Annotated in this window: 52 protein-coding genes and 4 tRNA genes (2 of these 56 cut by a window edge); 33 read left to right on the top strand and 23 right to left on the bottom strand. The window is 68.4% G+C overall.

The features are described 5' to 3' along the window. A protein-coding gene (locus BQ2383_RS16895; protein ID WP_091036587.1) for a PQQ-dependent sugar dehydrogenase crosses the window boundary here: on the top strand, positions 1 to 49 show its 3' portion. The gene continues 1,037 nt to the left of window position 1, outside the view; only the last 49 of its 1,086 coding nucleotides appear in the window; its start codon lies off the left edge, out of view; it ends in the stop codon at positions 47 to 49. Here the strand turns inward: BQ2383_RS16895 and BQ2383_RS16890 are convergent. Next, positions 27 to 908: a helix-turn-helix domain-containing protein gene (locus BQ2383_RS16890; protein WP_091036585.1), complete on the bottom strand. Its 882-nt coding sequence runs from the start codon at positions 906 to 908 to the stop codon at positions 27 to 29. The genes BQ2383_RS16895 and BQ2383_RS16890 overlap by 23 nt on opposite strands. Before the next feature lie 60 nt (positions 909 to 968). Beyond that, positions 969 to 1,679, bottom strand: a complete 711-nt coding sequence (locus tag BQ2383_RS16885; RefSeq protein ID WP_091036584.1) for an SDR family NAD(P)-dependent oxidoreductase — start codon at positions 1,677 to 1,679, stop codon at positions 969 to 971. A 128-nt stretch (positions 1,680 to 1,807) separates the two neighbouring features. On the opposite strand from BQ2383_RS16885, the gene BQ2383_RS16880 reads away from it, so the two are divergent. Next, positions 1,808 to 3,043 (top strand): multidrug effflux MFS transporter, encoded by a 1,236-nt coding sequence (locus BQ2383_RS16880; protein ID WP_091036582.1) that lies wholly within the window; start codon positions 1,808 to 1,810, stop codon positions 3,041 to 3,043. A gap of 110 nt (positions 3,044 to 3,153) precedes the next feature. On the opposite strand, the gene BQ2383_RS16875 is transcribed toward BQ2383_RS16880, so the two are convergent. Continuing rightward, positions 3,154 to 3,229: transfer RNA gene (locus tag BQ2383_RS16875), tRNA-Val, on the bottom strand. 151 nt (positions 3,230 to 3,380) lie between these two features. On the opposite strand from BQ2383_RS16875, the gene BQ2383_RS16870 reads away from it, so the two are divergent. The 3 genes from BQ2383_RS16870 to BQ2383_RS16860 all read left to right on the top strand — a co-directional run bounded on the left by BQ2383_RS16870 (position 3,381) and on the right by BQ2383_RS16860 (position 3,677). Next, a tRNA-Gly gene (locus BQ2383_RS16870) sits at positions 3,381 to 3,453 on the top strand. Between the two features lie 54 nt (positions 3,454 to 3,507). Continuing rightward, positions 3,508 to 3,578 (top strand) — tRNA-Cys (locus tag BQ2383_RS16865). 27 nt (positions 3,579 to 3,605) lie between these two features. Next, positions 3,606 to 3,677 (top strand) — tRNA-Val (locus BQ2383_RS16860). Positions 3,678 to 3,913: 236 nt separating this feature from the next. Here the strand turns inward: BQ2383_RS16860 and BQ2383_RS16855 are convergent. From BQ2383_RS16855 to BQ2383_RS16835, 5 genes are all read right to left on the bottom strand, one after another. Beyond that, positions 3,914 to 5,140, bottom strand: a complete 1,227-nt coding sequence (locus BQ2383_RS16855) for a Dyp-type peroxidase (protein WP_091036580.1) — start codon at positions 5,138 to 5,140, stop codon at positions 3,914 to 3,916. Then, complete coding sequence (locus tag BQ2383_RS16850) at positions 5,140 to 5,673, bottom strand: copper chaperone PCu(A)C (RefSeq protein ID WP_091037632.1); 534 nt, start codon at positions 5,671 to 5,673, stop codon at positions 5,140 to 5,142. The genes BQ2383_RS16855 and BQ2383_RS16850 overlap by 1 nt, the downstream gene beginning before the upstream one ends. A gap of 11 nt (positions 5,674 to 5,684) precedes the next feature. Beyond that, the gene (locus tag BQ2383_RS16845; protein WP_091036577.1) at positions 5,685 to 6,302 is read right to left on the bottom strand and encodes a copper resistance CopC family protein; all 618 of its coding nucleotides are present in this window, start codon (positions 6,300 to 6,302) and stop codon (positions 5,685 to 5,687) included. Positions 6,303 to 6,421: 119 nt separating this feature from the next. Next, complete coding sequence (locus BQ2383_RS16840; protein ID WP_091036574.1) at positions 6,422 to 7,027, bottom strand: hypothetical protein; 606 nt, start codon at positions 7,025 to 7,027, stop codon at positions 6,422 to 6,424. A gap of 157 nt (positions 7,028 to 7,184) precedes the next feature. Continuing rightward, positions 7,185 to 9,101 (bottom strand): heavy metal translocating P-type ATPase, encoded by a 1,917-nt coding sequence (locus BQ2383_RS16835; RefSeq protein WP_091036571.1) that lies wholly within the window; start codon positions 9,099 to 9,101, stop codon positions 7,185 to 7,187. Positions 9,102 to 9,246: 145 nt separating this feature from the next. Between BQ2383_RS16835 and BQ2383_RS16830 the strand changes: the two genes are divergently transcribed. After that, positions 9,247 to 10,191 (top strand): DUF1254 domain-containing protein, encoded by a 945-nt coding sequence (locus BQ2383_RS16830; RefSeq protein ID WP_091036568.1) that lies wholly within the window; start codon positions 9,247 to 9,249, stop codon positions 10,189 to 10,191. Positions 10,192 to 10,229: 38 nt separating this feature from the next. On the opposite strand, the gene BQ2383_RS16825 is transcribed toward BQ2383_RS16830, so the two are convergent. The 3 genes from BQ2383_RS16825 to BQ2383_RS16815 are packed head-to-tail and all read right to left on the bottom strand — an operon-like array spanning position 10,230 to position 13,014. Then, complete coding sequence (locus BQ2383_RS16825) at positions 10,230 to 11,579, bottom strand: cryptochrome/photolyase family protein (RefSeq protein ID WP_091036566.1); 1,350 nt, start codon at positions 11,577 to 11,579, stop codon at positions 10,230 to 10,232. A 39-nt stretch (positions 11,580 to 11,618) separates the two neighbouring features. Further along, positions 11,619 to 12,029: a DoxX family protein gene (locus BQ2383_RS16820; protein WP_091036563.1), complete on the bottom strand. Its 411-nt coding sequence runs from the start codon at positions 12,027 to 12,029 to the stop codon at positions 11,619 to 11,621. Positions 12,030 to 12,063: 34 nt separating this feature from the next. Further along, positions 12,064 to 13,014: an alpha/beta fold hydrolase gene (locus BQ2383_RS16815; RefSeq protein ID WP_091036560.1), complete on the bottom strand. Its 951-nt coding sequence runs from the start codon at positions 13,012 to 13,014 to the stop codon at positions 12,064 to 12,066. Between the two features lie 165 nt (positions 13,015 to 13,179). On the opposite strand from BQ2383_RS16815, the gene BQ2383_RS16810 reads away from it, so the two are divergent. From BQ2383_RS16810 to BQ2383_RS16795, 4 genes are all read left to right on the top strand, one after another. Continuing rightward, positions 13,180 to 14,337: a histidine kinase gene (locus BQ2383_RS16810; RefSeq protein WP_091036558.1), complete on the top strand. Its 1,158-nt coding sequence runs from the start codon at positions 13,180 to 13,182 to the stop codon at positions 14,335 to 14,337. After that, positions 14,334 to 15,023 carry a response regulator transcription factor gene (locus BQ2383_RS16805; RefSeq protein WP_091036554.1) on the top strand — a complete coding sequence of 230 codons (690 nt, stop codon included), beginning with the start codon at positions 14,334 to 14,336 and terminating at the stop codon, positions 15,021 to 15,023. The genes BQ2383_RS16810 and BQ2383_RS16805 overlap by 4 nt, the downstream gene beginning before the upstream one ends. Positions 15,024 to 15,187: 164 nt before the next feature. Next, positions 15,188 to 17,113, top strand: a complete 1,926-nt coding sequence (thrS, locus tag BQ2383_RS16800; RefSeq protein ID WP_244176059.1) for a threonine--tRNA ligase — start codon at positions 15,188 to 15,190, stop codon at positions 17,111 to 17,113. Further along, positions 17,110 to 17,673 carry an HIT family protein gene (locus tag BQ2383_RS16795; protein ID WP_091036548.1) on the top strand — a complete coding sequence of 188 codons (564 nt, stop codon included), beginning with the start codon at positions 17,110 to 17,112 and terminating at the stop codon, positions 17,671 to 17,673. The genes thrS and BQ2383_RS16795 overlap by 4 nt, the downstream gene beginning before the upstream one ends. 1 nt (position 17,674) lies before the next feature. Here the strand turns inward: BQ2383_RS16795 and pdxY are convergent, their stop codons facing one another. Beyond that, complete coding sequence (gene pdxY / locus BQ2383_RS16790; protein ID WP_091036546.1) at positions 17,675 to 18,526, bottom strand: pyridoxal kinase PdxY; 852 nt, start codon at positions 18,524 to 18,526, stop codon at positions 17,675 to 17,677. Positions 18,527 to 18,571: 45 nt separating this feature from the next. Beyond that, on the bottom strand, positions 18,572 to 19,879 hold the full coding sequence (locus BQ2383_RS16785; protein WP_205829292.1) for an aminotransferase class I/II-fold pyridoxal phosphate-dependent enzyme: 1,308 nt from the start codon (positions 19,877 to 19,879) through the stop codon (positions 18,572 to 18,574). 90 nt (positions 19,880 to 19,969) lie between these two features. Between BQ2383_RS16785 and pdxS the strand changes: the two genes are divergently transcribed. Together pdxS and pdxT are read left to right on the top strand one after the other, a co-directional pair. Further along, positions 19,970 to 20,863 (top strand): pyridoxal 5'-phosphate synthase lyase subunit PdxS, encoded by an 894-nt coding sequence (pdxS, locus tag BQ2383_RS16780; protein WP_091036539.1) that lies wholly within the window; start codon positions 19,970 to 19,972, stop codon positions 20,861 to 20,863. Next, on the top strand, positions 20,814 to 21,464 hold the full coding sequence (gene pdxT / locus BQ2383_RS16775; RefSeq protein WP_091036537.1) for a pyridoxal 5'-phosphate synthase glutaminase subunit PdxT: 651 nt from the start codon (positions 20,814 to 20,816) through the stop codon (positions 21,462 to 21,464). The genes pdxS and pdxT overlap by 50 nt, the downstream gene beginning before the upstream one ends. Here the strand turns inward: pdxT and BQ2383_RS16770 are convergent. From BQ2383_RS16770 to BQ2383_RS16755, 4 genes are all read right to left on the bottom strand, one after another. Next, the gene (locus tag BQ2383_RS16770) at positions 21,461 to 22,141 is read right to left on the bottom strand and encodes an alpha/beta fold hydrolase (RefSeq protein ID WP_091036534.1); all 681 of its coding nucleotides are present in this window, start codon (positions 22,139 to 22,141) and stop codon (positions 21,461 to 21,463) included. The two genes, pdxT and BQ2383_RS16770, sit on opposite strands and share 4 nt — an antisense overlap. A 74-nt stretch (positions 22,142 to 22,215) precedes the next feature. Continuing rightward, a complete protein-coding gene (locus BQ2383_RS16765; RefSeq protein WP_091036531.1) occupies positions 22,216 to 23,586 on the bottom strand; it encodes a reverse transcriptase family protein in 1,371 nt (456 codons plus the stop codon). Positions 23,587 to 23,918: 332 nt separating this feature from the next. Beyond that, positions 23,919 to 25,262, bottom strand: coding sequence for an FtsX-like permease family protein (locus BQ2383_RS16760; RefSeq protein ID WP_091036527.1), 1,344 nt, complete (start codon positions 25,260 to 25,262; stop codon positions 23,919 to 23,921). Continuing rightward, on the bottom strand, positions 25,259 to 25,999 hold the full coding sequence (locus tag BQ2383_RS16755) for an ABC transporter ATP-binding protein (protein WP_244176036.1): 741 nt from the start codon (positions 25,997 to 25,999) through the stop codon (positions 25,259 to 25,261). The genes BQ2383_RS16760 and BQ2383_RS16755 overlap by 4 nt, the downstream gene beginning before the upstream one ends. Positions 26,000 to 26,122: 123 nt before the next feature. On the opposite strand from BQ2383_RS16755, the gene BQ2383_RS16750 reads away from it, so the two are divergent. Continuing rightward, positions 26,123 to 27,406: a sensor histidine kinase gene (locus tag BQ2383_RS16750; protein WP_091036523.1), complete on the top strand. Its 1,284-nt coding sequence runs from the start codon at positions 26,123 to 26,125 to the stop codon at positions 27,404 to 27,406. Next, positions 27,387 to 28,049 carry a response regulator transcription factor gene (locus BQ2383_RS16745; RefSeq protein WP_091036521.1) on the top strand — a complete coding sequence of 221 codons (663 nt, stop codon included), beginning with the start codon at positions 27,387 to 27,389 and terminating at the stop codon, positions 28,047 to 28,049. The genes BQ2383_RS16750 and BQ2383_RS16745 overlap by 20 nt, the downstream gene beginning before the upstream one ends. Here the strand turns inward: BQ2383_RS16745 and BQ2383_RS16740 are convergent. Together BQ2383_RS16740 and BQ2383_RS16735 are read right to left on the bottom strand one after the other, a co-directional pair. Then, positions 28,025 to 28,975: an aminoglycoside phosphotransferase family protein gene (locus BQ2383_RS16740; protein WP_091037627.1), complete on the bottom strand. Its 951-nt coding sequence runs from the start codon at positions 28,973 to 28,975 to the stop codon at positions 28,025 to 28,027. The two genes, BQ2383_RS16745 and BQ2383_RS16740, sit on opposite strands and share 25 nt — an antisense overlap. Before the next feature lie 93 nt (positions 28,976 to 29,068). Continuing rightward, a complete protein-coding gene (locus BQ2383_RS16735) occupies positions 29,069 to 30,463 on the bottom strand; it encodes a pyridoxal phosphate-dependent decarboxylase family protein (RefSeq protein ID WP_347876384.1) in 1,395 nt (464 codons plus the stop codon). A gap of 110 nt (positions 30,464 to 30,573) precedes the next feature. Between BQ2383_RS16735 and BQ2383_RS16730 the strand changes: the two genes are divergently transcribed. From BQ2383_RS16730 to BQ2383_RS16690, 9 genes are all read left to right on the top strand, one after another. Further along, positions 30,574 to 31,176, top strand: coding sequence for a hypothetical protein (locus BQ2383_RS16730; RefSeq protein ID WP_091036518.1), 603 nt, complete (start codon positions 30,574 to 30,576; stop codon positions 31,174 to 31,176). A gap of 108 nt (positions 31,177 to 31,284) precedes the next feature. Next, positions 31,285 to 32,046, top strand: a complete 762-nt coding sequence (locus BQ2383_RS16725; protein WP_091037620.1) for a YebC/PmpR family DNA-binding transcriptional regulator — start codon at positions 31,285 to 31,287, stop codon at positions 32,044 to 32,046. 45 nt (positions 32,047 to 32,091) lie between these two features. After that, positions 32,092 to 32,658 (top strand): crossover junction endodeoxyribonuclease RuvC, encoded by a 567-nt coding sequence (gene ruvC, locus BQ2383_RS16720; RefSeq protein ID WP_091036516.1) that lies wholly within the window; start codon positions 32,092 to 32,094, stop codon positions 32,656 to 32,658. 27 nt (positions 32,659 to 32,685) lie between these two features. Beyond that, positions 32,686 to 33,306: a Holliday junction branch migration protein RuvA gene (gene ruvA, locus BQ2383_RS16715; protein ID WP_091036513.1), complete on the top strand. Its 621-nt coding sequence runs from the start codon at positions 32,686 to 32,688 to the stop codon at positions 33,304 to 33,306. Continuing rightward, on the top strand, positions 33,299 to 34,324 hold the full coding sequence (gene ruvB / locus BQ2383_RS16710; RefSeq protein ID WP_091036510.1) for a Holliday junction branch migration DNA helicase RuvB: 1,026 nt from the start codon (positions 33,299 to 33,301) through the stop codon (positions 34,322 to 34,324). Before ruvA ends, ruvB begins: the two co-directional genes overlap by 8 nt. A 78-nt stretch (positions 34,325 to 34,402) precedes the next feature. Further along, entirely contained in the window at positions 34,403 to 34,798 is a 396-nt protein-coding gene (locus BQ2383_RS16705) for a preprotein translocase subunit YajC (protein ID WP_091036508.1), read from the top strand. A gap of 56 nt (positions 34,799 to 34,854) precedes the next feature. Then, entirely contained in the window at positions 34,855 to 36,603 is a 1,749-nt protein-coding gene (gene secD / locus BQ2383_RS16700; protein ID WP_091036506.1) for a protein translocase subunit SecD, read from the top strand. Beyond that, positions 36,603 to 37,592, top strand: a complete 990-nt coding sequence (gene secF / locus BQ2383_RS16695) for a protein translocase subunit SecF (RefSeq protein ID WP_091036504.1) — start codon at positions 36,603 to 36,605, stop codon at positions 37,590 to 37,592. The genes secD and secF overlap by 1 nt, the downstream gene beginning before the upstream one ends. A gap of 80 nt (positions 37,593 to 37,672) precedes the next feature. After that, entirely contained in the window at positions 37,673 to 39,925 is a 2,253-nt protein-coding gene (locus BQ2383_RS16690; protein ID WP_091036501.1) for a RelA/SpoT family protein, read from the top strand. Here the strand turns inward: BQ2383_RS16690 and BQ2383_RS16685 are convergent. Next, complete coding sequence (locus BQ2383_RS16685; protein ID WP_091036498.1) at positions 39,912 to 40,463, bottom strand: type IV toxin-antitoxin system AbiEi family antitoxin; 552 nt, start codon at positions 40,461 to 40,463, stop codon at positions 39,912 to 39,914. The genes BQ2383_RS16690 and BQ2383_RS16685 overlap by 14 nt on opposite strands. Positions 40,464 to 40,525: 62 nt before the next feature. Continuing rightward, positions 40,526 to 41,884 carry a DUF349 domain-containing protein gene (locus tag BQ2383_RS16680; RefSeq protein ID WP_208617691.1) on the bottom strand — a complete coding sequence of 453 codons (1,359 nt, stop codon included), beginning with the start codon at positions 41,882 to 41,884 and terminating at the stop codon, positions 40,526 to 40,528. A gap of 212 nt (positions 41,885 to 42,096) precedes the next feature. On the opposite strand from BQ2383_RS16680, the gene nirB reads away from it, so the two are divergent. The 5 genes from nirB to BQ2383_RS16655 are packed head-to-tail and all read left to right on the top strand — an operon-like array spanning position 42,097 to position 48,068. Continuing rightward, positions 42,097 to 44,676 carry a nitrite reductase large subunit NirB gene (nirB, locus tag BQ2383_RS16675; RefSeq protein ID WP_091036497.1) on the top strand — a complete coding sequence of 860 codons (2,580 nt, stop codon included), beginning with the start codon at positions 42,097 to 42,099 and terminating at the stop codon, positions 44,674 to 44,676. Beyond that, positions 44,673 to 45,035, top strand: coding sequence for a nitrite reductase small subunit NirD (gene nirD, locus BQ2383_RS16670; RefSeq protein ID WP_091036494.1), 363 nt, complete (start codon positions 44,673 to 44,675; stop codon positions 45,033 to 45,035). The genes nirB and nirD overlap by 4 nt, the downstream gene beginning before the upstream one ends. Then, positions 45,032 to 46,267, top strand: coding sequence for a uroporphyrinogen-III C-methyltransferase (gene cobA, locus BQ2383_RS16665; protein WP_091036491.1), 1,236 nt, complete (start codon positions 45,032 to 45,034; stop codon positions 46,265 to 46,267). The genes nirD and cobA overlap by 4 nt, the downstream gene beginning before the upstream one ends. Beyond that, positions 46,264 to 47,394: a uroporphyrinogen-III synthase gene (locus BQ2383_RS16660; RefSeq protein ID WP_091036487.1), complete on the top strand. Its 1,131-nt coding sequence runs from the start codon at positions 46,264 to 46,266 to the stop codon at positions 47,392 to 47,394. Before cobA ends, BQ2383_RS16660 begins: the two co-directional genes overlap by 4 nt. Further along, complete coding sequence (locus tag BQ2383_RS16655; protein ID WP_091036484.1) at positions 47,391 to 48,068, top strand: sirohydrochlorin chelatase; 678 nt, start codon at positions 47,391 to 47,393, stop codon at positions 48,066 to 48,068. The genes BQ2383_RS16660 and BQ2383_RS16655 overlap by 4 nt, the downstream gene beginning before the upstream one ends. 66 nt (positions 48,069 to 48,134) lie before the next feature. On the opposite strand, the gene BQ2383_RS16650 is transcribed toward BQ2383_RS16655, so the two are convergent. Then, positions 48,135 to 49,058, bottom strand: a complete 924-nt coding sequence (locus BQ2383_RS16650) for a formate/nitrite transporter family protein (protein WP_244176035.1) — start codon at positions 49,056 to 49,058, stop codon at positions 48,135 to 48,137. Between the two features lie 256 nt (positions 49,059 to 49,314). On the opposite strand from BQ2383_RS16650, the gene BQ2383_RS16645 reads away from it, so the two are divergent. Then, on the top strand, positions 49,315 to 50,553 hold the full coding sequence (locus BQ2383_RS16645) for an NAD(P)/FAD-dependent oxidoreductase (RefSeq protein WP_091036481.1): 1,239 nt from the start codon (positions 49,315 to 49,317) through the stop codon (positions 50,551 to 50,553). Between the two features lie 21 nt (positions 50,554 to 50,574). Here the strand turns inward: BQ2383_RS16645 and BQ2383_RS16640 are convergent, their stop codons facing one another. Beyond that, entirely contained in the window at positions 50,575 to 50,895 is a 321-nt protein-coding gene (locus BQ2383_RS16640; RefSeq protein ID WP_091036479.1) for a hypothetical protein, read from the bottom strand. 104 nt (positions 50,896 to 50,999) lie between these two features. Here BQ2383_RS16640 and BQ2383_RS16635 point away from each other — a divergent pair, with 104 nt between their 5' ends. The 4 genes from BQ2383_RS16635 to alaS form a co-directional block, all read left to right on the top strand. Then, a complete protein-coding gene (locus tag BQ2383_RS16635; RefSeq protein WP_091036477.1) occupies positions 51,000 to 52,388 on the top strand; it encodes a replication-associated recombination protein A in 1,389 nt (462 codons plus the stop codon). A gap of 182 nt (positions 52,389 to 52,570) precedes the next feature. After that, positions 52,571 to 53,200, top strand: a complete 630-nt coding sequence (gene rpsD, locus BQ2383_RS16630; protein WP_029263334.1) for a 30S ribosomal protein S4 — start codon at positions 52,571 to 52,573, stop codon at positions 53,198 to 53,200. A gap of 125 nt (positions 53,201 to 53,325) precedes the next feature. After that, positions 53,326 to 53,514 carry a hypothetical protein gene (locus BQ2383_RS16625; RefSeq protein WP_029263335.1) on the top strand — a complete coding sequence of 63 codons (189 nt, stop codon included), beginning with the start codon at positions 53,326 to 53,328 and terminating at the stop codon, positions 53,512 to 53,514. Positions 53,515 to 53,569: 55 nt separating this feature from the next. Continuing rightward, positions 53,570 to 56,104: the 5' portion of an alanine--tRNA ligase gene (gene alaS / locus BQ2383_RS16620; protein WP_091036474.1), read on the top strand. The gene runs 126 nt beyond the window's last position; 2,535 of the gene's 2,661 nt are visible here — the first part of the coding sequence; its start codon is at positions 53,570 to 53,572; the stop codon falls past the right edge of the window.

Raw genomic sequence — 56,104 nt, 5'->3', positions numbered from 1 at the left:
CGATCCCGGCGACGGCGACGACCGCGTCATCCGTGTGCCGCTCGAGTAGCCCCGGTCGCGTCCGCGCCCCAGGAAGCGAGGAGTCGGAGTCGTTCGGCGGAGGGTGAGCCGGGCTCAGCGCTGTAGATCAGCATCACCTGGCCCGGTTCGGCCGTAAGCGCGAGCTCTTCGTAGACGAGGGTCAGCTCGCCGACGACCGGATGAGTGAAGCGCTTGATGCCCGAACCGTGCGTGCGCACGTTGTGCGTCGCCCAGAGTGTGCGGAATGCCTCACTGCGTGTGGAGAGCTCGCCGACGAGGTCCTGGATGCCCTTGTCGTGCGGGTCGCGGCCCGCCTCGGCACGGATGACGGCGACACACATCTCGGCGAAGAGGTCCCAATCCGGGTAGAACTCCCGTGCCGCAGGATCGAGGAACTGGAATCGGGCGAGGTTGGGCACCCGCCCGCCGTCGCCGATCACCGGTGAGTAGAAGGCGCGGCCGAGCGCATTCGTGGCGATGAGGTTCTGCCGCTGGTCGCGGACGAACGCCACCGCCTCCGTCACGGAATCCAGTGCCCACTGCAGGCTGGGTCGCGGAGCTCCCGCCTTCGCCGTGCGGCGTCGAGCGCGTCCGGAAGAGGGGATGCCGTCTGCGGCGCGAGCCAGATCCAGCAGGTGCGCATGCTCGGCATCGTTGAGCTGGAGCGCGCGCGACAGTGCCTCCAGGACCGAGGAGGAGGCGCCGGCGATGGCGCCACGTTCGAGCTTGGAGTAGTACTCGACGGAGACTCCGGCGAGAAGCGCGACCTCACTGCGACGCAATCCGTCGACACGTCTGTTGCTTCCGGCGGTGAGACCGGCTGCCTCCGGGGTCACGCGGGCTCGCCGGGTCATCAGGAATTCGCGGACCTCTGCTCGATTGTCCATGAGGTCAGCGTAGATCTGATGTGAGCGGGAAGGGACGCCCTGAGAGGGCACCTCTCGGTGTCACGGATGTTCCCGTACAGGTACACGCGTGACCTCGGCGAGAGTCGCAAGCAGCGCTTCCTGGAAAGCCGGGTCAGCGGCAGCTGGTGCCGGACGCTGAGTCGTGAGGTGATGCCAGTAGCCGCCAGTGCGCGGGCCGGCCGCATCCTGGGTTGCGAGACGGAATTGCGTGAGATGCCCCTGCTCGAGATCGTCGGAAGCACTCGGACCACCCATGCGGGTCGGAACCCAGCCCGGATCGACGGCGTGGACGGCGGTGTCCGGCCATCGATCCGCCAGGGAGAGGGCGAACGCGGTGACCCACAGCTTGCTGTCGCTGTACGACGCCGTGCCATCGGTCAGTCCGCGCAGGTCGGTGGTGCCGCCACGGTGCATCGAGCTGCTGAGGTAGACGAGTCGGCGGGGAGGGCGCATGAGCATGGTCAGCACGTAGGGGGCGATCGTGTTCACTCGTGCCGCATCCGGCGGATGCAGGGCGCCCGCGTTGTGCACGACGGCATCGAAGTGCCCGAAGGCGTCGACCTCGAGGGCGAGAGCCCGCGTGGCGTCGAGGTCGGAGAGGTCTGCGGCCACGGCGCCCCGCCAGTCTCCGGACGGAACGCGGTTCGAACTGCGAGCATGCACGACGACGTCATGCCCCTGGTCGGAGAGGTCCTGGGCTGTGGCGAGCCCCAGTCCGGTCGACGCTCCGGTCACGAGGATCAGTGCCATCGGCACTCCTTTCGTCTCGGTGGTGCTCCCTCATTCTGCGCAGGGATCGGCGCCAAGAGGGATTCTCTGTCGGTACACCCTTCGTCAGGGACTCGCGCCCCTCGGGGGACCGGTGGACGCTGGAGACCATGACACCACCTGTCGCGCTCTCTCGACGGCTCCTGCCTGCCCTGCTCCTGATCCTGACCGTGTTCGGTCCGATCTCGATGGACCTCTATCTCCCCGCTCTTCCGGCGCTCACTCGCGACCTGGGCTCGGCGACTTCCGTCGCGCAGCTCACGGTCACGGCGTGCCTCATCGGACTCGCGGTCGGACAGCTGACGGCGGGACCATTGTCGGACCGCCACGGGCGGCGGCGCGTCCTGCTGGTCGGCATCGTCGCGTACGCGGTGACATCCCTGCTCTGTGCGGTCAGTCCCACGGTCGAGGTCCTGATCGTCGCTCGTCTGGTCCAGGGGCTCGCGGGAGGGGTCGGCATCGTCATCGCCAATGCCGCAGGACGGGATGTGTACGCGGGCGGTCAGCTGATCCGCTTCTACGGCCGCCTCACGGTCGTCGGCGGACTGGCGGCGGTCATCGGGCCACTGCTCGGCGGCGTCCTCATGGCGTTCGCCGATTGGCGGGGCCTGTTCGTCTTCCTCGCCATCGCCGGTCTCGCGATCCTGGCAGCGACGGTGCTCCTCTTCGGAGAGACACTGCCGGTCGAGCAGCGCAGCACGGGAGGCCTCCGCCACACTCTGAACGACTTCCGCGCTCTGCTGAGCGACCGGGTCTTCCTGGGAGCCGTCCTGAATCAGGGCTTCCTCTATGCGGCACTGTTCGCCTACCTCGCCGGTGCGACCTTCGTGCTGCAGGACGTCTACGGGCTCACACCGCAGGGGTATGCCGCAGCCTTCGGAGCGAACTCCGCCGGGTTCATGGTGTGCGGGTACCTCGCCGGTCGCGCGGCGGAACGGTGGAGTGTGAGGGGCACTCTCGCGGTCGGAGTCGTCGTCACGTCGGCCGGCGCGCTCGGACTGCTGCTGGCAGGTCTGACACCGCTGCCACTGTGGCCCGTGCTCGTCGCCCTGTTCACGCTCGCCGGTGGAGTGGCCATCGCCTCGCCGCCCGCGACCACCATCGCGCTCAGCGAGTATCCGCAGTCGGCGGGGACGGCCTCGTCGCTCCTGGGCGTGGCGCGATTCGGGTTCGGCGGCATCGCGGCACCGTTCGTCGGCCTCGCGGGTGCGTCGAGCATTCTGCCGCTCGGGATCGTGACGACGATCTCGGCCGCGCTGGCCGGCCTGTCGTACCTCTTGCTGGTGCGGGCTCGCCGCGCGGCTGTTCTGCCTGCATCCGGGAGCGAGCTCGCAGCGACGCAGTGATCCGCGCTGCGATCCTCCGGCGAGCCCGCCTGGGGGGAGGGGAGCGGATGCTGGACGCCGGGCTGTGAATGTCGGAAGCCCCGCACACCGGGAGGTGTGCGGGGCTTCTCTGGTGGGCGATACCGGACTCGAACCGATGACCTCTTCCGTGTGAAGGAAGCGCGCTACCAACTGCGCCAATCGCCCATACCCGTGGGGTACGTCAACCGATACTACCCGACGCTCAGAGGCCGTATGGACCACTCTGTGAGACACGCGCGAGATTCGCTGCGGGTTTGGCGGAGGAAGAATCTTCGGCTAATGTTTCATGAGTGCCCGGGGCAACCGGGAACGAAATGCGGATGTAGCGCAGTTGGTAGCGCACAACCTTGCCAAGGTTGGGGTCGCGAGTTCGAGTCTCGTCATCCGCTCGAGTGCAGAGGGTCTTCTTCGGAAGACTCTTCGCACGTGGGGTCAATCCACACGGTGGCGTGGCCGAGCGGCTAGGCACCGGCCTGCAAAGCCGTTTACACGGGTTCGAATCCCGTCGCCACCTCACGGTAAAACTGAATAGCCCCAACGGGCGCGATTGGCGCAGCGGTAGCGCGCTTCCCTGACACGGAAGAGGTCACTGGTTCGATCCCAGTATCGCGCACAGACAAACCCCCGGTTCTCCGGGGGTTTTTTCGTGCCCGGGGGAGCTGGTGCTCGGGCGTGCGCCCGCACCCGAGGATCCGTTCACCTGTCGGACGGATTCCCTGCGCGACGGCCGAATCGCGGCGTTTCTCCCGACAAGCGTGCAGGCTCCCTACGGACGTACCGGCGGACACCTGATCCCGGCGAAGAGACTTCCGGAACCAGGCGTCCGCACCGTTCATGTGCGAATCGTCATCAGTTCAGGAGGGTGTCGCCGATGAACCCGTCCTCCGCGCATCCGGGTGGGATCGCGAACACCGCCGATCCGACCGGCACGGTCCATTCGTTCAACAGGTCGAGTTCGTCGAGTCTGCGCTGCATGGGGATGAACTGTCGTTCGATGTCGGCCTGGAACGAGACGAACAGCAGCCCGGATTCCGAGATCTCAGCGCCGGCCGGCCGCTCGTCGTAGTTGTACGCGCGCCGGAAGATGCGCTCGGCCCCGTCCCCGCGGGCGCGCCGGATGTGCGCGAACTGCGGGATGACCGGGAAGCCGATCGCGGTCTTCGCCTCGAAGTCGGGTTCGTCGAACTCCTCGCGTCCCGTGAGGGGTGCGCCGTTGGCGAGTGTCCTGCCCACGGAGGCGTCGCGACCGCTCCGGTCGAGGCGATCCCATTTGTCGAGGTCCATGCGGATGCGGCGGATCACCATCCCCGTGCCGCCGGCGAGCACTCCCTCGTCGATCCAGACGACACGATCGAAGTCTGCGGTACCGGGTTGCGGGTTGGTGGTTCCGTCCACCTGCCCGAACAGGTTGCGCATGGTCGTTCCAGGCCGCTCCGTGCCATAGGCGCGACGGAAGCCCTGCTGGGTCCAGCGGACGCTCGCGAAGCCGCGCGCGTCCTTCAGCAGCATCCGTGTCGCGTGCGCCACCGTCAGAGGATCGTCACCGGCGATCTGCAGCAGGAGGTCGCCGTCCGAGAACTCCGGGCGCAGCCTATCCACCCCGAAAGCGGGGAGTGGTGCGAGCCAGGCGGGGGCCGAACCGCCCGCACGCCCGACGAAGCCCCGACCGACTCCGAACGTGACCGTGAGGCGCGCCGGCGACGACGCGAGCTCCGGCTCGGAATCGGCGAGGGCCGGGAGCCCCTGCGTGAGTCGGGCCGCGTCGTCGGTCAGGAGTCGCATGAGTCGGGCGAGGGCATCTCGGTCGACACCGTCGTGGAGGTCCAGGCCGACGAAGACGCCGTGCGCCTGGGCAGGCGTGTCGATACCGGCCTGATGCACGCCGAAGAACGGCACTGTCTCCTCGCCGTTCATCGGCACGGATACGGGTTCCGGAACGGTCTCCGGTCGATTCAGGGCGAGGTCCGCTCCGACCGCCGCGACCGCGCCGACACCGGCGACAGCCCCTCCGAGGAGGAACTGTCGCCGGGTCGACCCGGTGCGACGGGAGCGGGCGCCCTCAACGGGCGCCGTCATCAGTGATCCATGCCCTCGTGCTCTTCGCCGTCTTCGTAGTTCTCGTTCGCACCCGAGTAGTCCTTCACCGGGGCGGTGAACTCGTACGTCGAGTCGTCGTCGAACGTAAGGGTGAAGGAGGCGTCGGCACCCGCGACGAGCGGGCCGGTCAGATCCATCATCATGATGTGGTTCGCCCCCGGCTCCAGCGCGAGCTGCCCGCCGGCGGGGATGACGAATCCGCCGTCGATCTCGCGCATCACCATCTCGCCGGCGTCGTTCTCGACCGTCTCGTGCAACTCGAGCATGGTCGAGGTCGCCGAGGAGACGGACACGACGGTCGCGTCCTCGTCGCTCGTGTTGACGAGGGTGCCGAACGCCGCGGACATGCCTTGATCGGCGGATTTCACCCAGGCGTCTTCGATCGTGACGGAGTCTCCGGCGGGGCGATTCTCGGTCTCGGCCGGTGCCTTCTCCGGAGTGCACCCGGTCAGAGCCAGGAGGGAGACCGCGATCACTGCTGCGAGTCGGGGGAGGTTTCTGGTGGTGTTCACAATGGTGCCTTTCACAGGTCATCTGCCGCAGGGCCGCCGGTCTCCGGCGGTGCGGCTGCCGTCCGAGGACGGCGGAGGAATCGAATGAGCACGAGGATCAGGACGGTTGTGGCCGCCCCGCCCGCGCCGATGAGCAGCACTCTGAGCGCGCCGCTGGATTCTGCGTTCTGATCCGCCTGCTCCGAGGTGTCCGCGGGCGCGGCCGTCGCATCGCCGGTGTTCGATGTCTGTGCCATCGGATCGGCGTCTCCCACGGTGAAGGGGATGACCCCCGCGATGGGGTGACCGTCTTCCGAGACGACCTGCCAACGCACCTGGTAGCCGCCGGTCGGCAGCCCGGGTGCGAGCGACGCGGTGACCGTGCGTCCGGCCACCGTGACGTCGCCGGCGACCCAGTCCTCGCCCGAGGCATCGACGACCAGGACGACGGCCCCGGTCAGCGACTCATCGAGCACGAGGAGCTCGCCCGAGAACGTCATCGTGATGTCCTCCGGCGGGGTCGTCAATCGTTCGTCGGCAGCGGGTGTGCTGGAGATCAGCTGGTCGTGGGCGGACGCGGGCGTCGCGATCGCGAGGGTCGCGATCGTCGCCAACGCCAGCCCGGCCGCGATCCTGCGGACAGGGGACATGGGAATGGCCTCTCATCGGACGTCGCCGGAGCGACGAGCGTGCATGCGTTCAGAGCCCCCGCGCATCGAATGCGCGCGGCGGGACACAACACTCGGCCGGGACCGACCGAGGATGCGGATCAGATCGCCGCGGTGAGAGGTGGGGCTCGGCCGCGCAGAGTCGCGAGGAGAACCAGATCGGATGCGTGCGCGACATCGAACCGGCCGTGGAGTCGGTGGGCGACGCGAAGAGCCGGAAGAGTCAGCACCTGATCGGCACGACGTCGTACCCACCGCACCAGCTGGACCGCGAGGTCGCGCAGCGCGAGCAGCAGGCGTTCGCCGCGGTACAGCGCGGCCACGGTCAGCAGACCGGCGAGCGCGTGCCCGAGCCACATCGAGGCGTCAGCGGTGGCGACTTCGGGGATGCCGTTCACCGCCGGCAGCATGAGGGGTGTGCCGTGCACGTGCGGCGTCGAGACGCCGGACGGGGTGACCGTGCCGAGGACGAAGAGCACATGGAACAGGAACTGACTCGAGGCGACGGAGATGCCGAGGCGGATCAGCGACAACGAGCGGCCCGCGAGCAGCACGCTGATCATGAACGAGAAGACCCAGGGGACGAGGATGCCGACGGCACCGGGCATCTGCCCTCCGCCGGAGACGTGACCGGCCAGTGCGATGAAGATCGCGAGTGACGAGGCAGCGAAGCCGCGGACGACGGCTGGCTTCCTGGACTCGGTCACGGTTCCAGTCTGGCATGACCTCCGCGACGTCACCGGCGGCTTCGACCGATCGTCCTGGAATCGCCACGGTGCTGTCACCGCGTCTCCTGGACTGTGCCCCCACCCACCGAAGAATGGGCAGGATTCGCGTTCGACCAGTGAGCCGGGAGTCCGCGTCTCACGTCATCCGTTGAGGTGAATCGTCGCGCTGTTCGGCGCCCGTGCGGGGGGAGATGGAGGCGGCCGGGAGCACTGTCCTGGGGCCGCCCAGCGCGCGGAGCGCGTACAGGATGGTCGCGAGGTCGACGAGTTCCTGGACGAGCGCCCCGACGACAGCGGGGATGAGCCCGGTCATCGCGACGATCATGAGTCCGATGCTCAACCCGATGCCGATCCAGATCGCGGTGAGAGCGACCCGCAGCGTGTGACGACCGATCGAGACGGCGTCGACGAGCTTCGCCAGCGAATCGACGAGGATCACGACGTCGGCGGCATCGCCAGCTGCCGTCGCGCCCTTGGCTCCCATGGCGACGCCGATGTCCGCGGCGGCCAGGACGGGTGCGTCGTTGACGCCGTCGCCGACCATCATGACCGGGCGCGGTTGCAGCTCAGTGGCGAGAGCGACCTTCTCGGGCGGCAGCAGTTCAGCGTGGACCTCGGAGATGCCCACCTGATGAGCCACCGACTCCGCCGTCGGGCCGACATCGCCCGTGAGCATGACGATGCGATCCACCTCGTGTGTGCGCAGCCACGCGATGACAGCCGCTGCTTCGGGCCGCGGATGGTCGGCGAGGACGAGCACCCCGGCGAAGCGACCGTCGACCGCGACGTATGCTGCGGCCTGGCTCAGCTCGAGCGTCGCCCGCGCCGTGTCGGGCGCGAGAGCCGCCACGTAAGCGGGCTTGCCCACCACCACGTCTCTTCCGTCGATCTCGGCGACGACACCGTTCGTGGCCTCCTCTCGAGCTTCGGCGGCGCCGAGGAGCGTGATTCCGCGCGCCTCTGCTGCGCGGCGGATCCCCTCGGCGAGCACGTGCGTCGAGTACTGCTCCGCCGAGGCGGCGAGCTGCAGGACCTCATCCGCGCCGAAGCCGTTCGCGGGCCGGACGTCGACGAGCTCCGGTCGGCCCTGAGTGAGCGTGCCCGTCTTGTCGAACGCGGCCGACCGCACACGGGCGATCAGCTCGATGACGGCCCCTCCCTTCATGATCACGCCTGTCTTCGCCGCACGCGAGAGACCGCCGAGGAACGCGACCGGGGCCGCGATCAGGAGCGGGCAGGGAGTCGCGAGCACGAGGACTTCGGCGAATCGGGATGCCTCGCCCGATACGGCCCAGGCCGTCCCTGCCAGGACGAGTGACACCGCGGTGAACGGAATCGCGAAGCGGTCGGCCAGGCGGACCACCGGCGCGTGGGAGTCTTCCGCGGCGTGCACGAGCGCCACGATCTGCTGATACTGGCTGTCCGCGCTGCTGCGGACGGCACGGATCCGCACGGCACGGCTTCCGTTGATGGACCCGGACAGCACCTCGTCTCCGGATTCACGTGACACGGGCATGCTCTCACCGGTCAACGAAGACTCATCGAACGTGCCTGATGACGTGAGGAGCTCGCCGTCGACCGGGACGATCTCCGACGGGCGCACGAGGAGTACGGCGCCGACGGCGACCTCGTCGACGGGCACATCCCTGACCTCATCCGACTCCGCGGACTCCGCGTGCACGAGCACGTGTGCGATGCGCGGAGACCGATCCAGCAGAGTCGAGAGGTCACGCTTCGCTCGACGGCCGGCGAAGTCCTCGAGGGCCTCTCCGCCGGAGAGCATGAGCACGATGATGAGCGAGGCGATGTACTCGCCGACGGCCAGCGTCGCCACCATCGCGACCACCGCCAGGATGTCGAGGCCGACATGGCCGCGGAGTACGTCGCGCACCATTCCGACGAGGGTCCAGACGACGAACACCGCCACGTAACCGGTGGCGACCCAACGTCCGAGGGCCGGGGCATCGACCGCGTGGAGGACCAGCACGCTCACGAACACGAGGACGGTCGTCGTGATCGCCGGATATCGCCAGAGCACGCGGAGAAACCTCATGCCCCAGCTTCCCGCGTATCGGTGCGCACGTCCACCGCGGCGGAACGACTCGCGGATGCAGCGCGAGACGCGGCGATTCCGCGCGCCTCACCGGCGACCGTCCCACCCGATAGTGTGTGGGCAACAGAGCAGCGAGGAGCCCCGGATGAGTGCCCAGATCGTCGATGTCGACAACTTCACGCGGGTAGAAACCGACACGATGATCGACCGGATGCTGCCGATCATCGGCGGGGTGGGCGTGTTCCACCACGACCGTGCGCTCCCGCCCCTAGACCAGCAACCGGTGATTCGACAGAACCGCGACACGCTCTATTCGGTCGCGATCATCGATCTCAGTGGGGGCCCCGTCACGCTCACACTGCCGGAGGTCGGAGACCGGTACGTCTCGGTCATGATCATCAACCAGGACCACTACATCAACCGTGTCTTCCATCGGGCAGGCTCCTATCCCCTCACGATCGAGGAGTTCGAGACCCCGCACGTCATCGCTGCGGCGCGCATCCTCTTCGACCCGGCAAGTCCGAGCGACCTCGAAGCGGTGAATGCGATCCAGGATCAGATCACTCTCACCGCGAGCGGCACTCAGGAGTTCTCTCACCCCGAATACGACCACGACAGCTACGTCGAGGTTCGCGAAGCCCTGCTCGTGCTGGGCAAGACGATGGGTGGACTGTCGGGATGCTTCGGAGCGAAGGAAGACGTCGACCCCGTGCGTCACCTGGTCGGCACGGCGCTCGGCTGGGGTGGCCTTCCCGATGCGGAGGCGTCGTACATCAACATCGACCCCAAGCTTCCCGTCGGCCGCTACACCATGACCTTCCGAGACGTGCCCGCCGACGCGTTCTGGTCGGTCAGCGTCTACAACGCGGCCGGCTACTTCGAACCCGGGCCGATCGGCGCCACGAACGTCAACTCCGTGTTCGCCACCAAGAACGAGGACGGATCGACCACCGTGCGCCTCGGCGACCACGGCGACGATGCCGCGAACTCCATTCCCCTCCCGGAGGGCTGGAACCTCCTGATCCGGCTCTACCGGCCGCGGCTCGGTGAGCTCGCCTCATGGAAGGTGCCGGAGATCATCGCCGGCTGACCACACCCCGGCGGTGCAGACCTCGCCGTCTTCGAGCATCAGGAAGGCGCTCGTGGCGCCCGCTTGACCTCGTCGTACGCCGCGAGCGCGGCCTTCCTGGTCTCACCGAGGTCGACGATCGGTTCGGTCGGTGCTTCGGATGCCCACTGCGAGATGTAGAGCCCCTGCGGGTCGAACTTCTTCGCCTGCAGCTCGGGATTGAAAACGCGGAAGTACGGGGCCGCATCGGCACCGGAGCCCGCCACCCATTGCCAGTTGAACGGGTTGTTGGCCTCGTCAGCGTCGACGAGCGTGTCCCAGAACCACTCCTCGCCGAGTCGCCAGTCGATCAGCAGGTTCTTCACGAGGAAGGAGGCCACGACCATCCGGACGCGGTTGTGCATGTAGCCCGTGTGCCAGAGCTCCCGCATTCCCGCATCCACCAGCGGCACTCCGGTCTCGCCGTGCTGCCAGGCTTCCAGATGCGTGGGATCGAGGGGCGGCCAGGGGAATGCGTCGAACTCGCGACGCAGACTCCGGGTCGCGAGGTCGGGGGAGTGGTACAGCGTGTGCCAAGCGAACTCCCGCCAACCGAGCTCGGAGAGGAATCCGCCGGCACCGTCCACGCCGACGGCCTCGTGCCAGACCGTGAAGGGGCTGATCTCTCCCCAGCGCAGCCGCGGGGAGAGCAGCGAGGTCGCACCGGCAGCGGGTTCGTCGCGCGCGCGGTCATACGAGGGGAGGTCGTGAGCGAGGAACTCCGTGAGGCGTCGCCGGGCGGCGGGTTCCCCAGGCTCCCAGGTGTCGCGCAGGCCCCCGGCCCAATCCGGCCGGGTGGGCAGCAGATCCCAGTCGTCGAGAGCATCGGAGGCGGGGACATGATCCGGGCCATCGACTGTCCGTGGCTCCGGAAGCGGCGCGCGTGGTGCCGGCAGCGCGAGACACGCGCGCCAGAACGGGGTGAAGACGGAGTAGTGGGTGCCGCTGTCGGTCGTCACGGTCCACGGTTCATGCAGCAGGGATGCCGCGAAGGACGCGACCTCGAGTCCATCGGCCCGGAGCGACGACTTCAGCGATGAGTCGATCTCGCGCTCGGCACCCCCGTACCGGCGGTTCCAGAACACGGCGCCGGCCCCAGCGTCCGCCACCGCCTCGCGGACGACGTGCTCGGCGGCGCCGCGACGCAGCACGAGTGCACCGCCACGCTCACGGAGACGCTCGTCGAGCGATGCCAGCGAGTGGTGCAGCCACCAGCGGGCTGCGCCGCCGAGGGGGCGGATGCCCGGCGACTCCTCGTCGAGCACATAGAGCGCGATGACCGGTTCGCCTCGATCGATCGCGGCGCGCAACGCCGGATTATCGGCGAGGCGGAGGTCGTCGCGGAACCACACCAGCGAGGGGGATGTCATGGGACCATTCTCTTCGAGCTCACGGGGATGGTCCGTCTCTCAACGCCGACGGTGGTTTCGGCGGGGTGTCTCGCCGCCGGTCGACCACAGCGCCCACAGCACGAGAATCGGCTGCAGGAACAGCCGGCCGAACCGCCGAGCATCCGTGTCGAGTCCCGGCGTCGAGCGCTTGGTCTGCCACTGGTGGATGTTCCCGGGAATCACGGCGACGAAGAATGCGGCCGTCGCCCAGCCGATGCGGCGGCGCTCCTTCGGCAGCGCGAGGAGCCCCGCCGCAAGCGCGACCTCTGCGGCGCCCGAGGCGATCACGATCGTGTCCTTGTCGAGCTTGGTCAGGCGAGTGGCCCAATCGGGCACCACGACCCGGAACCCGCGGGTGCTGAGAAAGTGGCCGACACCGATCGCGCCGAGCGCGACCGCCAGGATCCATCGTGCGACTGCTCTGTCCATCCGTTCACGTTACGTGATGTCCAGAGCTCCGGCGTCACTCCGCGGCGGGCATCCTGGTGCGCTCCCACGAGCGGAACCCGTCGACGATCTCCGGCGTGTGCGTGTGGTGGAGATAGTGCGTTCCGTCGAGCGGCACGACCGTTCCATCGTCGACGGCCGCGGCCTGCTCCTCGTGCAGATCCACCCAGGTGGGGACGGTCGGATTATCTGCCACGACGAACAGCAGCAGGGGGAGGTCTTCGGGGAAGCTGGTGCCCAGAGCATCGTCGAAGTTCGCGTGGAGCAGAGACATCGCGTTCAGGTAGGTGGGGCTCAGCGTGTTCCGATTGGTGAGCAGGGCGATCTGCTCCTGCACGTCTGCGGAGTAGACGGACTCGTCGTAACCCGTGCCGCGGAACGACGCGATGAGTCGCACGAGCCCCAGGTTCTTCGCCGCGCCGAAGAGTCCGACGGGCAGCTCGGTGTCCGAGCCGGGCTGTCCGGGGACGCTGCTGTCGATTCCGACGAACGCCCGCACCTCATCGGGGTAGCGGTTCGCGAACTGGATGCCGTAGATGCCGGCGATGGAATGCCCCATCAAGACGTAGTCGTCGACGCCGAGCTCCTGCAGGGCGGAGTGCGTCTCGGTCACGATGTTGTCGGTGGTACGGGCGCGATCCGTCCCGTCGCTCAACCCGTAGCCGAACGGCTCCACGACGATCACGCGATGGTCCTTGGCCAGCTCGGTGACGAGCGGCTCGAAGTCGAGCACGGGAGATGCGGTGCCGAAACCCGGGAGGAGAACGATGTCCTCCGAGCCCTCACCGGTGATCATGACGTTCATCTCGTGCCCGTCCACGGTGACCTTCTGCCCGTACGGCTCGATGCGATCCTGTTCGACCGCGGTCGCCACCGCATTGCCGACCGTGGTGGCCACCAGTCCGACCGCGATCACGGCGACGACGGACGTGAGTGCGATGAGCACTCTCTTGACGGGCTTCTTCATGCCGACCTCTCTCGGCGCACGCGCTGTGCGCCCTCATCCCAGCGTGCCGCGCGGCATCCGCTGCCGCGTCGCCCTGCCGCAGACACCCGTGTACTGCGATCGCAGTACACGCAGCTCATCCCGGCGGGGGATCCGAGACCCGGCGCCGCGAGGAATACTGGTGAGATGCCGGCACCTCGTCCTCCACGAATCGCGGCGCCGCTCGCTGACGTGATCGCCGTGGCCGTGGTGGTCGTCTTCGCGGTGTCGCCCTTCCCGGATGAGGCGTTCCGCGCGACCGGATGGCTGCTCGTCGTCGCGCTCGTTCCCGCGGTCGCGATGCTGTTCCGTCGAAGGCTTCCGCTCGTCGTGCTCGCCGTGAGTCTGCTGTGCGCGGTGGTCCTGGCGTTCGCGGGCGTCCTGTCACCGAGCGCGCTCATCGCGATGGCGATCAGCGCCTTCGCCGTCGTGGATCGTCGAGGGCGCCTCGTCGGGATCGTCGCCGTGAGCGCGGCAACGGCCATCGTCTTCTTCGTCAACGCGATCCCGCTCGCCGGCGATCTCTTCGATCCCCGCGCACTGCAGTTCGTCTTCATCATCGCCCTCGCCGGGGCCCTGGGGGACGCGACCAGGTCACGACGCGAGTTCGTCTCCGCCATGACCGAGCGCGCGGAGCGGGCCGAGCAGGGGAGGGATGAGGAAGCGCGGCGACGTGTCGCCGAAGAACGGGTGCGCATCGCGCGCGACCTGCACGACGTGGTCGCGCACCAGATCTCGGTCATCAGCCTCAACGCGGGCGTGGCGTCATCCGCGTTGGAGACCCGCCCGGAGCGTGCGCGGGAGGCCCTGAGCACCATCCGCCGTTCCTCTCGCACCGTGCTCGCCGACATCGGTGGGCTGATGGCGCTGCTGCGCTCCGACGATCCGGATGATGTTCGCGACCTTCGTCCGCAGGTCGGCCTCGCCGGTCTCGACGGGCTCCTCGCGCAGTTCCGCGAGGCGGGGCTGCGCGTCGATCTGCAGGACGATCCCGATCGGCCTACTCTGTCGCCGGCCAGTGATCACGTGGCTTACCTCGTGGTCCTCGAAGGATTGACGAATGCGCACAAGCACGGAGCGGGTGGCGCGGCGACCGTCCGGCTCCGAGCAGATGACGGGTCGCTCCGCGTCGTCGTCGACAATCAGGTGGCGACGGAATCCGAGGCGGTGTCGGGTGCAGGGGGCCACGGGCTGCGTGGACTGCGCGAGCGCGTCGCTGCGGTCCGGGGAGATGTGCAGACCGGCCGGGACGGAAGCGCGTTCCATCTCGAGGTGCGGATACCCCTCGACGGAGGTGCACGATGATCCGGGTGCTCGTCGTCGATGATCAGCCGTTGGTGCGGCAGGCGGTCCGCGACATCCTCGTCGACGGCGGTATCGAGGTGGTCGGCGAGGCCGCCAACGGTCGCGAGGCGGTGTCCGCGGTGCGCGAGTCGATGCCGGACGTCGTCGTGATGGACATCAGGATGCCGGAGCTCGACGGCATCGCCGCCACCGCCCAGATCATGAGCGCGGCGCAGTCCACCGCGACCCGCGTGCTCATCCTGACGACCTTCGAGGAAGACGACTACGTGGTCGCCGCACTCCGTGCCGGTGCGAGCGGCTTCATCGGCAAAGGGGCGGAGCCGGACGACATCGTCAGCGCCGTGCGCGTGGTGCACCGCGGTGAGGCTCTCCTGTCGTCGGCGGCGACACGGTCGCTGATCGAGCGCTCCGTGCTGCCGCAGCATCCGCGAGCCGATGCCTGGCACACCGAGCCGCTGCGACAGCTCACCGAGCGGGAGCGCGAGGTGCTGCTCCTCGTGGCGGGCGGGGCGTCGAACCAGGACATCGCGGACGCCCTCGTGATCTCACCGCACACCGCGAAGACCCATGTGAACCGCATCATGTCGAAGCTGCACGCACGCGATCGTGCGCAGCTCGTGATCCACGCCTACGAGTCGGGGATCATCGTCCCCTCGCGTGGCGCCGACCAGCCGGGCTCACGGTGACAGACAACGACACTGATCACGGTGTCCGACACCGTCGCGAAGCGGTCAGGACCCCGTGATCATGCGAGTAACCTGGACACCGACCCAGATGGAGAGTTTCTGTGCCTGAAAACGCCCGGCCGCACGATGGCTTCGCCCTGTTCACTGACCGAAACGTCGTCGCGATGCGCGTCAACGGCGATCTCAAGGATCTCGCCACGACGGTGACCGATACCGACGAGGTCGAGCCGGTCACGATCGACAGCCAGGACGGGCTGAACATCCTCCGTCACTCGGCCGCGCACGTGCTGGCGCAGGCGGTGCAGCGTATCAACCCGCAGGCGAACCTCGGCATCGGCCCGCCCATCACCGACGGGTTCTACTACGACTTCGGCGTCGAGACACCCTTCACGCCCGAAGACATCAAGGCCATCACCAAAGAGATGCAGCGCATCGTCCGTGAGGGCCAGCGCTTCGTCCGCCGTGTCGTGACCGACGACGAGGCACGCGCCGAGCTCGCGGACGAGCCGTTCAAGCTCGAGCTCATCGGGCTCAAGGGTGGGAAGGAAGCCGCCGAGGGCGCCTCCGTCGAGGTCGGCGAAGGCGAGCTGACGATCTACGACAACACCACCCGTGACGGCGAGGTCGTCTGGAAGGACCTCTGCCGCGGGCCGCACCTGCCCAACACGCGCATGATCGGCAACGGCTGGGACCTCACCCGCATCGCTGCGGCCTACTGGCGCGGCAGCGAGAAGAACCCGCAGCTGCAGCGCATCTACGGCACGGCATGGCCGACCAAGGACGAGCTGCGCGCCTACCAGCACCGCCTCGAAGAAGCTGCCAAGCGCGACCACCGGCGCCTGGGCAAGGAACTCGACCTGTTCTCGTTCCCCGAGGAGATCGGCTCCGGGCTCTCGGTCTGGCACCCGCGCGGCGGCGTGATCCGCGGCGAGATGGAGCAGCACGCCCGCAAGCGCCACATCGAGGGCGGCTACACCTACGTGTACACGCCGCACATCTCGAAGGAAGACCTCTTCCTCACCTCGAACCACCTCGTCACGTACAAGGAGGGGATGTTCCCCCCGATCGTCATGGACGAGGAGCGCGACGACGAGGGCAACATCACCAAGCAGGGCCAGGACTACTACCTGAAGCCCATGAACTGCCCGATGCACATCCTCATCTACAAGGAACGTGCGCGCAGCTACCGTGACCTGCCGCTGCGGTTCGCCGAGAACGGCACGGTCTATCGCAACGAGCTCTCCGGTGCGCTGCACGGTCTCACCCGCGTGCGCGGCTTCACTCAGGACGACTCGCACCTGTTCGTGACGCCCGATCAGCTCGAGGCCGAGGTCAGCAAGGTCCTCGAGTTCATCCTGTCGATGCTGCGCGACTTCGGTCTGACCGATTTCGAGCTCGAGCTCTCGATGAAGGACGACGAGAAGTCGAAGTGGATCGGCTCGGACGAGTTCTGGGAGTCGTCGACCGACGCCCTTCGTCGCGTCGCGGTCGCCTCGGGCCTGAAGCTCACCGAGGTCCCCGGCGAGGCCGCGTTCTACGGCCCGAAGATCGACCTGAAGACGCGTGACGCGATCGGTCGCACCTGGCAGCTCTCCACCGTGCAGGTCGACCCGAACCTGCCGGAGCGCTTCGACCTCGAGTTCATGGACAAGGACGGGCAGAAGAAGCGCCCGATCATGATCCACCGCGCGCTGTTCGGCTCGATCGAGCGGTTCTTCGCGATCCTGCTCGAGCACTACGCCGGCGACTTCCCGGTATGGCTGTCTCCCCTGCAGGTCGTGGGCATCCCGGTCGCCGACGACTTCGCCGACTACCTGGGCGACGTCATCGACACGCTGCGCGCCCAGGGCGTGCGTGCCGAGCTCGACACGTCGGACGACCGGATGCAGAAGAAGATCCGCACCCACACGACCGGCAAGGTCCCGCTGCTGCTGATCGCGGGGGAGAAGGACCGCGACGCGGGCACCGTCTCGTTCCGCTATCGCGACGGTACGCAGGAGAACGGTGTGCCGATCGCGGACGCAGTGGCCCGCATCCGCGCCGTCATCGACAGCCACGGCCTCGTGCAGACAGCAGGGGACCTGGCGTGACCGAGGGGGCGCAGCCGCTGGAGGATGCCGGACTCCTCGCCGGGGTTCCGGACGAGTTCCAGCGGCTGTGGACCCCGCACCGGATGGCGTACATCCAGGCCGGGCCTGAGCCGCTGCGTGAGGAGTGCCCGTTCTGCGAGGCGCCGAAGTTCCCGGACGAGGAGCGGCTGGTCGTGGCGCGGGGGGAGACGGCCTACGTGCTGCTGAACCTCTTCCCGTACAACTCCGGGCACCTGCTCGTCTGCCCGTACCGCCACATCGCCACGTACGACCAGGCGACGCCCGAGGAGGTCGCTGAGATCGGCGCCCTCACGCAGACCGCGATGCGGGTGCTGCGAGAGGTGTCACGCTGCGACGGCTTCAACCTGGGCATGAACCAGGGCGCCGTGGCGGGCGCCGGCGTCGACGCCCACCTGCACCAGCACGTGGTGCCGCGGTGGACGTCGGACGCCAACTTCTTCCCGATCATCGCGAAGACCAAGGCGCTCCCGCAGCTCCTCGGCGAGGTGCGCGAGGCCGTGGCGCAGGCCTGGCCGACGTCGGAGCCCGCTTCGCAGTAGCTCAGCGCACCTGACGGGCGGTGAACTGCATCTGCGGGTTCGCGTAGAACTCCTGCGCCTCGACGAGCTGCAACTCGCGCTCACCGGACTCGAGTGTGGCCTTCAACAGGTCGTAGACACTTGACGCCGTGCGCTCCAGAGCGATCTTCGCGCTACGGGTCTCGACGTAGTGCGCGGTGAACAGTGCCGCTGTCACATCGCCCGAGCCGTTCGCCTTCATCGGCAGGTGCGGGGTCTGCACCAGCCACGCACCCTGCTCGTCGGCGGCGAGCATCTCGATGGTGCCCTCTTCGCGGTCAGGGCGCTCGACGCTCGTCACCAGCACGGTGCGCGGACCCATCGCGTGGGCGAGGTCGACCGAAGCGAGGGTGGACTCGAGCGTGTCCGGCTCGGTGTCGGTGAGGAAGCCGAGCTCGAACTGGTTCGGCGTGATGATGTCGGCGACCGGGACGACGCGCTCTCGCAGCAGAACCGGGATCGCCGGGGCCACGAAGCACCCCGACTTGGCGTTGCCCATGACCGGGTCGCAGGCGTAGACGGCGCTCGGGTTCGCGGACTTCACGCGGGCGACCGCGTCGATGATCACGTCGCCGATGCCTTCGCCGCCCTGGTAGCCGCTGAGGATCGCGTCGATCTGACCGAAGACGCCGCGCTCTTCGATGCCGGTGATGACCTCGCGGACGTCGTCCGGAGCGATCATCGGCCCACGCCAGGCGCCGTAGCCGGTGTGGTTGGAGAAGTTCACGGTGTAGACCGGGAGCACCTCGACGCCGATGCGCTGCAGCGGGAACACCGCGGCGGAATTGCCGACGTGCCCGTAGGCGACGGCTGACTGGATGGAGAGGATCTTCATTCTCCGGCTCTTTCGTTCAGGGCAGGCGGGTGCCCGCGAGGGTGGTCATCGCCCGGCCGCGACGAGATCGGCGACGAGGGTCTCGGCCTCATCATCGGACAGGTCGTGCACGGTCAGGCGCAGATGGTGGGACGGTTCTGCGCGGTCGTCGAGCGCGAAGTCGTCGCCGGTGCGGGCCAGCCACCCGCGGCGCATCAGCCGATCGGCGACGAGACGCGCGGGTTGCGGCAGCTCGACCCACAGGCTCATGCCGTCGGATGCTGTCGCATCGATCCCGCCGGCGCGCAGGCGCTCTGCGAAGGCGGCATTCCGCTCGGCGTAGTGGGCGGCCGCTGCGGCGACCTCGGTCATCACGGCGTCGTCGGTCAGCTGGGTCAGCGCGAGACGCTGCAGCAGGTGGCTCACCCACGTGGTGCCGGGACTCAGACGCATCGCGAGCCGTTCGGCCGTCTCGGCATCGGTCGCCGCGATCGCGAGGCACATGTCGGGTCCGAGAAACTTCGACACGGAGCGCACGAGCGCGAATCGGCGGTGGTCCGCACCGATGAGTGACTCGTACCGGCGCTGCGACAGCATCGAGAAGTGGTCGTCCTCGATGATCAGCACGTACGGGTGATCAGCCAGCACGGCTCGGAGCTCGGCGGCTCGAGACGCGGTGAGGCTCGCTCCGGTGGGGTTCTGCGCGCGCGGGGTGCAGATGATCGCGCGGACGCCGGCGTCCAGCGCCGCACGCAAACCGTCGACGGTCATGCCCTCGTCGTCGACAGGCACCGGGACGGCGCGGTATCCGCCCAGTCGCACCGTGTGGATGCTCGCCAGGAAGCACGGGTCCTCGAGCGCCACGGCATCGTCGCGCATCAGCGCCTGCGCGAGAAGCCGCTCGACCGCGTCGACGGCGCCGCTGGTGATGGTGATGCGGAAGTCGACATCGGCGAGGTCGGCCGAGATCCACTGCCGGGCCCATTCCTCGAGTCCGCGATCGATCACGGGCTCGCCGTAGAGCACGGGGCGCGAGGCGATGGTCATGAGCGCGGGTGCCGGGTCGGGGATGAGGCGAGGGTCCGGGTTGCCGGTGCCGATGTCGCGGAGCACCGTGTCGGGGGCGTAACCCTCCTGCGCCACTGCTTCGAGGCCCGCGACCACGGTGCCGGCTCGCCCGCGCGAGACCACCAGGCCGGCCTGAGCGAGCTGACGGTACGCAGCCACGGCGGTGTTGCGATTCACGCCGAGGGTGGCGGCCAGCTCTCGCACCGGGGGGAGGAGACTTCCGGGCTGCAGGGATCCGCGATCGCGCAGCGAACGCACGCTGTCGGCGATCTCCGACGCGGTGGTACCTGTGATCTGGTCGCTCATGATCCTCCTCAGCGATTCTAGGTCGAATCGGACAGTGCTACGTTTGATCTAGATCAAAACCCACTTCGGTGCATCCGACAGGAGTTCCCCATGACCGAGCAGACAACCACCGGATCCTCGCGCGTCAAGCGCGGCCTCGCCGAGATGCTCAAGGGCGGTGTCATCATGGACGTCGTCACCGCTGAGCAGGCGAAGATCGCCGAAGATGCGGGCGCCGTGGCCGTCATGGCGCTCGAGCGCGTGCCGGCCGACATCCGCGCACAGGGTGGGGTCTCGCGCATGAGCGACCCCGACATGATCGACAGCATCATCGATACGGTCTCGATCCCGGTGATGGCGAAGGCGCGCATCGGGCACTTCGTCGAGGCCCAGGTGCTGCAGGAGCTCGGCGTCGACTACATCGACGAGTCCGAGGTGCTCTCGCCAGCCGACTACGTGAACCACATCGACAAGTACGAGTTCACCGTGCCGTTCGTGTGCGGTGCGACCAATCTGGGCGAGGCACTCCGCCGCATCAACGAGGGCGCCGCGATGATCCGCTCCAAGGGCGAGGCCGGCACCGGCGACGTCTCCGAGGCGATGAAGCACATCCGCAAGATCCGTGGAGAGATCGCGGCCCTCGCTGCGCTGCCCAAGGACGAGCTGTACGTCGCCGCCAAGGAGCTGCAGGCGCCCTACGAGCTGGTCGCCGAGATCGCCGAGACCGGCAAGCTCCCCGTCGTGCTCTTCGTGGCCGGCGGAGTCGCGACCCCCGCAGACGCCGCGATGATGATGCAGCTCGGAGCAGACGGCGTGTTCGTCGGCTCGGGTATCTTCAAGTCGGGCAACCCCGCCGAACGCGCCAAGGCCATCGTCAAGGCCACCACGTTCTTCGACGACGCCAAGGTGATCGCCGAGGTCTCGCGCGGTCTCGGCGAGGCGATGGTGGGCATCAATGTCAGCGACCTCCCCGCGCCGCACCGTCTCGCCGAGCGTGGCTGGTAACACCCGCGTCGGAGTCCTCGCGCTGCAGGGCGACGTGCGCGAGCACGCCGCCCTGCTCGCGCACCTGGGCGCCGATGTCGTGCTGGTGCGCCGACCGGAAGAGCTCTTGTCCGTCGACGGACTCGTGATCCCCGGCGGCGAGTCGAGTGTGATCGACAAGCTCTCGCGCATCTTCGGGATGCAGGAGCCGATCCGCACCGCGATCGATGCAGGGCTCCCGGTCTACGGGACGTGCGCCGGACTGATCCTGCTCGCCGACACGGTGCTCGACAGGATCGACGGCCAGGAGTCGTTCGGCGGAATGGACGTCGACGTCCGTCGCAACGCCTTCGGACGCCAGACGGAGTCGTTCGAGACGGAACTCGACGTCCCCGCGCTGGGGGAGCCTCCGATGCGCGCGACGTTTATCCGCGCCCCCGTGGTCGAGCGTGTGGGCGCCGGTGTCGACGTCCTGGCATCGCTCACGGACGGCACGGTGGTCGCCGTCGAGCAGGGCAGCCTGCTCGGCACGAGCTTCCACCCGGAGGTCGATGGCGAGACGCGCTTCCACGAGCGCTTCCTCGACAAGGCCCGGGCCCGTGCCGGGACGTACGCGCGCTAGCGCCGGTGCGAGAGCAGCCAGTCGTACAGCTCGGGGTTGTCGTAGGTCTCGGTCCAGGAATCGTGGCCGACCCCCGCATAGCGCGTGAACCGCACGTCGGCGTCGAGCGACCGGAGTTCGGTGGTGATCTCCTCCGTGGCGGAGATCGGCACGACATCGTCGGCGTCGCCGTGGAAAGCCCAGACGGGCAGGTGACGAATCGGCTCAGCACTCTGCATCCAGAGCCCGCCGCAGATCGGTGCGATAGCGGCGAACCGTTCGGGATAGCGCACCGCCAGGCTCCAGGTCCCGAAGCCGCCCATGCTGAGCCCGGTCACCGATATGCGGGCCGGATCGACGCGGTGCGTCGAGACGACCTCGTCGACCAGCCCGGACAAGGTCGAGAGCTCCGCGACCCACTGACTCGACTCACCGCACTGCGGGGTGACGAGGACGAAGGGGAACTCGTGCCCGTCATCCGCCAGCCGCGGCGGGCCGTGCACCGCGGCGAGGTCGAGGTCGGAACCTCGTTCGCCCGCACCGTGCAGGAACAGCACCAGAGGCCAGAGCCTGCCCGGATCGGAGTCATAGTCATCCGGAAGGTGGACGAGATACCGCAGTACATCGGCCGGGGTCGGCGCGTCGTCGTGGACGTCCGACATGCGAGCGGCAGGAGCGATGTGTCGTGATCTGCGCATACCTCCATCCTGCGCCATCCGTGCCGGTCGTCCGACGGTAGGCTCACTTGGCCACTCGCGCCCGATCGCAGCGGTCACCAACGGATACGCAGAAACTCCGCACGGAGTTTCGCGCCTCGCTGGGGGTTCAGGCTCTCGACCCACGAGATGCGGCCGAGCAGATGTGCACGGAAATCGTCGAGTCGGCGGTGATTCTGACTGCGCGGACCGTGCACGACGCAGTTGTGGATCGTCGCCTTGAGCCGGTCATAGTCGTCTCGTGAGACATTCGTTCGCTGGTTGACGACGATTCCGGTCACGCTCTGCCTGACGCCCTGGCGTCGGACCCTCGTTTTGTGCGGGTTGGCCACATGCCCCTCGTCCTCGATGATCCGCTGCACACCGCGGATGAAGGCATCAGGTCGCTTCGCGAGTCTCGGACCGCCGCTGAACGAGAGGTCATCGGCGTATCGCGTGTAGGTCGCATCGACGGCATCCGCCCATCCCGTCAGCCGTGAATCCAGGCGCCGGATGGCGAGGTTGGCAAGCATCGGCGAGGAGGGAGCGCCCTGCGGCAGATGACTCGTGGCCAGAGCCCGACGCAGGGCGAACCGCTCGTCGGATGATCCGCCCGGTGGCATGGCAGCAAGCACGCGCGGAGGAACGGCGTTGCTGCACAGCCCGGTCACGACGTGCGCGACCGGCTCGGACAGTCCCGACTGCCGAAGCGTTCCGTAGATGCGACCGCCCGTCACGCGGGCGAAGAACGTGGTGAGGTCGAGGGATATGACGATGTCGGCCTCCGTGTGGAGCGCGGCCCCAGTGGCCGCGCTGCGACCGGGCATGAAACCGTGGGCGGCATCGTTCACGGCTATGAGGCCGAGCACCTGTTCCAGGAGACTGCGCTGCACACGGCGCATCCGTTGCTCCGGGATCTCTAGCAACCTGGGGATCCGCCCGTGCCGTGTGCGCCACTCGTACCGGTAGTGGTGCAAGGCTCCTGTGCGCGCGCGCCGATTCCAATGTTTGGTGTCGGCGAACCACTGGAGCCGGCCGACGTCCAGATCGAGCATGGCGGCGAGATCCGGGATGCTGTCGATGCGGGGAAGAGCGCCCGAGGGCGGCTGCGACGCCGATGGACCGACTACGCGGTGCTGGATGCGCAGCGGCGAACGGCGCTCGTCGGCTTTGCGCACCGCTTCTGCGAAATCGGGCGAACGGAGGATCACCGACGTCAGCAGTCGCGGGGCATCGACAGGCGGGCGGACGAAGGAGGTCAACACGTCGCCGACGAGCGGAGAGAGCCAACGGCGACGCGCTCCCATGACATACGCGCCGGCCTCGACGAGCTGCTCCTTCGCCCAGACCTCGGAGGCGAGGAAAGCGTCGGCCAGAGAGGCGGCCACCAACGACGGCAACGGTCGCGGCGTGCGCCCCAGCACGCGTGATGCGGTGGAGGGCGCCATCAGAGGGCAGCCGCGGAGCGGGCGCCGGGCGTGCGATGGCCTGCGTACGACTCGTCCATCAGTGCGGGCACCGGTCTGCGCGAAGCGCAGTAAGGCGCCTGCGGCGTTCGTTCCAGGTCAGACTGCGTACCCCGGGGTGACCCCGGAGAGAGCGGAACACGTCGTGAACCACTCGCCTCGTCCGCAAGCCATCGCACGCGGCCACCATAGCAAGGAACACCAACGTCCGGATGGCATCGAACGCAGCCCCGGCGATGAGCCGCGACTACGCGGCCCTTCGCGAGTATGCGAGCGCGTCAGCCCCTGCGGCCGCGCCCGGATCGCGACCGCGACTACTCCACGGCGAGGGTGCGAGGAATCTCGGTGCGGAGAGCGGTGACCGTCGGCAGGACTGTGGCGGCCAGGAGCAGGGCGAGTCCACCGCCGGCGATCAGCCCGATCGTCGGGAACGCGATGACGGGGCCGGGCAGCGAGAGCTTTCCGGCGACGACGAGGCCTCCGACCGCAGTGGCGGCTACCCCCAACATGGCCGCAGTGACCGCATAGGCCAGAGCTTCCCAGATCGCGGTGAGCACGATCGCACCGCACGTGGAGCCCACGGCCTGGATGAGGGCGAATTCCCGCTCGCGGGTATGACCGGACATGAACACGGTCGCCGCGGCCGCCACGCCCGCGAGGAGGAGGGGGCCGCCGAGGAGGATCACGACCCCCTCGGGGGCGAGGTCGAATCCCGCGTCGCTGCCGCTTCGCACGGCTTCCGCCGCGGCCAGTGTCGCACCCGTCGTGTAGAGCCCTCCCGCGAGGGCGATCGCGACCACGAGGGGACCGATCGCCGCGCTCGACCGAGACAGGCGGTACCGGGCGGAGTTCCGGGCGAGGAACCACGTCGCGGAGATGGTCGTCGGCACCATCGCGGTCCAGCCGCGGAGGACGAGAGGGAACACGATCGGGCCTGCGGCGGCGAGGGCGGCCGCGATCAAGGGTGTGAGCAGGATGGCCTGCCCCGAGAACGCGGACATCGATGCATCGCCGTCGAGGGTCGTCGCGAGCGCCGTGGTGCCTCCGAGAGCGCACACGGTCAGGATGATGCGGAACCATCCCATCCGGATCCGCGGGGGCTCTGCATCACGAAGTGCCTCGATGGCCGGGGTCCGACTGGCCCGCCGCGCACTGCGCAGTCCACCGAGCACCACGGTGAGCGCAACTGCGGCGATCACGATGAGGCCGCTGCCGATACCGAGGTGGAGGCTCACGCCCTGCATCTCGGGCCACTCCCGGAACACCCAGACGAAGAGGGACGGGAACATCGGCAGCGCGAGGAGCCAGCCGACGAGCGCGCCGATGATGCCGATGATGCCGAGCTGGGTGAGAACGATGACGGCGACCAGCGCGGGCCGGACGCCGACGAGCTGCCACAGCGCGTAATCGCGCAGCTGCAGGGCGATCGTGAGATTCGCCGTGGAACCGAGCACGATGAGCGCCGTGATGGCCGCGAACATGATCACAGCGGAGCTGGTGCTGGCGAGCCCCTCCTGCACGGCGCCACCGTGGAAGGTGCCGGTCTCGAGCAGACCGGCGGCGTGCGCACCGACGAATCCGGAGGTGACGGTCACGGCGAGCACTCCGAGCCAGACGCGCCACCGCAACATCAGATCGGAGACGATCAGGGCGATCATGCCGAAGCCCCGGCGAGAGTGATCGCCTCGAGCACCTGCTCCGGAGTGGGGTGTCGCAGTTCTCGATGGATCGTCCCGTCGCGGAGCACGAGGACGCGATCGGCGAGGGCGGCGGCCTCGAGGTCATGGGTGACCATGACGACGGATCTGCCATCGCCGGCCGATGCGCGAAGCAGGCGGAGCACGTCGGCGCCCGTGGCCGTGTCGAGCGATCCGGTGGGTTCATCCGCGAACACGATGTCCGGCCGCAGGGCGAGCACGCGGGCGATGGCGATCCGCTGCTGTTGGCCGCCCGAGAGCTGTCCGGGGCGATGCCCGCCACGGTCCGTCAGGCCGACGTCGGCGAGCGCACGGTCAACGTCCGCGCGCTGCACGCTCTGCCGCGCAAGCCGGGCGGGAAGCGCGATGTTCTCCCGCGCCGTCAGCGAGGGGATGAGGTTGAAGGACTGGAACACGAATCCGACGTGACGGCGACGCAGCGCGGCGAGCGCGCCGCGCCGAAGGGACGAGAGCTCTCGACCTGCGAGGTGGACGCTCCCGGTGTCGTAGGGCTCGAGACCCGAGAGGCAGTAGAGCAGGGTCGACTTGCCGGAACCGCTCGGACCGACGATGCTCACCATCTCGCCGGGATGCACATCGAGGGATATCCCGCGCAGGACGGAGACGCGCGGCTCCTTCCGACCGGTTCCGGGGAATGTCTTCTCGAGGTTCGCGGCGCGAATCAGTGGTTCGATCACCCCTCCATTCGAGCGCGCACCGAGAGGCGCGGCGAGAGACCGGAGTGGACAGTCGTGGTAGAGCTGGCTCTACTCTTCGCTCGATCGCCCGCTGCCCGGCTCCGCGATCCGTAGGGTTGAGGCATGAGAGCGCCGACCGTCTGGCACGCGATGATGCGCGCACCCTGGCGGTTCCTGTTCGGCGCGTGGCCATGGCGCGCTCTCGGATACCTGTCGGCGAGCGTCGCGATCGGTCTTCTGCTGCTGCCGATCACCATCCTGACGTTGCTGTTTCTGCCCCTGTGGGGCATCGTGATCGGCGCGCTCGAGCGGCGACGTACCCGGCTCTTGGGTTTTCCTGCTCAGCCGTCCGGTCACGTTCCCCTCCGGCGCGACCAACGTCATCTCTGGCTGTCCGTGCGGATGAACGAGGGAGCGACCTGGAGGGAGACGGTCGCGCTGCTGCTCGATCTGGTCGTCGGCTGGCTCGTGCTCGCCCTGGTGTTCTTCCAGGGCCTGCTGCTCGTGCTCCTCGTCTACGTCGCCGTGTCCGGGGTGCGTGGACCCACGCGGCTCAACCTCTTCGGCGACGTCTGGATCGTCGCGACTCCTCATACCTGGTTGCTGCTCGTCCCGATCGCCGCGCTCTCGCTGTGCGTGTTCGCCTACGCCAACGCCGTGCTCGCCGCCGGGCAGGCCACATTGCTGCGTTCGCTCTGCGGTCCTCGACAGCACGAGATGACGCGCAACGTGGAGCGTCTCGTGCAGTCGCGCGCTGCGCTGGTCGAAGCCTTCGAGGCGGAGCGGCGGCGCATCGAACGCGACCTGCACGATGGCGTCCAGCAGGAACTCGTGACGCTCGCCGCGCGCCTCGGCATGGTGAGTCTCGAACTCGACGACCTCGACGCGACGGGTGCCGACACCGCCCCGGTCCGCGGTGCGCTCGACGTCGCCCAGGGACAGGCGGAACACGCGATGGCGACGCTGCGGGATACCGTGCGAGGTATCCATCCTGCCGTTCTCACCGACCACGGGCTCCGGGCAGCCCTGGACGAGTTGGCCGACCGGGCGCCGATCCCGCTCCGGCTGGAGATCCCGGACCTCGGCAGGCTGCCGGCGCCGGTGGAGACGGCCGCCTACTATTTCGTGACCGAGGCGATCAGCAACGCGGCCAAGCACACCGTCGCGACCAGGCTGACCGTGCGTGCCGGGGTGACGAACGCCATCCTCGACGTGCTCGCCATAGACGACGGGCAGGGCGGAGCGGATGCGAATGAGGGAACAGGTCTGCGAGGACTCACCGAACGCGCCGCCACCCTCGGTGGTCGGTTCACGATCGACAGCCCGGACGGCGGGCCGACGACGCTCCGTATGACGATGCCGCTGCAAAAAGAATGGGCGGTGTCGGATGCGTCTGTTGCTCGCTGAAGACTCCGCGCTGCTGCGCGAGGCCCTGACGGCTCTGCTCGAGCGGCTCGGCCACATCGTCGTCGCGACCGCGCAGTCGGCGCCCGAGCTGCGGGCGGTGTTCGAGCGCCTGGCCGCGGCCGGCGATGCACCCGACGTCGTCGTGACCGACGTGCGCATGCCGCCGGACGAGACGGACGATGGACTCCGCGCCGCGCTCGACATCCGCGCCCTGCACCCGGCGCAACCGGTCATGGTGCTCTCCCAGTACATCGCGGACACCTACGCGCGAGAACTGCTCACGCTTCCGGGTGGCGGCATCGGCTACCTGCTGAAGGATCGGGTGAGTCGTGTCCGCGACTTCGCGACCGCGCTCGACACGGTCGCAGAGGGTGGCACCGTCATCGACCCGGACGTGGTCCAGCACCTCCTGAGCAGTTCGCGTCAGGGGCCGCTCGACGCACTCACTGGGCGGGAGCGCGAGGTGCTCGGCCTGATGGCCGATGGACAGTCGAACTCCGACATCGCCGTTTCGCTCACGCTGACGGATGCGGCCGTGAGTAAACACATCGGCAACATCTTCACGAAGCTCGGCCTCGGACCCGTCGAGGAGAACCGCCGAGTGAGAGCCGTTCTGACTTACCTCGACGCCGCGCGTTCCTGAACCTGCAGCAGGGCTGCGAGCCAGCGCAGCGCGGGGCCGGCTTGCGCACGCTGGAACCCTCGGAGGCCGGGGAGCTGGGGTATCTCGGGTTGCGCCTGTGCGAACCAGAGATAAGACGCGAAGCCCGAGATCACCGGCAGCATGTCGTGAACGGGCGGGGCTCCGTGCTCTTCGAACAGCGGCCACGCCTCTTCGCACGCGGGACCGCCGGAGGCCTCGACGCTCGGCAGCAGAAAAGGGAGATCGATCCACGGGGCTCCGCGGCGGGCGTGCGGCCAGTCCACGAATCGTGCGTGCCCGTCGCTGATCAGGATGTTGTCGGCACGCACGTCGTCGTGCGCGATGACGTCTCCGCCGACCGCAGCGCGGAAGTCCTGTTCGATACGCAGCAGATCACTCATCCGCTCTCGGACCAGGATCGGGAGACCGGCGAGCAGCCGCTCATTGAGGGAGATCTGCTCCCATCGGGTGAAGTCGGGGAGCATGCTGTCGGCCGCGTCTCCCAGGTCGAGTGGCGCCTTCGTCGACGAGAGGATGCGGAGGGTCGAGGCGATCGAATGCAGATCATCCACCGACCAGGGGCTGCCGGGGTGGTGCCCGTCGATCGCCTCGAGCACGAGCGCAGCGCCGACCGTCTCGTCGACCTCGCCGAGCACCGCCGGGGCGATCGTCGGTGGCAGTGTCCTGAGCACCTGCATCTCGGCACGGAGGAAGTGCAGCGAGTCGGGGTGCCAATCCCGCGCGCACGCCTTCACGAAGGCCTTCCCCTTGGTGGTGGTGACCACACCGGCGTAGGACGCACTGAATCCGCTTTGCGCCGGGTCGTCGCGGACGAATCGTCCTCCGATCACGTCGACGATGCGCGCGCGCACCACCAGGGGGAGTGCGGTCCACTCCGGTCGAAGGCGGTCTGCGCCTGCGCTCATCGTGACGGTCCCTTCGCTCGCAGCGTCGCGATATCCCCGGGGCACGGGTTCCTCGACGCTAGCAGCAGCCGGCGGCAGGACCAACGGTCTCGGTCACTCGGTGCGTGAACCTGCGTCGACCAGGGCGCGGATGGCCTCGACGGTGCGGTCGACGTCGTCCGAAGTGGTCGCCCACGACGACATCGAGCACCGCAGGGCCGCACGGCCCTCCCACTCGGCGCCCGTCATGGCCGCCGTCCCCTCGACGAGGATCGCCGCGCCGAGCGCACGCGTCGCTTCGGCGGAGCCGAGGCGGAACATCACCTGTGTGTAGTCGACCTCGTTGATGACTTCCACCGAGTCCACCGTCCGGAGTCCCGCGGCCATGGCGACGGCGTGGGCATGCAGGCGATCCATCAGCTCGGCGATACCCGATCGTCCGAGACTGCGCAGCGCGGCCCACGCGGGAACCCCGCGGGCGCGTCGCGAGAGCTCGGGCGTGACATCCCACGGGTCGAGCCCTGAATAGATCAGATAGTCGCCTCCGGTGCGGAACGCCGCGATGGAGTCCGCCGGGTCGCGCACGATCGCCATGCCACAGTCGTAGGGCACGTTCAGCGTCTTGTGGGCGTCTGTCGCCCAGGAGTCGGCATCCGCCATGCCCGCGGTGAGGTGGCACAGTGCGGGGGAGGCCGCCGCCCACAGCCCGAACGCGCCGTCGATGTGCACCCACGCGCCGTTCCGGTGTGCGACCGGGATGAGCGCGGCGAAGTCGTCGAAAGCGCCGGTGTGCACCTCACCCGCCTGCAGACACACGATGAGGGGTCCCTCGCCGCCGGTGAGAGCCTGCTCCAGCGCGTCCGCACTCATGCGTCCTTGCTCGTCGGAGGGTATGACCGTCAATTCCGCTCGTCCGATCCCCAGGAAGCGTGCGGCACGGTCGATGGATCCGTGCCGGTCGGCCCCGACGACGAACCGCAGCGTGGGGGAACCCTGGAAACCCTGCTCGGCGATGTCCCATCCCGCGCGTGCGAGAACCGCGTGTCGCGCGGTGGCCAGGCAGGTGAAGTTGGCGAGCTGCCCGCCCGTGACGAAACCGACGCTGGCGGCCGCGGGGAGGCCGAAGAGGTCGAGCATCCACTGCCCGGCGACGCGTTCCATGGCGACCGTGGCGGGTGTGAGGGTCGACGAACCAGAGTTCTGATCCCACGCCGAGACGAGCCAGTCGGCGGCCAGGGCTGCCGGATGCGTGCCGCCGATCACGAAGCCGAAGAACCGGCCGCCGGGGATCGCGACGAGTCCGGGGTCGGCGAGCACGGCCATCTCCTCGACCACTGTCGCGGGGTCCATGCCGTGCTCAGGGAGCGGGCCGCCGAACGCTGTCAGCATGTCGTCGAGTGAAGCCCGGGGCCACACCGGTCGCTCGGCGACCGAGTCCAGGAATCGGAGGGCGGCGTGATGCGCGGTTTCCAGTGCACGCGACCTGTCGTCAGGAGCCATCTCGTTCATGCCTCAGGCCTACACCCGGGTGTCGCCTCGCGCCAGAGGTCGCGCGCTCACGCCGGTTCGCGAGGAGCCCGGACGCGAGCGGGCCCCATGCGATCAGTAGGGTTGATCGCATGATCGGCGCACGTGAATGGCAACTCATCGGCCTGAACAACCTCTACATGAACCTGCAGCGACTGCATGTGTATGATCGCGCGTCGACGATGATCAGCGGGACAGCCGAGGACGAGGCGCGGACCGCTGCCCTTCGCGGATGGATGGACGCGGTCGTGGCGGCGATGGAGCCGGTGTTGCAGGGAGGAGAACTCGATCAGGCGACCCAGGACTCTCTCCTGCCGCTGGTGCCGTGGCTCCGTGACGAGGTGGCTCGCTACTACGCGCTGCACGATCCGGCAGCCCCGTTGCGGGAGCAGGCCGCGTTCGGTGCAGCCCACGTGCTCGCCTGCGACTACCAGACGAAGGGCGAGCGGGCGATCGCCGAAGCGGTCGACAAGCCGGAGGAGGCCGATCGCCTCCTCCAGCGCGTCCCGATGATGATGGCGCTCGTCCGGCAGGCGAACACCGCGGTCGGAACCTGTGCCCAGGGTGAGCCGAGCGACGAGATCGCGGGCTACATCACCGAGCATGTGCGGGTTGCGCGCGGCGATGAATCGCGCATGTTGCTGCAGATCGGTGCCGCCCCGGTGACGTTGCAGGGCCGCGACCCGCGCGAATGACGGCTGCGCGGACGGCCGCGGTGGACGCCGCTCGGTCGACCGCGGCTTTTCGATAGAATGGACGACGCCCTGGGCACGCTCCGGGGCGGATACGACGAGCGGAGACTTATGTCCGGGCATTCCAAGTGGGCGACCACGAAGCACAAGAAGGCCATCATCGACTCGCGGCGTGCGAAGTCCTGGGCCAAGCTGATCAAGAACATCGAGGTTGCGGCGAAGCTCGGCGGACCAGACCTCGTCGGCAACCCGACACTCTTCGACGCGGTGCAGAAGGCCAAGAAGACCTCGGTCCCCAAGGACAACATCGACCGCGCAGTGAAGCGTGGTGCCGGCATCGGCGGCGAGGTCGTCGAGTACACCTCGATCATGTACGAGGGCTACGGACCCAACGGCGTCGCGCTCATGATCGAGTGTCTGACCGACAACAAGAACCGGGCGGCCGCTGAGGTCCGCACGGCGCTCAGCCGCAACGGTGGGACGCTCGCCGACCCCGGCAGCGTCGCCTACAACTTCAGCCGCAAGGGCGTCATCGTCGTCGGCTCCGAGGGCACCACCGAGGACGACGTCATGATGGCGGCGCTCGAGGCGGGCGCCGAGGAGATCGAGCCTCATGCCGAGGGCTTCGAGGTCATCACTGAGGCGACTGACCTGGTGGCCGTGCGCAGCGCGCTGCAGGAAGCCGGGATCGACTACGAGTCGGCGGACGTCGAGTTCGTTCCGAACCTCAAGGTCGAGATCGACGCCGACACCGCACGGAAGATCTTCCGCCTGATCGATGCCCTTGAAGACAGTGAAGACGTGCAGAACGTGTTCACCAACTTCGACCTGTCGGCCGAGGTCCAGGCCGAGCTCGAGAACGACGACGCGTAGGCGCGCCGGGCGGCCTGTGTCGGTGTGCCCACCTAGCCTGGGGGAGTGACCTCCTCTCTGCGCGTGCTCGGCATCGACCCCGGCCTCACGCGTTGCGGTGTGGGCATCGTCGACGTCGATCCTTCGCGTCGCGGCACGCTGGTGCATGTGGGAGTGATCCGATCGTCACCGGATGCCGAGGTCGGTGATCGTCTGGCCATCGTCGCGGCCGGGATCCGTGCGGTGATCGCGGAGCACCGCCCGGATGCGGTCGCCGTCGAGCGCGTCTTCGCGCAGCAGAACACCCACTCCGTGATGGGGACGGCCCAGGCCAGTGGCGTGGCGCTGCTGATCGCGGCCGAGTCTGGGTTGCCCGCCGCCACCCATACGCCGAGCGAGGTGAAGGCCGCGGTCACCGGCTACGGCGCCGCCGATAAGCGCCAGGTGCAGACCATGATCGCGCGCATCTTGCGACTGGACGCGCTTCCGCAGCCGGCCGACGCGGCCGACGCCCTGGCGATTGCGCTGTGCCATGCCTGGCGTCGCGGTGGCCCCACGGCATCCGGGCAGGGGGCGCTCACTCCCGCGCAACGGGCCTGGGCGGACGCCGAGAAGCGTGTCGCTCGAACATAGGTCCGAACCACGCCCTAGGCTGAGGGGATGATCTCCTCACTGCACGGCGTCGTCCAGCATGCGACGTCCGATCAGGTCGTCATCGACGTGGGTGGTGTCGGGTTCGCCGTCGCCGTCCCTGCCGATGTCGCACACACCGCGACCGTGGGGGAGAAGCTCCTCTTGCACACGAGCCTCATCGTCCGTGAGGACTCGCTCTCCCTGTTCGGCTTCGCGGATCGCGGCGAGCTTGAGATCTTCGGCCTGCTGATCAGCGTGACCGGCGTCGGGCCGAAATCGGCGTTGGGAGTGCTCTCGCACCTCACGGGCGATCAGATCGCCGAAGCCGTGACAGCGGAAGATGACGCGCCGTTCCGACGGGTCTCGGGTATCGGACCCAAGACGGCGAAACTCATCGTGCTGCAGCTCGCCGGCAAGGTGCAGGCCTTCGCGGCACCGTCGAGGCCGGTGGTGTCGGGCGGCACCGATGTCGTCACGCAGGTGGCTGCGGCGCTGGTCGGCCTCGGCTGGTCGGAGAAGGTCGCCGCCGAGGCCGCGGCGCAGACGGCGGCCGAAGCCACGGAGGCGGAGCGGGCGACTGTGGCCCTGCTGCTGCGGCGAACTCTCGCGCTGCTCGGCCCTGCGCAGGGAGGCCAGGCGCGTGTCTGATCCCCTCGACGCGACCGAGCCCTCGGATGAGACCGAACTGGCGATCGAGGGCGCGCTGCGCCCGACGAGCCTCGGCGATTTCGTCGGACAGCAGAAGGTGCGCGGGCAGTTGCAGCTGCTGCTCGACGCCGCACGCATCCAGAGCCGCCCTGCCGACCACATTCTGCTCGCCGGCCCCCCGGGGCTCGGCAAGACGACGCTGGCGATGATCGTGGCGCACGAGAGCCAGCGCCCGCTTCGCCTGTCGAGCGGCCCGGCCATCCAGCACGCCGGCGACCTCGCCGCACTGCTCTCCAGCTTGGTGCCGGGGGAGGTGCTCTTCATCGACGAGATCCACCGCATGGCACGCTCCGCCGAAGAGATGCTGTACCTCGCGATGGAGGACTACCGGATCGACATCATGGTCGGCAAGGGTGCGGGAGCGACGAGCATTCCGCTCGAGCTGTCACCCTTCACGCTCGTCGGAGCCACGACGCGATCCGGTCTGCTGCCGAATCCGCTGCGCGACCGTTTCGGATTCACCGGACACCTGGAGTTCTACGACGAGTCCGAGCTCGAGCAGGTCATCGCCCGCTCGGCCTCTGTCCTGGGCGTCGACGTGCCGACCGATGCGCTCTCCGAGATCGCGCGCCGCTCCCGAGGCACACCTCGCATCGCGAACCGCCTGCTGCGCAGGGTGCGTGACTACGCCCTCGTGCACGGCGGGGGTGGCGCCACGATCCATGACGTACGCGCGGCGCTCGAACTCTACGACGTCGACTCGATCGGCCTCGACCGGCTGGACCGTGCGGTGCTGGAAGCTCTGGTCCGCCGTTTCCGCGGGGGCCCGGTCGGCCTGAGCACGCTCGCCGTGGCGGTCGGCGAAGAGGGTGAGACCGTGGAGAGCGTGGTGGAACCGTACCTGGTGCGCATCGGCTTCCTCGGGCGCACTCCGCGCGGTCGTGTGGCGATGCCGGAGGCCTACGCGCACCTCGGCGTCGCGCATCCGGACGGGATGCTTAAGTTGGATGACCTATAATCACTGAAGACTTCCCGGTTACCTTCGCGCGCCCAAAGGCTGGAGCGTGCACCTGAGAAAGGCGCTTCCCCCATGCCCATGGAATTCCTGCTCTTCGGCCTTCTCGCCGTCCTCCTCGTCTTCATGATCTTCAACACGCGCAAGCGCACGAAGCAGATGAAGGCCGATCAGGAGGAGAAGGCGACCAAGACCGTTCCCGGCGCCAAGGTGCTCCTGCAGGGCGGCATCTACGGCACGATCGTCTCGTACGACCCCGATGACCTCGACACGCCGGCTCTCGTCGAGATCGCTCCGGGAACCATCATCGACGTGCACAGCCAGGCGATCCTCCGCGTGGTCGAGCCCAAGGATGCGATCATCGACGCACCCGTCGACGTGATCGAGGAGCCGGCCGTCGACGACGCAGCCGCCCCCGCGCTCGAGACCCCCGAGGAGACGCGCGCTCGCCTCGAGCGCGACGCCGACGACAAGTAATCTCCGCGGCCGACGCGGCCCTTCGGATCTCCGTCCTCCCAGAAAGCTGAACACACGTGGCTTCATCTTCTCCCGTCCGTCACGCCTGGCGGGTCCTGCTCGGCCTGCTCCTGGTGACGGGTGTGCTCTTCGGCATCAACTCGCTGGGCGTATACGTCATCAAGGACGCCGAAGGACAGCCGGTCAGCTCCTGGACGCCCGAGCTCGCACTCGACCTGCAGGGTGGCACCCAGATCGTCCTCAGTGCAGAGACCGAGGACGGTGCGGCGCCCACGCAGGAGCAGCTCGACCAGGCCGCGGCGATCATCCGCCAGCGCGTGGACGCGTCGGGTGTGGCCGAGGCCGACATCACGACCGAGGGCGGACAGAACATCGTCGTCCAGATCCCTGGCGAGGCGGATGCGCAGACGCGTGAGCGGATCCAGGCGAGCGCGCAGCTCGAGCTGCGACCCGTGCTCTACACGACGGCCGCGAGCACCGAGTTCGTCGGGGAGGACGGGAACTCCACTCCGTACCCCAGCCCGGACCCGTCACTGAATGCGACGCCGACCGCCGAGCCGACCGACGCGAGCGACCTGTCCTGGGTGACGGACAAGCTGGCAGCGGAGTTCCAGGCCTACGACTGCGAGAACCCGGACAACGACCCCGCTCGGGCCCCGAAGGACCAGCCGGTCGTCGCCTGCTCCCCGGACAAGGCGCAGAAGTTCCTCCTCGGCCCGACGGAGCTCGACGGCACCGCGATCACCGACGCCTCCGCGGGTCGCGACCAGAAGTCCGGCGCGTGGATCGTGCAGCTGACCATGAACGGCGAGGGCGGCGACGCCTTCGGCAAGGTCAGCACGCGGCTCAACCAGAACCGCATCGACGGACTGTCCCCGCGTGATCAGTTCGCATTCGTGCTCGACGGCGACGTCATCAGCGCGCCGCGGATGAACGGCGTCATCCTCGACGGCCGTCCCAGCATCTCTGGCAGCTTCACGCAGGAGACCGCGACGACCCTCGCCGACCAGCTGAAGTTCGGTGCCCTGCCGCTCAGCTTCGTCGTGCAGAGCTCCGACACCATCTCGGCGACGCTGGGAACCCAGCAGCTGCAGATCGGTCTGATCGCGGGACTCATCGGTCTCGCGCTCGTCGCGATCTATTCGCTGATCGTGTACCGAGCACTCGGGTCGGTGATCATCGCCTCGATCGCGGTGATGGCCGTCCTCACCTACATCATCATCTGCATCCTGGCCTGGCGCCTCGGATTCCGTCTCTCGCTCGCCGGCGTCGCCGGCCTGATCGTGTCGATCGGTTTCACCGCCGACTCGTTCATCGTCTACTTCGAACGAATACGAGACGAACTCCGCGACGGGAAGTCGATCACCGCCGCGGTTGAAGACGGCTGGGGTCGCGCGAAGCGCACGATCTACATCTCGAAGTCGATCAACATCCTCGCGGCGGTCGTGCTGTACATCCTCGCCGACGCCACGGTGAAGGGCTTCGCGTTCACGCTCGGCCTCACGACCCTCATCGACGTGTTCATCTTCGTGATCTTCACGCACCCGGTCATGCAGCTTCTCGCGCGCACCCGATTCTTCGGCGGCGGTCACAAGCTCTCGGGCCTCGATCCCGAGGCCCTCGGTGCGGTGTACCGAAGCCGGTCCCAGTACCGGGAGGTCACGACGGCATCGGCAGGTCGCGGTGCGAAGAACGCCCGCTCTCGCGCCGAGGCGGATCGCCGCCAGACGATCGCAGAACGAAAGCGCGCCGAGGCACTCGCGGGCGACAGACCCACCAAGCCCGGAAGTGAGGGAGACGCCTGATGCCTTCCATGAATGAGTTCGGAAACAACCTCTATTCCGGCAAGACCTCCTTCCCGTTCGTCGGCAAGCGTCGCCTGTGGTTCATCATCGCGATCATCCTGGTCGTCGGTTCGGCCCTCGTGCCGCTCATCCGGCCCATCCAGTTCTCCATCGAGTTCACCGGCGGGTCCCAGTTCACGGTGCAGGCGCCCGACACGGTCGATCAGGACACCGCGAAGGAGGCCGTCCAGTCGGTCGTCCCGGGAGCCGCGACCAAGGTCGTCGTCCTGAACGGGAAGGACATCCGCGTCCAGACCGACCAGATGAGCGCCGCCGAGACGCAGGACGTCGCTGAAGCCCTCGCCGACGCCTACGGTGTGGAGCCCGCCAATGTGACGTCGTCGTTCATCGGCCCGGCCTGGGGTGAGAACGTCACGAAGCAGTCGCTGTGGGGTCTCGCGATCTTCCTCGCCCTCACCTTCCTGATCCTCGCGATCTACTTCCGCACGTGGAAGATGTCGGCGGCGGCGATCATCGGCCTTCTCGACGTGCTCGTCATCACGGTCGGCGTCTACGCGCTGGCCGGCTTCGAGATCTCTCCGGCCGCCGTCATCGGCTTCCTCACGATCCTGGCGTACTCGCTGTACGACACCACGGTCGTGTTCGACAAGGTCAGAGAGAACACCACCGAAGACGGGGAGAAGTCCGCGCGGCTGTTCGGTGAATCGGTGAACCTCGCCGTGAACCAGACGCTCGTGCGCTCCATCAACACGTCTGTGGTCGCGGCCCTGCCGGTTGGGGCCGTGCTCTTCATCGGAGCCTTCTGGCTCGGTGCGGAATCGCTCACCGACATCTCGCTGTCGATCTTCGTCGGCATCCTCGTCGCGACGTACTCCACGCTCTTCGTTGCCGCTCCGCTGTACTCGCTGTTCCGCGAGAACGAGCCGCAGCTCAAGGAGCGCGACGCCCGCATCCGCGAGGCTCGCAGCCGGGCGTCCGTCGAAGCCTGACGGGTCCGGCCCGAGGGTGCTCCGGGCGGGAGCTCGGCGCCCTCAGCACGCGTAGGATGAATTGATCGGGAGGTGAGTTGATGGCGGAACCGCAGACGTCATCGCAGGGTTCGAGTCTGCGACGACTGGTTCCCCGCATCTTCTCCCGCGCGTCCCGCATCAACGACCTCGACAACCTGATCCGTACGGTGCGTGCGAACCACCCCAAGGGCGACTTCTCCGTCATCGAACGCGCATACGCGGTCGCGAAGGAGAAGCACGAGGGGCAGAAGCGCCAGAGCGGCGAGCCGTACATCACGCACCCCCTGGCGGTCGCGCAGATCCTCGCCGAGCTCGGTCTGGGCCCGCGGGCCATCGCCGCGGCGCTCCTGCACGACACGGTCGAAGACACGGGCTATGCGCTGACCGATCTCACCGCCGAGTTCGGCGATGAGGTCGCGATGCTCGTCGACGGCGTGACCAAGCTCGACAAGGTCAAGTACGGCGAGAGCGCGCAGGCCGAGACGGTCCGCAAGATGATCGTGGCGATGTCGAAAGACATCCGGGTCCTGCTCATCAAGCTCGCCGACCGGCTGCACAACGCGCGCACCTGGGGTTTCGTCCCGCCGGAGAAGGCCACGAAGAAGGCCAAGGAGACCCTCGAGATCTACGCCCCGCTGGCGAACCGTCTCGGTATCCAGGCGATCAAGTCGGAGCTCGAAGACCTCTCGTTCGCTGTGCTGCACCCGAAGATCTACAACGAGATCCACAGCCTCATCGCGCAGCGGACCCCGCAGCGTGAGAAGTACCTCGCGCAGGTCGTCGAGGAGATCGACGAGGATCTGCGCGACCTCCGTATCCGCGGCAAGGTCGTCGGGCGGCCGAAGCAGCTGTACTCGGTGTACCAGAAGATGGTCATCCGCGGCCGCGAGTTCGACGACATCTACGACCTGATCGGCATCCGCGTGCTCGTCGGCTCGGTGCGCGACTGCTATGCCGTCCTCGGTGCGATCCACGCGCGTTGGACGCCGCTGCCCGGCCGGTTCAAGGACTACATCGCCACGCCGAAGTTCAACCTCTACCAGTCGCTGCACACCACGGTCATCGGGCCCGCCGGTCGCACGGTCGAGATCCAGATCCGCACCCACGAGATGCACCAGCAGGCCGAGTACGGTGTGGCGGCGCACTGGATGTACAAGGAGCGGATGAACGGCGGTGGCAAGACCGAGGTCCGCGCCTCTGACACCGACATGGCGTGGCTCGCCCACATCTCCGACTGGCAGGCCGAGACGGCCGACCCCGGAGAGTTCCTCGACTCGCTGCGCTTCGAGATCGGTGCGAAGGAGGTCTACGTCTTCACGCCGAAGGGGCGTGTGATCGGCCTGCCCGCCAGCGCGACCCCCGTGGACTTCGCCTACGCGGTGCACACGGAGATCGGCCACCGCACCATGGGTGCGAAGGTCAACGGGCGCCTCGTGCCTCTGGAATCGGAGCTCAAGAGCGGCGACGTGGTCGAGGTCTTCACCTCGAAGAACCCCGATGCCGGCCCCAGCCAGGACTGGCTCGGTTTCGTCGCGAGCACGCGAGCGCGGAACAAGATCCGCGGCTGGTTCACCAAGGAGCGCCGCGAAGAGGCCATCGAGCAGGGCAAGGAGGCCATCGCCCGCGCGATGCGCCGCCAGAACCTGCCGCTGCAGAAGCTGATGAGCCAGGACTCGTTCGCCGAGGTGGCCCGCGGGCTGCACTACGAAGACGTCTCCGCGCTCTACGCCGCCGTCGGCGAAGGACACGTGTCGACGCAGTCGGTGCTCGAGAAGGTCACGGCCCTGGTCGCGGCTAACGACCCCAGCACGGGAGCCATCGACCTGCCCGGCAGCGTTCCGACGCGTGAGCCGCGATCCGGCGACTCGGGCGTCCTCGTGCGCGGCGCCAACGACATCCTGGTGAAGCTGGCCAAGTGCTGCACCCCGGTACCCGGTGACCAGATCGTCGGATTCGTGACGCGCGGCAGTGGCGTCTCGGTCCACCGGGCGGACTGCGTCAACGTCAAGGCGCTCAGCAACGAGCAGGACCGCTTCGTCGAGGTCTCGTGGGCTCCCACGACGAAGAGCGTGTTCCGCGTGCAGATCCAGGTCGAGGCGCTCGACCGCTCGGGCCTTCTCTCCGACGTGACGCGCGTGCTGAGTGAGCACCACGTCAACATCCTCTCGGCGACGGTCACCACCACCGATGAGCGGTTGGCTCTGAGCCGGTTCGTCTTCGAGATGGGCGATGCCGTGCATCTCGACCGTGTGCTGAACGCGGTCCGTCGGATCGACGCCGTCTACGACGTCTACCGGGTCACCTCCTCCTGACGGCGAGGCGCTGCAGAGCGGCCGAACCCATGCGGCTGCCCGGCACGCGTCGAAGGTCCTGCAGCGCGTTCATCGCCGCCTCGGGGGTATCCGGGCAGGCGACGGCGAGGAGATCCATCCAGGGCAGCACCCGCGGGTCGCGATGCAGTGTCGTCGCGAGGTCGAGCATCGTGCGGGCCGGGCTGGATACGGCGACGCCGCCGAGCGTACGGACGTCGGAATCGGGGAGCAGGGTGTCGTGGAACACCACACGCGCGCTGGTGACGGGACGGATCCGGCGTTCCACACACCGCTTCACGTGATGCACGACCGGCGGCGTGTCGCCGGCGCCGTGGACCCAGGCGGCCGTCTGGTGGCACGCGGCGGTGCCCGGCCGGACGAGCGCAGCGATCGAGCTCGCCCGAACGTCGGGCCCCTCCACGAGATCGGCAGGGATGTATGCGTCGCCCACGTCGACGACATGGCCGTCGATGCGGGCCGCACTGAGTTCGGTCTGGCTCAACCGCTTGCCGGGAACATAGAGGAACGCGGGGTGCATCACGCCAGTCTGGCGCAGTGCACCCCGCGTTCGAGACGGTCGCGGAGACCTGTGGAGAAGGGTCAGCCGCCCAGAGCGCTCAGCCAGGCGCGGCGAGCCTCGAGGGCGTCGGCGGCTTCCTTCGCCGCCTTCTTGTCGCCGGCCTTCTCGGCAGCGGCGACCTCGGCTTCGAGCTTCTCGATGGCCTCCTGCAGCTGCGAACTCATGTCGTTCGCGCGCGCCTTGGTCTCGGGGTTGTTCTTCTTCCAGTCCACGTCTTCGCGGGCCTTCAGACCCTGCTCGATCGTGCGGAGCTTGTCGTCGAGCGCGCGCTCCTTATCCCGCGGGAAGATGCGGCCGATCTCATCCCACTGACGCTGGATGCGCGTGAGCAGTGCGCGAGCGCGCTTGATGTTCGACTCGTCGGCGACGGCCTTGGCCTCTTCGAGAAGAGCCTCGCGGGCCTCGATCTTCGGTGCGGATTCCGCTTCCTCGGCGGCGGACTGCTCGGCGCGAGCGGCGTACAGGGCATCGCCCGCCGCCTTGAACCGCGCCCAGAGTGCGTCGTCCGCCTTGCGCCCGGCACGACCGGCGGCCTTCCACTCGTCGAGCAGGTTGCGGTAGGCGGGAATCCCGTCGGTGCCACGCGGTGCGAGAGCCTCGGCGCGCTCGACCAAACGGGTCTTCACGTCGCGAGCACTCTTGTGCGCATCGTCGAGCTCGGAGTAGAAGGCGCGACGCTGCTTGTCGACCACGGCGCGCGCATCGCGGAACCGCTTCCAGAGCTGCTGGGAGATGCCCTTGGAGAGGCGGGGACCGCTCTGCTGCTGAGCCTGCCACGCGTCGAAGAGCTCACCGAGCTCGGCCGTGACCTGCTTCCACTGCACCTTGCTGAGGTCGCGCGCCGCGATCGCCTCGGCCTTCTCGACGAGCACGGTGCGCTCGGCGATCGCCTTGTCGACGAGTTCCTTGGCCTGCTGCGCCTCCTGCTCGGTGGCTTCGGACAGCGATGAGGTCAGGGTGTTCAGACGGTCGCGCAGACCTGCGAGGTCGCCGACGGCCGCGGCATCCGTCGCTTCAGCGATGAGGTGACCGGCCTGCTTCGAGAGGTCGCTCGCCGACGCGCCGCCGGCCTGGTGGCGCTGTTCGAGCGTGTGCACCTTGAAGGCGATGTCGTCGAACTTGCGCACGAAGTAGGCGAGCGCCTCGTCGGGCGTGCCGTCGGGATACTGGCCGACGACGCGCCAGACCTCGCCTTCGCGCACCTCGACGGTGCCGTCGTCGGAGACGCGGCCCCATTCTGCGGAGGTCGACGACGCGACGGGCGACGGCGCCGGTGCGGCGGGCGCAACGGCTGCCGTCTTGGGTGCCTTCGGCGGCATCGGCACGGCGGGGGGTGCGGGGACGGGGGGAGTCGGCTTCGAGGGCTCGGTGGCAGACACGTGATTCTCCTTGCGCGGTAGGGCCCGCGGGAGGCGGAAAGGACGAGGCTCAGCCTAGTACGCCCCGCGCGGCCCCGCCGGACTCGCGTGATGCGCCGTCTCACATGGCTGTTATCGAGTTGTGAGGAGAACGTTCGATCCGCGTAACACCGGCCCGGCCTTTCGCGAAACACCGCGTCTCTATCGTCGAGTCCACGGACAGAGGAGGGCTCGTGATCGTTCGGGAGAGCACATCGTCGGATGTCGTGGTGGTGGGGGCGGGAATGGTCGCGCACCGATTCGTCGAGAGCCTGCTCCGCGGCGAAGGCTCGGCGCCGACCGTCACCGTCATCGGCGAGGAGGCGCGCGCCCCGTACGACCGTGTCGGGCTGACCTCGTTCTTCACCGGCGCGAGCGCCGACGACCTCGCACTCGACGCGCAGACCCTCCAGGACGATCGGGTGCACTTCATCGGCGACGATCGCGTGACGGGGATCGATCGGGCTCGTCGCACGGTGCGCACTCGCTCGGGCGCGGTGCACGCCTACGGGACACTCGTCCTCGCCACAGGCTCCTACGCGCTGAGGCCGGCCGTCGACGGCGCCGACCTCCCCGGGAGCTTCGTCTATCGGACCCTCGACGACGTCGCCGCGATCGACGCGTTCGTCCAGCACCGCGGCGCCGTGCTGGGACGCTCACTGCGCGGGACGGTGATCGGCGGCGGCCTGCTGGGCCTCGAGGCCGCGGGGGCGTTGCAGGGCCTCGACGTCGAGTGCACGGTGGTGCAGTCGTCCGACCGGCTCATGTCCGCCCAGCTCGACCTCGCGGGCGGCAGGATCCTGCGCCGGCTGATCGAGTCGGAAGGCATCGGTGTGCGGACGGGAACCCGGACCACACGGATCGACCCGGATGCCTCCGGCTCCGTCGCGGCACTGCAGTTCCAGGACGGCAGTATGCAGGGAACGGACATCGTCATCTTCACCGTCGGCGTGCGCCCGCAGGACTCGCTGGCACGCGTCGCCGATCTCGCCGTGCACCCCAGCGGTGGCGTCCTGATCGATTCGAGGTGCCGCACCGCCGACGACGACATCCTCGCGATCGGCGAGGTCGCCAACTTCGAAGGACGCTCCGTCGGACTCGTCGCCCCCGGATACGCCATGGCGGAGGTCGCGGCCACTCGGCTTCTCGGCGGCGATGCGACCTTCCCCGGTTACGACGATTCAGCGAAGCTGAAACTCTCCGGTGTCGATGTGGCGAGCTTCGGAGACGCCTTCGCGACCACGCCGAATGCCCTGGACGTCGTCTACACCGACCCGGTCAACGGCGTCTACAAGAAGCTCGTCCTCTCCGACGACGCGAAGACCCTGCTCGGTGGCATCCTCGTCGGCGATGCCTCGGCCTACGGATCTCTGCGCCCCCTGGTGGGTGCCGCGCTGGGCGCCGACCCCTCCGCCTACCTGATGCCGGAGGGCGGCACGACGCTTCCCGACAACGAGCTTCCGGCCGAGGCGGTCGTCTGCTCGTGCTCGAATGTGACGGCCGGACGCATCCGGGAGGCTGTCCACGCCGAAGGGTGCACGGACGCCTCGGCCGTGAAGGCGTGCACCAAGGCGGGCGCCACCTGCGGTTCCTGCATCTTCGCGGTCAAGAAGATCGTCGGCCAAGAGCTGACCAAGCTCGGTCAGACGACCTCCGACGCCCTGTGCGAGCACTTCTCGATGTCGCGCCGCCAACTCTTCGACGCGGTACGGGTGTCGGAACTCACGACGTTCAGCGCGATCATCGCCCGTTTCGGCACCGGGCGCGGCTGCGACATCTGCAAGCCGGCTCTCGCCAGCATCCTGTCCGTCCTCGTCGGAGCGCACGTGCTCGACGGCGAGAACGCGGCTCTGCAGGACACCAACGACCATGTGATGGCCAACATGCAGAAGGACGGCACGTACTCGGTGGTGCCGCGGATGCCCGGCGGTGAGGTCACTCCCGCGGGGCTGATCGCGATCGGGAACATCGCCGAGACCTACGGCCTGTACACGAAGATCACCGGAGGGCAGCGGATCGATATGTTCGGCGCCCGCCTCGAGCAGCTGCCGCAGATCTGGCAGCGTCTGGTCGACGCCGGCTTCGAGTCGGGACAGGCGTACGGCAAGGCGCTGCGCACCGTGAAGTCGTGCGTCGGCTCCACCTGGTGCCGCTACGGGGTGCTGGATGCCGTCGGCATGGCCGTGCGCCTCGAGCTCCGTTATCGGGGGCTGCGGGCGCCGCACAAGCTCAAGGTCGGCGTGTCCGGCTGCGCGCGCGAGTGTGCGGAGGCCCGGTCGAAAGATGTCGGTGTGATCGCCACCGAGACGGGGTGGAACATGTACGTCGGCGGCAACGGCGGCTTCTCGCCGCGCCACGCGGAGCTGCTCGCCGCGGACCTCGACGACGAGGGCCTCATCCGCGCGATCGACCGCTTCTTCATGTACTACATCCGCACGGCGGACCGCCTCCAGCGCACGGCAGGGTGGTGCGCCGAGCTCGACGGCGGGCTGGACGGTCTCCGCGAGGTGATCTTCGACGACAGCCTCGGCATCTGCGATGACCTCGACACGGCCATGAGCGTGCACGTCGATCGTTATGAGGACGAGTGGGCGGCGACCCTGCGTGACCCGGTGAAGCTGCGGCGCTTCGAGTCCTTCGTAAATGCGACCGACACCCCTGACCCTTCTCTGGCCTACGTGTCCGAGCGCGGTCAGGTGCGGCCGGCGACGACGGAGGAACGATCGGACGCGAGCGTCATGATCGCCGGCACGACTCTGGAGGTGCGACGATGACGCTCAGTGCTGACACCGGAACGCGCGTTCGTGTGTGCGCCCTCAGCGACCTCGAGGTGGAGCGAGGCAGGGCGGCGCTGTTCGGCACCGTACAGATCGCGCTCTTCCTCCTCGCCGATGGCTCGGTGCACGCGGTGTCCAATCTCGATCCCTACAGCGGCGCCCATGTGATGTCGCGAGGGATCGTGGGCACGCGGGGCGATGTGCCGACGCTGGCCTCGCCGATGCACAAGCAGGTCTTCGACCTGCGCACGGGCGAATGCCTCGACACCCAGGGCAAGGCCCCGGCGACGCTGCGGGTCTGGGACGTGACCGTGCGAGACGGTCAGATCGAGCTGAACATCGAGGAGATCCGATGACGGTCATGTTGGGTGTCGACCTCACTGGACGCGACGTGCTGCTGGTGGGTGGTGGCGCAGTCGCGGCGAAGAGGATCCGCCGGTTCCTCGATGAAGGGGCGCGAGTGCGGATCGTCGCCCCCGTCCTGCATCCGGACACCGCGCGGCTGGTCGAGCTGCACGGTCTCGTCTGGCGCGCCGGTCGCTTCCGCGGATCGGATCTCGCCGGGGCGTGGCTCGTACACGCGGCCACCGGCGACGCCCGCGTCGACCGCGATGTCGCGGAGCGCTGCGAGCGCACGCGGATCCTCTGCATCAATGCATCCGACGGCGCCCATGGGTCGACCAGGCTCACCGCACAGGCCGAGATCGGCGACGTGACCGTCGCGGTGACCAGTACGGTCGGTGCGGACCCGCGTCGTTCTGTCGCCGTGCGGGATGCGATCGTCGATCTCGTGGGCGACGGCCGCCTGCCCCTGCGGCGGCGCCGTGCCGGTCGGAGCGGACGCGTCGACCTGGTGGGAGGCGGACCGGGGCCTGTGGACCTGATGACCGTGCGCGCGCGGCGCCTGATCGCCGAAGCGGACGTCGTCGTGACCGACCGGCTGGGGCCGGCGGCGGAGATCGTCCGCGGGCTCGATCCCGACGTCGAGGTGATCGACGTGGGGAAGCTTCCCGGGCGGCACCCCGTGCCGCAGGACGAGATCAACCGGATCATCGTGGCGCGGGCAGCCGAGGGGCGACGCGTCGTCCGGCTCAAGGGCGGGGACCCGTTCGTCTTCGGACGCGGCGGCGAGGAGATGCAGGCATGTCTCGCCGCGGGCATACCCGTCGACGTCACCCCGGGGATCTCGAGCGCGATCGCCGTTCCGCAGGCGGCCGGCATCCCCGTCACACATCGAGGCACGGCCGCGGCTTTCCACGTCGTGAACGGTCAGGGTGCGATCGGCGAGGGCACGCTCGCGGCGTTGGCCGACCCGACGGTGACCACGGTGATCCTGATGGGCGTGGCCGCCCTCGAACGTCTGGTCACCGTGGCACTCGCGCACGGTGTGCGGGCCGATCGGCCGATGGCTTTCGTCGAGAGCGGCCAGACGGCGCAGCAGCGGACGACGCGGACCACGCTCGGCCAGGCCGTCGCCGATGCGCGGGCCGTCGGTCTGCGCAATCCGGCGGTCATCGTGATCGGCGAGGTCGCGAGCGCGGGGCTGCTGCTCCCGACATCGGAATCGATCGGGGCTGTCCTGGCGTGACGATCCGTGCTCCACTGACTCCGGTCCTGGCCGGATGCACCATCGTCGTGGCCGCTGACAGGCGGTCCGGCGATCTCGTCTCGGCTCTCGAGCGACGCGGAGGCCAGGTCTACCGCGCGCCCGCCCTGAGCATCATCCCCAATGAAGACGATGAGGTGCTCATCGCCCGCACCCGCGATCTCATCGCGTCGCCTCCTGACATCGTGATCGTGACGACCGGCGTGGGTTTCCGCGGGTGGATCGATGCCGCGCACGAGAACGACCTGGCCGAAGACCTCACGGGCGCGCTGGCCGGGGCGCAGTTCATCGCGCGAGGACCCAAGGCGCACGGGGCCATCCAGCAGGCGGGCTTCGTGGCCGATTGGGTGGCCGAGTCCGAGACCTCCGCAGAAGTGGGGGAGTACCTCGCCGCCGAAGGGGTGGCCGGGCGGCGCATCGCGATCCAGCATCATGGAGCGGGCGCCGACGGGCTCGACACCCTTCTGTCGGGGCTGGGAGCGGACGTGGTCAGTATCACCGTGTATCGCTGGGGGCCGCCGCCGGACCCTCAGATCGTGCGCCGCTCCGTCGTGCAGGCGGGAGCTGGTGAAGTGGACGCCGTGCTCTTCACCTCCGCACCCGGTGCCGCCGAGTGGGTGAGGACGGCCATCCGTGCCGACGCGCTCGAGTCGATCCGTCGCCGGGCCGCATCCGGACGCCTGCTGCTCGCCGCCGTCGGACCGATCACGGCCGCCCCGCTCGCGGATGCCGGGCTCAAGGCCACTCTGGCTGCGCGCGGCCGCTTGGGGTCGCTGGTGCGCTGCGTGGTCGATCATTACGCCTCGGGTGCCGCCCCGCAGCTGCAGACGGCTCTCGGTGCGATGGAGATGCGCAGCGGCGGTGTCCTGATCGACGGCGCCTTCGTTCCGCTCTCCCGCGCTGGTGCGAGCATCCTGAGCGAGCTCTTCGATGCCGCCGGACGCGTGCTCTCCCGCGAGGAACTGGGGCTCGCCCTGCCCCGAGGGGGCGAGAGCGCCCACGCCGTGGAGATGGCGGTCGCCCGGCTGCGCGAGGCACTGGGCGGGGCTGCAGCGATCCAGACCATCGTCAAACGCGGCTATCGACTCACCGTGGAGGAACCCCGATGACCACCCTCGTCGCCTGCTCCCACGGCACGGATTCCCCCGCCGGACGCCGCACGGTCGCAGACATCGTCGATCTCGTGCGCGCACGTATCCCGGGCACCCGCGTCGTCCAAGCCTTCGTCGACGTGCAGGAACCGGCGGTGCCCGAGGTCGTCGAACAGGAGCATCTCGACGATGACGTCGTCGTGGTGCCGCTGCTGCTCTCCGTGGGTTTCCACACCGCGGTCGATATCGCGAGCGCCGTCCGTCCGTACGACAACGTGCGGCAGGGGGAGCCCTTGGGCACCCACCCGCTGATCGCCGAGGTCCTGCGCGCGCGGCTGCGTACGGCGGTGCACGATCGCTGGCTTCCGGGCGACCACGTCGTGCTCGCGGCGGCCGGCTCCAGCAATCCTGCGGCGGTGGCAGATGTCACCAGGGCGGCGGCGCACCTCGCCGATCTGATCCCGGTGCCGGTCACGATCGGGTACGCGTCGGCGATCGAGCCCCGCATCGCGGACGCCGTGAGCTTCGCGCGAGAGCGGGGAGCCTCCCGGGTGATCGCCGCGAGCCATGTCCTCGCGCCGGGGTACTTCGCCGGTCTCGTGGAGAGATCCGGAGCGGACCTCGTCTCGGCACCGCTCGGGGCAGACCCGCGCATCGCCGAGGTCATCATCGAGCGCTTCCGCTCCGCCTGACCCGGAGCGCGCACGCAAAGAGGGGCGGATGCCGAAGCATCCGCCCCCTCTCCGTGCTCGTCCCGGTCAGACCCGCGACGGCTCCCGCTCAGCCGCGCTGGTGTCGAGGCCCGCTGCCGGCTCGGCCGCTCCGGTCATCTCGACGACCGACACGCGCGACCGGCGCTCGGTTCGGCGCGCCCCGCGTGCGGCCCGCGCCTTCGGGCGGCCGTGCGTGTAGTAGATCGGCAGACCGACGAAGAGCAGTCCGCCGACGAGGTTCCCCACGACCGTCGGCAGCTCATTCCAGACGAGGTAGTCCCAGACGGTGAAGTCGGCGCCCATCAGGAGTCCGGAGGGGAACAGGAACATGTTCACGATCGAGTGCTCGAAGCCCATGTAGAAGAAGAGCATGATCGGCAGCCACATCGCGACGATCTTGCCGATCGTGCTGTCCGACACCATCGCGAGCACCACGCCGGTGGAGACCATCCAGTTGCACAGCACGCCGCGGATGAAGAGCGTCAGCATCCCGGCGGCACCGTGATCCGCGTACCCGACCGTGCGCCCGTGGCCGATCTCGCTGATCGCCTCGCCCACGGCGCTGGGTGCGGTCGAGAATCCGTAGGTGAAGTACACGGCCATGAGGATCGCGACGAGGAAGGCACCGCCGAAGTTGCCGAGGAAGACGAGACCCCAGTTGCGCATCAGTGCACCGAACGTGGCACCGGGGCGACGGTCGAGCACGGCGAGCGGTCCGAGCGTGAACACGCCGGTGAGCAGGTCGTAGCCGAGCAGATAGAGCATCACGAAACCGACCGGGAACAGGACGGCGCCCAGTAGCGGCTGACCCGTCTGCGTCGAGACCGTGACCGCGAAGGCGGCGGCGATGGTGAGGAGCGCGGCGCCCATGAACGCGCGGATCAGAGTGTCGCGGGTCGACAGCTGCAGCTTGTAGGCGCCGGCATCGACCATGCGTGTGGCGAGCTCGGCGGGCTTGATGTAGGACACAGGACCTCCACGGGGACGGGAGCACGGATGCTCGACTGACTCGAGCATGCGCGAGCCTCGTTTCCGGGGGCCGCACGTGAGGTTACGGCTGTGGAGCGAATCCCTCACTTCCCGTTCATCGCGGTGTGAGATGACTGTCGTTATGTATCCGTGATGCGATCGTTCGCGGCGCGAAACATCTCGCGTGACATCCGAGAAACACGGGCCGAATAGCGTCACGGGTACGGCACGATCGCCGCCGACAGGAGCCGTACCGATGAATCATCCACTCGCCACCGAGATCGTCGTCGTCGGTGCGGGGATGGCGGCCCAGCATTTCGTCGAACAGCTCGTGCAGCGGGCGGGCGATGACGTGCGGGTCACGGTGATCGGCGACGAGGGGCGCGCCCCGTACGACCGCACGCGGCTGCGGGAGCTGTTCCTCGGCGGTTCGGCTGACGACCTCCCGCTGCCGTTCGCGGCATTCGAGAATGACCGCGTCGAGTTGGTCCTCGACGATCGTGTGCTGCACATCGACCGTCGGGCGAAGACCGTCCGCACGCGCTCGCGTCGCCTGCATCGGTACGACACCCTGGTGCTCGCGACCGGGGCCTCCGCCGGTCGGGTGGCGGTGGAAGGTGCGGGGCTTCCCGGCTGCTTCTCGTATCGCACCGTCGAAGATGCGGAGGCGCTGCGTGACTTCGTGGGCGCACGCGCGTCGGAGCTCGAGCGGGATCTGCGCGGGGTGGTCGTCGGCGGCGGCCCCATCGGACTCGAGGCCTCCGGGGCGCTGCAGGCCATCGGGGTCGATGCCACGGTGGTGCAGTACGCGGATCGGCTGATGGAGGCGCAGCTCGACGGCACCGCCGGAAGCATCGTGAAGCGCCATCTGCAGGCTCGGGGGATCGCGGTGCGCACGGGGACACGCGTGACGCGGCTGGACCCTGACGAGTCCGGCGTCGTCACGGCGATCGAGTTCCAGGACGGCTCCTTCCAACGTGTCGACGTCGTCGTGTTCACGGTCGGGTTGCGAGCCCGCGACGAGCTCGCCCGCAATGCCGGGATCGCGGTTCATCCCTACGGAGGCATCGTCATCGACGACACCTGCCGGACCTCGGATCCATCGGTGTTGGCCATCGGCGAGGTCGCCAGTCTCGACGGACGCCGATTCGGTCTGGTCGCTCCGGCCCGCGACATGGCCGAAGTCGCAGTGGGGCGCGTTCTCGGACACGACGCGAGGTTCGCCGGGTTCGACGAATCCGCTGCCATCACCCTGGCCGGCGTCGATGTGGCGAGCTTCGGGGACGCGCTCGCTCGGACGCCGGACGCGGTCGACGTGCTCTACGCGGATCCCGTCGCCGGGGTCTACCGCAAGTTGGTTCTGGCGGGAGACGCACACACGCTGCTCGGGGGGATCCTGGTCGGCGACGCCTCGGCGTATCCGGCTCTGCACACCCTGGTCGGCGCCCGCCTCGAAGCGGACCCGTCGTCGTACGTGCTGCCGAACCGCGGCTAGCGAGGCCCGTCGCCCGGTGCGCTACTCGGCGGGGCTCTCGGAGGGGAGCGGTGCCGGGCTCTCCGACGGCGCGTCGGTGGGAACCGTCGTCGGTGCGTCGGTCGGCGCGGTCGTCGGCTCGACGGTGGGAGTCGGAGTCGGCTCCGGTGCGGTCACCTGCGCGTGCACGACCTGACTGCCGATCGCGGCGACGACGATGAGGCTGCCGACGATCGCGGCGATCGTGTTGTCGCGGACGCGGCGCCGGATCTGCCCGTCGTGCCACTGGGTGCGCGCGGTGTGCAGTCGTGCGCGCTCTGCAGCGGTGCGTGACTGTGCGTTCTTGGAACCGCGTGCGGCCATGCCCTGGATCTCCCGTTCCGACGCCGGTACGCAGCGTCGCCTGAGAGCCTACCGGGACGCGCCCGCTCGTCCGAAGTGTCGGGGGCCGCCGGTAGCCTGGAGGGATGACGTCCCCTGCCGCGCTGCTCTCCGGGCAGACGCCTCTCGCCGTGCGCATGCGCCCGATCTCGCTCGACGAGGTCGCGGGGCAGCGGCACCTGTTGCGTGCAGGGTCTCCCATCGTCGCCCTCGCCGATCCGGAGGCGACCTCGCCCGGAGCGGTCTCGATCATCCTCTGGGGGCCGCCGGGCACCGGAAAGACCACGCTTGCGCAGGCGATCGCGCGCTCGTCCGGGCGCCGCTTCGTCGAGCTGTCCGCCATCACCGCCGGCGTCAAAGACGTGCGCGAGGTGATGCAGGAGGCGATCACGCAGCGCGACCTCTACGGTCAGACCACGATCCTCTTCCTCGATGAGATCCACCGGTTCACGAAGGCGCAGCAAGACGCTCTGCTGCCCGGCGTCGAGAACGGGTGGGTGATCCTGATCGCCGCGACCACGGAGAACCCGTCGTTCTCCGTGATCTCTCCGCTGCTGTCGCGTTCCCTGCTGCTCACGCTGCAGCCGCTCACCGACGACGACATCGGCGTGCTCGTCGATCGCGCGGTCGTCGATGCGCGGGGTCTGAACGGCGCCGTCGCACTGAGCACCGAGGCGCGGGCCGCGCTGATCCGGCTCGCATCCGGAGACGCCAGGCGTGCGCTCACCGGTCTCGAGGCCGGCGCCGCCGTCGCTCTCTCGCACGCGTCCGCCGCGGAGAGTGATTCCGACGACGGTGAGGACAGTGAATCGGCCGCGGCAGACGGTGCAGCGACGGTGCCCGAGGTCTCCGCCGACGACGTCGCACAGGCCGTCGACAAGGCGCTGCTGCGCTACGACCGGCAGGGCGACGAGCACTACGACGTCATCAGTGCGTTCATCAAGTCGATCAGAGGGTCCGACCCCGATGCGGCCCTGCACTACCTCGCGCGCATGATCGAAGCGGGGGAGGACCCGCGGTTCATCGCCCGGCGCCTGGTGATCTCCGCGTCGGAAGACGTCGGTCTGGCCGACCCTCAGGGTCTCGTCATCGCGGTCGCCGCTGCCGACGCGGTGGCGTTCATCGGCATGCCGGAGGGACGCATCCCGCTTGCCGAGGCGACCGTGTACCTCGCCACCACCGCGAAATCGAACGCCGCCTATGTGGGAATCGATGCCGCGATCGCCGACATCCGCTCCGGCGGCTTCGGACGTGTGCCGCTGCACCTGCGCGACGCGCACTATCCCGGGGCCAAGCGTCTCGGCCACGGCCGCGGTTACGTGTACTCGCACGACAGCGAGTACGGCGTGGTGGCACAGCAGTACCTGCCGGACGAGCTCGACGGCAAGCACTACTACGAGCCGAAGAACCTGGGCGCCGAGCGCGACATCGGTTCGCGGCTCGAGCGCATCCGCCGCATCCTCGGCGACCGGTGATCCGCACGATCGGCCGCGGAGCCGCGATCTGTTAGACTTGAGCGGCTCGAAACCGTGTTTTCGGGCATCTCCTCGTTCACACCACACCTTGCTGGCGCCCCGGCGTGCGCTCCAAGGCAGAACGCGGACGATACGTCCGTGGGTCGTGAAAGTCGCGACCACGTCATCGGAAGGACAGCTTCGTGACCACGAAGTCCCAGGACCGCCGCAAGGTGCGTCTGAGCCGTGCCCTCGGCATCCCGCTCACCCCGAAGGCCGCCCGCTACCTCGAGAAGCGTCCCTACGCTCCGGGTGAGCACGGCCGCACCAAGCGCAAGGCAGACAGCGACTACGCCGTCCGTCTGCGTGAGAAGCAGCGTCTGCGCGAGCAGTACGGCATCCGCGAGAAGCAGATGCGCAACACGTTCAACGAGGCCCGTCGTCACGACGGTCTGACCGGTGAGAACCTGGTCGAGCTCCTCGAGATGCGTCTCGACGCACTCGTGGTGCGTTCGGGCTTCGCCCGCACCACCGCACAGGCTCGCCAGCTCGTCGTGCACCGTCACATCCTCGTCGACGGCCAGCTCGTCGACCGCCCGTCGTTCCGCGTGAAGCCGGGTCAGCTCATCCACGTCAAGCCCAAGAGCGAGGGCACCGAGCCCTTCCAGGTGGCAGCAGCCGGCGGTCACGCCGAGGTTCTGCCTCCCGTTCCCGGCTACCTCGAGGTCGAGCTCGACAAGCTCCAGTCGCGTCTGGTTCGTCGTCCGAAGCGTGCCGAGGTCCCCGTGACCTGTGAAGTGCAGCTCGTCGTCGAGTACTACGCAGCACGCTGAGCATCGCTCACGCTGCTCTCTGAGAGCAGCAGCGCAAGAGGCGTCGGGGTGACCCGACGCCTCTTGTCGTTTCGGCATACGATGGTGACACCGCGCCTTCGCGGATCAAGGGCAAGGATGACGACATGAAGAACGTGCAATGGTTCCTGGTCGGTGTGATCGGCGGCTTCGTCGCGGCTCACTTCATGAACAAGGACCCGCGCGGTCACGACATCCTCGCCGAGGTCGACGCCAGGATCAACGGTTTCACCGCACTCATCGGCGACGCCTACCGCGAGCAGGAGGCACGGCTCACGGAGCCGGGCGACAACTGAACCACCGCAGCAGCGCCACGGCGCGGCATCTTCACGCAAGGACACCCGGCACTCTATGAAAACTGCGGAGATCGCGCAGCGTTACCTCGACTTCTTCGAGAAGAACGACCACCTCATCGTCCCTTCGGCCTCGCTGGTCAGCGACGACCCTTCGCTGCTGTTCACGGTCGCCGGGATGGTGCCGATGATCCCGTATCTCACGGGTGTCGTCCCCGCCCCGCATCCTCGCATCGCCGATGTGCAGAAGTGCATCCGCACCAACGACATCGAAGAGGTCGGTCGCACCGCGCGTCACGGCACGTTCTTCCAGATGCTGGGCAACTGGTCGTTCGGCGACTACTTCAAAGAAGGCGCGATCCGCTACGCCTGGGAGCTGCTGACGAGCTCCGAGTCCGACGGCGGTCTCGGTTTCGACGAGAAGGACCTCTGGGTCACCGTCTACGAGACCGACGACGAGGCCGAGGCCATCTGGCGCGACATCATCGGATTGAAGCCCGAGCGCATCCAGCGACTGGGGCGTGCGGACAACTACTGGAACACCGGCCAGCCCGGTCCCGGCGGCCCCGACTCCGAGATCTTCTTCGATCGCGGTCCGGCATACGGCAAAGACGGCGGCCCGGCCGTCGACGACACGAGGTTCCTGGAGATCTGGAACCTCGTGTTCATGCAGGACTTCATCGAGAACATCCGTGGCAAGACCGAGTTCGACATCGTCGGCGAGCTGCCGATGAAGAACATCGACACCGGCATGGGACTCGAGCGCGTCGCCTTCCTCAAGCAGGGCGTCGAGAACATGTACGAGTCGGACCAGGTGCGTCCGGTGCTGGACCGCGCCATCGAACTCTCCGGACGCCGCTACGGCGTGCAGCACGAGGATGACGTGCGCTTCCGCGTCGTCGCCGACCACGTGCGTTCCTCGCTCATGCTGCTCTCCGACGGGGTTCGTCCGTCCAACGAGGGCCGCGGGTACATCCTCCGCCGCCTGATGCGCCGCACGGTTCGCTCCATGCGCCTCCTGGGCGTCGATGAGCCGGTGTTCCCGGAACTGTTCGCCGCATCGCGCGACGTGATGAAGACGACCTACCCGGAGCTCGAGAAGGACTGGTCAGTGCTCTCGGCCTCGGCCTTCGCCGAGGAGGAGACCTTCCGTCGCACGCTCGTCGCCGGTTCGACGATCCTCGACCTCGCTCTGGACGAGACCAAGAAGGGCGGAGGCAAGACCCTCAGTGGTCCCGAGGCCTTCCTGCTGCACGACACCTACGGCTTCCCGATCGATCTCACCCTCGAGGTTGCCGAAGAGGCCGGGCTCGAGGTCGACCGCACCGCATTCGACACGCTCATGCAGGAGCAGCGCCAGCGCGCCAAGGCTGACGCTCGCAATCGCAAGCGCCAGCTCGCCGACGTCTCGGTGTACCGCGACCTGCGCGCCCTGGGCGAGACCGGCTTCGACGGATACACAGCGCTCGAAGTCGAATCGCGTGTGATCGGGCTCCTCGTCGACGGGGTCCCGGTGCGCAGCGCCGCCGAGGGACAGATCGCCGAGGTCGTGCTCAGCGAGACCACCCTGTATGCGGAATCGGGCGGACAGGTCGCCGACAAGGGCACGATCGTCGGACCGGGCTACGAGCTCGAGGTCCTCGACGTGCAGAAGCCCGTTCCCGGTCTCATCAGCCACACCGTCGAGGTCGCCCGCGGAAGCGTCGCGGTCAATGACATCGCGACGACCGTCGTCGATGCCGCCAATCGCCGCGCGGCACGCCAGGCGCACTCCGCGACTCACCTCGTGCACGCCGCCCTCCGCGACACGCTCGGACCGACCGCGACGCAGGCGGGTTCGTTGAACCGTGCCGGCTACATGCGATTCGACTTCTCCTGGTCGCAGGCGCTCTCCGCCGACACCCGCAGCGAGATCGAGGAGATCACCAACCGCGCGGTGCAGGACGCCCTCGAGGTGACAACCCGCATCGTCTCCCTCGACGAGGCGAAGGAAGCCGGCGCCATGGCGCTGTTCGGCGAGAAGTACGGCGACGTCGTGCGCATGGTCGACATCGGCGGCCCCTGGTCGCGTGAGCTGTGCGCAGGCACGCACGTGGGCACGAGCGCCGAGATCGGTCTGGTCAGCCTCGTCGGAGAATCGTCCGTCGGTGCATCCAACCGTCGTATCGAGGCCCTCGTCGGCGCCGACGCCTTCCGCGAGCTTGCGGCGGAACGGGCGATCGTCTCGCAGCTCACCAGCTCGCTGAAGACGCCCCGCGAGCAGCTGCCCGAGCGCATCGCCGATCTCACGGCGAGCCTGAAGGCCGCCGAGAAGCGCATCGCGCAGTTCGAGTCCAAAGAGCGCGCGGGGCAGATCCCGGCGATCGTCGAGGCCGCGAAGCGCGTCGGCGCCTTCCGACTGGCAGCACTCAACCTCGGCGACGTGGCATCTGCCGATGATGTGCGCGACCTCGTCAACGGCGTGCGCGATCGGCTCGGCTCCGATGCCGCGGTCGTCGCTCTGGGGGCGGTCGTCAACGGTCGCCCGGTCGTGGTCGTGGCGACGAACGATGCTGCTCGATCCGCCGGCGCGAAGGCGGGAGCGCTCGCGAAG

It is taken from the genome of Microbacterium oxydans (assembly GCF_900095745.1).
In the GTDB taxonomy this organism is placed as follows: Bacteria; Actinomycetota; Actinomycetes; order Actinomycetales; family Microbacteriaceae; genus Microbacterium; species Microbacterium oxydans_B.
This window is presented reverse-complemented; position numbering and strand designations above follow the sequence as displayed.

What these genes read in the sequence shown, in the direction of transcription:
- BQ2383_RS16890 (WP_091036585.1), bottom strand. Translation starts at nt 908, where the DNA reads ATGGACAATCGAGCAGAGGTCCGCGAATTCCTGATGACCCGGCGAGCC.
- BQ2383_RS16885 (WP_091036584.1), bottom strand. Translation starts at nt 1,679, where the DNA reads ATGGCACTGATCCTCGTGACCGGAGCGTCGACCGGACTGGGGCTCGCC.
- BQ2383_RS16880 (WP_091036582.1), top strand. Translation starts at nt 1,808, where the DNA reads ATGACACCACCTGTCGCGCTCTCTCGACGGCTCCTGCCTGCCCTGCTC.
- BQ2383_RS16855 (WP_091036580.1), bottom strand. Translation starts at nt 5,140, where the DNA reads ATGACGGCGCCCGTTGAGGGCGCCCGCTCCCGTCGCACCGGGTCGACC.
- BQ2383_RS16845 (WP_091036577.1), bottom strand. Translation starts at nt 6,302, where the DNA reads ATGTCCCCTGTCCGCAGGATCGCGGCCGGGCTGGCGTTGGCGACGATC.
- BQ2383_RS16835 (WP_091036571.1), bottom strand. Translation starts at nt 9,101, where the DNA reads ATGAGGTTTCTCCGCGTGCTCTGGCGATATCCGGCGATCACGACGACC.
- BQ2383_RS16830 (WP_091036568.1), top strand. Translation starts at nt 9,247, where the DNA reads ATGAGTGCCCAGATCGTCGATGTCGACAACTTCACGCGGGTAGAAACC.
- BQ2383_RS16825 (WP_091036566.1), bottom strand. Translation starts at nt 11,579, where the DNA reads ATGACATCCCCCTCGCTGGTGTGGTTCCGCGACGACCTCCGCCTCGCC.
- BQ2383_RS16820 (WP_091036563.1), bottom strand. Translation starts at nt 12,029, where the DNA reads ATGGACAGAGCAGTCGCACGATGGATCCTGGCGGTCGCGCTCGGCGCG.
- BQ2383_RS16815 (WP_091036560.1), bottom strand. Translation starts at nt 13,014, where the DNA reads ATGAAGAAGCCCGTCAAGAGAGTGCTCATCGCACTCACGTCCGTCGTC.
- BQ2383_RS16810 (WP_091036558.1), top strand. Translation starts at nt 13,180, where the DNA reads ATGCCGGCACCTCGTCCTCCACGAATCGCGGCGCCGCTCGCTGACGTG.
- BQ2383_RS16805 (WP_091036554.1), top strand. Translation starts at nt 14,334, where the DNA reads ATGATCCGGGTGCTCGTCGTCGATGATCAGCCGTTGGTGCGGCAGGCG.
- thrS (WP_244176059.1), top strand. Translation starts at nt 15,188, where the DNA reads ATGCGCGTCAACGGCGATCTCAAGGATCTCGCCACGACGGTGACCGAT.
- pdxY (WP_091036546.1), bottom strand. Translation starts at nt 18,526, where the DNA reads ATGAAGATCCTCTCCATCCAGTCAGCCGTCGCCTACGGGCACGTCGGC.
- BQ2383_RS16785 (WP_205829292.1), bottom strand. Translation starts at nt 19,879, where the DNA reads ATGAGCGACCAGATCACAGGTACCACCGCGTCGGAGATCGCCGACAGC.
- pdxS (WP_091036539.1), top strand. Translation starts at nt 19,970, where the DNA reads ATGACCGAGCAGACAACCACCGGATCCTCGCGCGTCAAGCGCGGCCTC.
- pdxT (WP_091036537.1), top strand. Translation starts at nt 20,814, where the DNA reads ATGTCAGCGACCTCCCCGCGCCGCACCGTCTCGCCGAGCGTGGCTGGT.
- BQ2383_RS16770 (WP_091036534.1), bottom strand. Translation starts at nt 22,141, where the DNA reads ATGCGCAGATCACGACACATCGCTCCTGCCGCTCGCATGTCGGACGTC.
- BQ2383_RS16765 (WP_091036531.1), bottom strand. Translation starts at nt 23,586, where the DNA reads ATGGCGCCCTCCACCGCATCACGCGTGCTGGGGCGCACGCCGCGACCG.
- BQ2383_RS16760 (WP_091036527.1), bottom strand. Translation starts at nt 25,262, where the DNA reads ATGATCGCCCTGATCGTCTCCGATCTGATGTTGCGGTGGCGCGTCTGG.
- BQ2383_RS16750 (WP_091036523.1), top strand. Translation starts at nt 26,123, where the DNA reads ATGAGAGCGCCGACCGTCTGGCACGCGATGATGCGCGCACCCTGGCGG.
- BQ2383_RS16745 (WP_091036521.1), top strand. Translation starts at nt 27,387, where the DNA reads ATGCGTCTGTTGCTCGCTGAAGACTCCGCGCTGCTGCGCGAGGCCCTG.
- BQ2383_RS16740 (WP_091037627.1), bottom strand. Translation starts at nt 28,975, where the DNA reads ATGAGCGCAGGCGCAGACCGCCTTCGACCGGAGTGGACCGCACTCCCC.
- BQ2383_RS16735 (WP_347876384.1), bottom strand. Translation starts at nt 30,463, where the DNA reads ATGAACGAGATGGCTCCTGACGACAGGTCGCGTGCACTGGAAACCGCG.
- BQ2383_RS16730 (WP_091036518.1), top strand. Translation starts at nt 30,574, where the DNA reads ATGATCGGCGCACGTGAATGGCAACTCATCGGCCTGAACAACCTCTAC.
- BQ2383_RS16725 (WP_091037620.1), top strand. Translation starts at nt 31,285, where the DNA reads ATGTCCGGGCATTCCAAGTGGGCGACCACGAAGCACAAGAAGGCCATC.
- ruvA (WP_091036513.1), top strand. Translation starts at nt 32,686, where the DNA reads ATGATCTCCTCACTGCACGGCGTCGTCCAGCATGCGACGTCCGATCAG.
- BQ2383_RS16705 (WP_091036508.1), top strand. Translation starts at nt 34,403, where the DNA reads ATGGAATTCCTGCTCTTCGGCCTTCTCGCCGTCCTCCTCGTCTTCATG.
- secF (WP_091036504.1), top strand. Translation starts at nt 36,603, where the DNA reads ATGCCTTCCATGAATGAGTTCGGAAACAACCTCTATTCCGGCAAGACC.
- BQ2383_RS16690 (WP_091036501.1), top strand. Translation starts at nt 37,673, where the DNA reads ATGGCGGAACCGCAGACGTCATCGCAGGGTTCGAGTCTGCGACGACTG.
- BQ2383_RS16685 (WP_091036498.1), bottom strand. Translation starts at nt 40,463, where the DNA reads ATGCACCCCGCGTTCCTCTATGTTCCCGGCAAGCGGTTGAGCCAGACC.
- nirD (WP_091036494.1), top strand. Translation starts at nt 44,673, where the DNA reads ATGACGCTCAGTGCTGACACCGGAACGCGCGTTCGTGTGTGCGCCCTC.
- cobA (WP_091036491.1), top strand. Translation starts at nt 45,032, where the DNA reads ATGACGGTCATGTTGGGTGTCGACCTCACTGGACGCGACGTGCTGCTG.
- BQ2383_RS16655 (WP_091036484.1), top strand. Translation starts at nt 47,391, where the DNA reads ATGACCACCCTCGTCGCCTGCTCCCACGGCACGGATTCCCCCGCCGGA.
- BQ2383_RS16645 (WP_091036481.1), top strand. Translation starts at nt 49,315, where the DNA reads ATGAATCATCCACTCGCCACCGAGATCGTCGTCGTCGGTGCGGGGATG.
- BQ2383_RS16640 (WP_091036479.1), bottom strand. Translation starts at nt 50,895, where the DNA reads ATGGCCGCACGCGGTTCCAAGAACGCACAGTCACGCACCGCTGCAGAG.
- BQ2383_RS16635 (WP_091036477.1), top strand. Translation starts at nt 51,000, where the DNA reads ATGACGTCCCCTGCCGCGCTGCTCTCCGGGCAGACGCCTCTCGCCGTG.
- BQ2383_RS16625 (WP_029263335.1), top strand. Translation starts at nt 53,326, where the DNA reads ATGAAGAACGTGCAATGGTTCCTGGTCGGTGTGATCGGCGGCTTCGTC.